Origin of the sequence: Geodermatophilus normandii, assembly GCF_003182485.1 — a bacterium.
Classification (GTDB): Bacteria; Actinomycetota; Actinomycetes; order Mycobacteriales; family Geodermatophilaceae; genus Geodermatophilus; species Geodermatophilus normandii.
Map to the genome: position 1 here is coordinate 1,812,769 of NZ_QGTX01000001.1, position 56,685 is coordinate 1,869,453.

At 76.1% G+C, this 56,685-nt stretch carries 58 protein-coding genes and 1 riboswitch (2 of these 59 cut by a window edge); of the genes, 48 read left to right on the top strand and 10 right to left on the bottom strand.

The annotated features are described in order from the left end of the window. Both JD79_RS08945 and JD79_RS08950 read right to left on the bottom strand, forming a co-directional pair. Window positions 1–1,728 carry the 5' portion of a bifunctional MFS transporter/dTMP kinase gene (locus JD79_RS08945; protein WP_110005240.1) on the bottom strand. The gene continues 456 nt to the left of window position 1, outside the view, so only the first 1,728 of its 2,184 coding nucleotides appear in the window; the start codon lies at window positions 1,726–1,728; its stop codon lies off the left edge, out of view. 95 nt (window positions 1,729–1,823) lie between these two features. After that, window positions 1,824–2,630, bottom strand: a complete 807-nt coding sequence (locus JD79_RS08950) for a DUF3109 family protein (RefSeq protein WP_110005241.1) — start codon at window positions 2,628–2,630, stop codon at window positions 1,824–1,826. Between the two features lie 87 nt (window positions 2,631–2,717). Here JD79_RS08950 and JD79_RS08955 point away from each other — a divergent pair, with 87 nt between their 5' ends. Both JD79_RS08955 and JD79_RS08960 read left to right on the top strand, forming a co-directional pair. Next, window positions 2,718–3,662 (top strand): Ppx/GppA family phosphatase, encoded by a 945-nt coding sequence (locus JD79_RS08955; RefSeq protein ID WP_110005242.1) that lies wholly within the window; start codon window positions 2,718–2,720, stop codon window positions 3,660–3,662. Beyond that, window positions 3,662–4,438, top strand: a complete 777-nt coding sequence (locus JD79_RS08960; RefSeq protein ID WP_110007569.1) for a hypothetical protein — start codon at window positions 3,662–3,664, stop codon at window positions 4,436–4,438. The genes JD79_RS08955 and JD79_RS08960 overlap by 1 nt, the downstream gene beginning before the upstream one ends. A 27-nt stretch (window positions 4,439–4,465) precedes the next feature. Here JD79_RS08960 and JD79_RS08965 read toward each other — a convergent pair whose 3' ends face one another. Beyond that, entirely contained in the window at window positions 4,466–5,035 is a 570-nt protein-coding gene (locus JD79_RS08965) for a type 1 glutamine amidotransferase domain-containing protein (protein ID WP_110005243.1), read from the bottom strand. Window positions 5,036–5,092: 57 nt separating this feature from the next. Between JD79_RS08965 and proC the strand changes: the two genes are divergently transcribed. From proC to JD79_RS08995, 5 genes are all read left to right on the top strand, one after another. Continuing rightward, window positions 5,093–5,947: a pyrroline-5-carboxylate reductase gene (gene proC, locus JD79_RS08970; protein WP_245899962.1), complete on the top strand. Its 855-nt coding sequence runs from the start codon at window positions 5,093–5,095 to the stop codon at window positions 5,945–5,947. Between the two features lie 252 nt (window positions 5,948–6,199). Continuing rightward, the gene (locus JD79_RS23670) at window positions 6,200–6,541 is read left to right on the top strand and encodes a helix-turn-helix domain-containing protein (RefSeq protein WP_245899963.1); all 342 of its coding nucleotides are present in this window, start codon (window positions 6,200–6,202) and stop codon (window positions 6,539–6,541) included. 258 nt (window positions 6,542–6,799) lie between these two features. Beyond that, entirely contained in the window at window positions 6,800–6,898 is a 99-nt protein-coding gene (locus JD79_RS08985) for a 30S ribosomal protein bS22 (protein ID WP_012854759.1), read from the top strand. 10 nt (window positions 6,899–6,908) lie between these two features. Next, window positions 6,909–8,027, top strand: a complete 1,119-nt coding sequence (locus JD79_RS08990) for an NAD-dependent epimerase/dehydratase family protein (RefSeq protein ID WP_110005244.1) — start codon at window positions 6,909–6,911, stop codon at window positions 8,025–8,027. After that, window positions 8,020–8,931 (top strand): lysophospholipid acyltransferase family protein, encoded by a 912-nt coding sequence (locus JD79_RS08995; protein ID WP_110005245.1) that lies wholly within the window; start codon window positions 8,020–8,022, stop codon window positions 8,929–8,931. The genes JD79_RS08990 and JD79_RS08995 overlap by 8 nt, the downstream gene beginning before the upstream one ends. 142 nt (window positions 8,932–9,073) lie before the next feature. On the opposite strand, the gene JD79_RS23675 is transcribed toward JD79_RS08995, so the two are convergent. Continuing rightward, window positions 9,074–11,257, bottom strand: coding sequence for an HAD-IB family hydrolase (locus JD79_RS23675; RefSeq protein ID WP_245899964.1), 2,184 nt, complete (start codon window positions 11,255–11,257; stop codon window positions 9,074–9,076). A gap of 118 nt (window positions 11,258–11,375) precedes the next feature. Continuing rightward, entirely contained in the window at window positions 11,376–12,068 is a 693-nt protein-coding gene (locus tag JD79_RS09005) for a sigma-70 family RNA polymerase sigma factor (RefSeq protein ID WP_245899965.1), read from the bottom strand. Between the two features lie 309 nt (window positions 12,069–12,377). Between JD79_RS09005 and JD79_RS09010 the strand changes: the two genes are divergently transcribed. The 15 genes from JD79_RS09010 to JD79_RS09080 all read left to right on the top strand — a co-directional run bounded on the left by JD79_RS09010 (window position 12,378) and on the right by JD79_RS09080 (window position 27,003). Continuing rightward, window positions 12,378–13,892, top strand: coding sequence for an AMP-binding protein (locus JD79_RS09010; protein WP_245899966.1), 1,515 nt, complete (start codon window positions 12,378–12,380; stop codon window positions 13,890–13,892). Continuing rightward, window positions 13,889–14,140, top strand: coding sequence for a glutaredoxin family protein (locus JD79_RS09015; protein ID WP_110005247.1), 252 nt, complete (start codon window positions 13,889–13,891; stop codon window positions 14,138–14,140). Before JD79_RS09010 ends, JD79_RS09015 begins: the two co-directional genes overlap by 4 nt. Before the next feature lie 229 nt (window positions 14,141–14,369). Beyond that, window positions 14,370–15,053, top strand: coding sequence for a redox-sensing transcriptional repressor Rex (locus JD79_RS09020; protein WP_245900324.1), 684 nt, complete (start codon window positions 14,370–14,372; stop codon window positions 15,051–15,053). Beyond that, window positions 15,050–16,405 carry a glutamyl-tRNA reductase gene (locus tag JD79_RS09025; protein WP_110005249.1) on the top strand — a complete coding sequence of 452 codons (1,356 nt, stop codon included), beginning with the start codon at window positions 15,050–15,052 and terminating at the stop codon, window positions 16,403–16,405. The genes JD79_RS09020 and JD79_RS09025 overlap by 4 nt, the downstream gene beginning before the upstream one ends. Beyond that, window positions 16,402–17,352 (top strand): hydroxymethylbilane synthase, encoded by a 951-nt coding sequence (gene hemC, locus JD79_RS09030; protein WP_110005250.1) that lies wholly within the window; start codon window positions 16,402–16,404, stop codon window positions 17,350–17,352. The genes JD79_RS09025 and hemC overlap by 4 nt, the downstream gene beginning before the upstream one ends. Before the next feature lie 91 nt (window positions 17,353–17,443). Further along, window positions 17,444–18,973, top strand: a complete 1,530-nt coding sequence (locus JD79_RS09035; protein WP_110005251.1) for a bifunctional uroporphyrinogen-III C-methyltransferase/uroporphyrinogen-III synthase — start codon at window positions 17,444–17,446, stop codon at window positions 18,971–18,973. Further along, window positions 18,970–19,971 (top strand): porphobilinogen synthase, encoded by a 1,002-nt coding sequence (hemB, locus tag JD79_RS09040; RefSeq protein ID WP_110005252.1) that lies wholly within the window; start codon window positions 18,970–18,972, stop codon window positions 19,969–19,971. Before JD79_RS09035 ends, hemB begins: the two co-directional genes overlap by 4 nt. Window positions 19,972–19,981: 10 nt before the next feature. Next, window positions 19,982–20,527, top strand: coding sequence for a hypothetical protein (locus JD79_RS09045; protein ID WP_245899967.1), 546 nt, complete (start codon window positions 19,982–19,984; stop codon window positions 20,525–20,527). Then, window positions 20,524–21,906, top strand: coding sequence for a glutamate-1-semialdehyde 2,1-aminomutase (gene hemL, locus JD79_RS09050; protein ID WP_110005253.1), 1,383 nt, complete (start codon window positions 20,524–20,526; stop codon window positions 21,904–21,906). The genes JD79_RS09045 and hemL overlap by 4 nt, the downstream gene beginning before the upstream one ends. Then, entirely contained in the window at window positions 21,906–22,538 is a 633-nt protein-coding gene (locus JD79_RS09055) for a histidine phosphatase family protein (RefSeq protein WP_110005254.1), read from the top strand. The genes hemL and JD79_RS09055 overlap by 1 nt, the downstream gene beginning before the upstream one ends. Next, window positions 22,535–23,110 carry a TlpA family protein disulfide reductase gene (locus tag JD79_RS09060; RefSeq protein WP_110005255.1) on the top strand — a complete coding sequence of 192 codons (576 nt, stop codon included), beginning with the start codon at window positions 22,535–22,537 and terminating at the stop codon, window positions 23,108–23,110. The genes JD79_RS09055 and JD79_RS09060 overlap by 4 nt, the downstream gene beginning before the upstream one ends. Next, complete coding sequence (locus JD79_RS09065; RefSeq protein WP_110005256.1) at window positions 23,111–23,959, top strand: cytochrome c biogenesis CcdA family protein; 849 nt, start codon at window positions 23,111–23,113, stop codon at window positions 23,957–23,959. Between the two features lie 109 nt (window positions 23,960–24,068). Beyond that, the gene (gene resB, locus JD79_RS09070; RefSeq protein WP_245899968.1) at window positions 24,069–25,592 is read left to right on the top strand and encodes a cytochrome c biogenesis protein ResB; all 1,524 of its coding nucleotides are present in this window, start codon (window positions 24,069–24,071) and stop codon (window positions 25,590–25,592) included. Beyond that, window positions 25,589–26,551, top strand: coding sequence for a c-type cytochrome biogenesis protein CcsB (ccsB, locus tag JD79_RS09075; RefSeq protein WP_110005257.1), 963 nt, complete (start codon window positions 25,589–25,591; stop codon window positions 26,549–26,551). The genes resB and ccsB overlap by 4 nt, the downstream gene beginning before the upstream one ends. Window positions 26,552–26,667: 116 nt before the next feature. Beyond that, the gene (locus tag JD79_RS09080; protein WP_146220417.1) at window positions 26,668–27,003 is read left to right on the top strand and encodes a hypothetical protein; all 336 of its coding nucleotides are present in this window, start codon (window positions 26,668–26,670) and stop codon (window positions 27,001–27,003) included. A 268-nt stretch (window positions 27,004–27,271) separates the two neighbouring features. Here the strand turns inward: JD79_RS09080 and JD79_RS09090 are convergent, their stop codons facing one another. Further along, window positions 27,272–27,478, bottom strand: coding sequence for a hypothetical protein (locus tag JD79_RS09090; RefSeq protein ID WP_110005259.1), 207 nt, complete (start codon window positions 27,476–27,478; stop codon window positions 27,272–27,274). Between the two features lie 108 nt (window positions 27,479–27,586). On the opposite strand from JD79_RS09090, the gene JD79_RS09095 reads away from it, so the two are divergent. Both JD79_RS09095 and JD79_RS09100 read left to right on the top strand, forming a co-directional pair. After that, on the top strand, window positions 27,587–28,024 hold the full coding sequence (locus JD79_RS09095) for an Lrp/AsnC family transcriptional regulator (RefSeq protein ID WP_110007572.1): 438 nt from the start codon (window positions 27,587–27,589) through the stop codon (window positions 28,022–28,024). Between the two features lie 29 nt (window positions 28,025–28,053). Continuing rightward, a complete protein-coding gene (locus JD79_RS09100) occupies window positions 28,054–28,377 on the top strand; it encodes a DUF4229 domain-containing protein (RefSeq protein ID WP_110007573.1) in 324 nt (107 codons plus the stop codon). 7 nt (window positions 28,378–28,384) lie between these two features. Here JD79_RS09100 and JD79_RS09105 read toward each other — a convergent pair whose 3' ends face one another. Further along, complete coding sequence (locus JD79_RS09105; protein WP_110005260.1) at window positions 28,385–29,257, bottom strand: 1,4-dihydroxy-2-naphthoate polyprenyltransferase; 873 nt, start codon at window positions 29,255–29,257, stop codon at window positions 28,385–28,387. 76 nt (window positions 29,258–29,333) lie between these two features. Then, on the bottom strand, window positions 29,334–30,392 hold the full coding sequence (locus tag JD79_RS09110) for an AMP-binding protein (protein WP_245899969.1): 1,059 nt from the start codon (window positions 30,390–30,392) through the stop codon (window positions 29,334–29,336). A gap of 88 nt (window positions 30,393–30,480) precedes the next feature. Between JD79_RS09110 and JD79_RS09115 the strand changes: the two genes are divergently transcribed. The 4 genes from JD79_RS09115 (at window position 30,481) to JD79_RS09130 (ending at window position 34,863) form a co-directional block, all read left to right on the top strand. Further along, on the top strand, window positions 30,481–31,440 hold the full coding sequence (locus JD79_RS09115) for an o-succinylbenzoate synthase (protein WP_245899970.1): 960 nt from the start codon (window positions 30,481–30,483) through the stop codon (window positions 31,438–31,440). Beyond that, on the top strand, window positions 31,437–33,113 hold the full coding sequence (gene menD, locus JD79_RS09120) for a 2-succinyl-5-enolpyruvyl-6-hydroxy-3-cyclohexene-1-carboxylic-acid synthase (RefSeq protein WP_110005261.1): 1,677 nt from the start codon (window positions 31,437–31,439) through the stop codon (window positions 33,111–33,113). Before JD79_RS09115 ends, menD begins: the two co-directional genes overlap by 4 nt. Window positions 33,114–33,588: 475 nt before the next feature. Continuing rightward, a riboswitch (cyclic di-AMP (ydaO/yuaA leader) is annotated at window positions 33,589–33,756 on the top strand. 4 nt (window positions 33,757–33,760) lie between these two features. Beyond that, window positions 33,761–34,513 carry a transglycosylase family protein gene (locus tag JD79_RS24230; protein ID WP_211307914.1) on the top strand — a complete coding sequence of 251 codons (753 nt, stop codon included), beginning with the start codon at window positions 33,761–33,763 and terminating at the stop codon, window positions 34,511–34,513. After that, complete coding sequence (locus JD79_RS09130) at window positions 34,510–34,863, top strand: VldE C-terminal domain-containing protein (protein WP_245899971.1); 354 nt, start codon at window positions 34,510–34,512, stop codon at window positions 34,861–34,863. The genes JD79_RS24230 and JD79_RS09130 overlap by 4 nt, the downstream gene beginning before the upstream one ends. Before the next feature lie 63 nt (window positions 34,864–34,926). On the opposite strand, the gene JD79_RS09135 is transcribed toward JD79_RS09130, so the two are convergent. Both JD79_RS09135 and JD79_RS09140 read right to left on the bottom strand, forming a co-directional pair. After that, entirely contained in the window at window positions 34,927–35,547 is a 621-nt protein-coding gene (locus tag JD79_RS09135) for a class I SAM-dependent methyltransferase (RefSeq protein WP_110005262.1), read from the bottom strand. After that, window positions 35,547–36,818 carry an isochorismate synthase gene (locus JD79_RS09140; RefSeq protein WP_110005263.1) on the bottom strand — a complete coding sequence of 424 codons (1,272 nt, stop codon included), beginning with the start codon at window positions 36,816–36,818 and terminating at the stop codon, window positions 35,547–35,549. The genes JD79_RS09135 and JD79_RS09140 overlap by 1 nt, the downstream gene beginning before the upstream one ends. A 36-nt stretch (window positions 36,819–36,854) precedes the next feature. Here JD79_RS09140 and JD79_RS09145 point away from each other — a divergent pair, with 36 nt between their 5' ends. From JD79_RS09145 to JD79_RS09230, 20 genes are all read left to right on the top strand, one after another. After that, entirely contained in the window at window positions 36,855–37,574 is a 720-nt protein-coding gene (locus tag JD79_RS09145) for a demethylmenaquinone methyltransferase (protein WP_110005264.1), read from the top strand. Between the two features lie 77 nt (window positions 37,575–37,651). After that, a complete protein-coding gene (locus JD79_RS22585) occupies window positions 37,652–37,798 on the top strand; it encodes a hypothetical protein (protein WP_170149164.1) in 147 nt (48 codons plus the stop codon). Window positions 37,799–37,809: 11 nt separating this feature from the next. Continuing rightward, window positions 37,810–38,490, top strand: a complete 681-nt coding sequence (locus tag JD79_RS09150) for a phosphoribosyltransferase (protein ID WP_110005265.1) — start codon at window positions 37,810–37,812, stop codon at window positions 38,488–38,490. A 49-nt stretch (window positions 38,491–38,539) separates the two neighbouring features. Beyond that, on the top strand, window positions 38,540–39,814 hold the full coding sequence (locus tag JD79_RS09155; RefSeq protein ID WP_110005266.1) for a geranylgeranyl reductase family protein: 1,275 nt from the start codon (window positions 38,540–38,542) through the stop codon (window positions 39,812–39,814). Window positions 39,815–39,967: 153 nt separating this feature from the next. Continuing rightward, window positions 39,968–40,330 (top strand): NADH-quinone oxidoreductase subunit A, encoded by a 363-nt coding sequence (locus tag JD79_RS09160; protein ID WP_110005267.1) that lies wholly within the window; start codon window positions 39,968–39,970, stop codon window positions 40,328–40,330. A gap of 60 nt (window positions 40,331–40,390) precedes the next feature. After that, entirely contained in the window at window positions 40,391–41,068 is a 678-nt protein-coding gene (locus JD79_RS09165; protein WP_110005268.1) for a NuoB/complex I 20 kDa subunit family protein, read from the top strand. Next, window positions 41,065–41,802 carry an NADH-quinone oxidoreductase subunit C gene (locus JD79_RS09170; protein WP_110005269.1) on the top strand — a complete coding sequence of 246 codons (738 nt, stop codon included), beginning with the start codon at window positions 41,065–41,067 and terminating at the stop codon, window positions 41,800–41,802. The genes JD79_RS09165 and JD79_RS09170 overlap by 4 nt, the downstream gene beginning before the upstream one ends. After that, window positions 41,799–43,124, top strand: coding sequence for an NADH-quinone oxidoreductase subunit D (locus JD79_RS09175; protein WP_110005270.1), 1,326 nt, complete (start codon window positions 41,799–41,801; stop codon window positions 43,122–43,124). Before JD79_RS09170 ends, JD79_RS09175 begins: the two co-directional genes overlap by 4 nt. Continuing rightward, window positions 43,121–44,140 carry an NADH-quinone oxidoreductase subunit NuoE gene (gene nuoE / locus JD79_RS09180; RefSeq protein ID WP_110005271.1) on the top strand — a complete coding sequence of 340 codons (1,020 nt, stop codon included), beginning with the start codon at window positions 43,121–43,123 and terminating at the stop codon, window positions 44,138–44,140. The genes JD79_RS09175 and nuoE overlap by 4 nt, the downstream gene beginning before the upstream one ends. Before the next feature lie 5 nt (window positions 44,141–44,145). Further along, window positions 44,146–45,474 (top strand): NADH-quinone oxidoreductase subunit NuoF, encoded by a 1,329-nt coding sequence (gene nuoF, locus JD79_RS09185; protein ID WP_110005272.1) that lies wholly within the window; start codon window positions 44,146–44,148, stop codon window positions 45,472–45,474. Next, window positions 45,471–47,969 (top strand): NADH-quinone oxidoreductase subunit G, encoded by a 2,499-nt coding sequence (locus JD79_RS09190; RefSeq protein ID WP_110005273.1) that lies wholly within the window; start codon window positions 45,471–45,473, stop codon window positions 47,967–47,969. Before nuoF ends, JD79_RS09190 begins: the two co-directional genes overlap by 4 nt. Then, a complete protein-coding gene (nuoH, locus tag JD79_RS09195; protein WP_211307915.1) occupies window positions 47,966–49,477 on the top strand; it encodes an NADH-quinone oxidoreductase subunit NuoH in 1,512 nt (503 codons plus the stop codon). Before JD79_RS09190 ends, nuoH begins: the two co-directional genes overlap by 4 nt. Window positions 49,478–49,547: 70 nt before the next feature. After that, complete coding sequence (nuoI, locus tag JD79_RS09200; protein WP_281270290.1) at window positions 49,548–50,150, top strand: NADH-quinone oxidoreductase subunit NuoI; 603 nt, start codon at window positions 49,548–49,550, stop codon at window positions 50,148–50,150. Then, window positions 50,147–50,950: an NADH-quinone oxidoreductase subunit J gene (locus tag JD79_RS09205; RefSeq protein WP_110005275.1), complete on the top strand. Its 804-nt coding sequence runs from the start codon at window positions 50,147–50,149 to the stop codon at window positions 50,948–50,950. Before nuoI ends, JD79_RS09205 begins: the two co-directional genes overlap by 4 nt. Beyond that, window positions 50,947–51,246, top strand: a complete 300-nt coding sequence (gene nuoK / locus JD79_RS09210; RefSeq protein ID WP_110005276.1) for an NADH-quinone oxidoreductase subunit NuoK — start codon at window positions 50,947–50,949, stop codon at window positions 51,244–51,246. Before JD79_RS09205 ends, nuoK begins: the two co-directional genes overlap by 4 nt. A 17-nt stretch (window positions 51,247–51,263) precedes the next feature. Continuing rightward, window positions 51,264–53,168: an NADH-quinone oxidoreductase subunit L gene (gene nuoL, locus JD79_RS09215; protein ID WP_110005277.1), complete on the top strand. Its 1,905-nt coding sequence runs from the start codon at window positions 51,264–51,266 to the stop codon at window positions 53,166–53,168. 46 nt (window positions 53,169–53,214) lie between these two features. After that, complete coding sequence (locus JD79_RS09220; RefSeq protein ID WP_245899972.1) at window positions 53,215–54,756, top strand: NADH-quinone oxidoreductase subunit M; 1,542 nt, start codon at window positions 53,215–53,217, stop codon at window positions 54,754–54,756. Next, window positions 54,714–54,848: a hypothetical protein gene (locus tag JD79_RS24235; protein WP_281270291.1), complete on the top strand. Its 135-nt coding sequence runs from the start codon at window positions 54,714–54,716 to the stop codon at window positions 54,846–54,848. Before JD79_RS09220 ends, JD79_RS24235 begins: the two co-directional genes overlap by 43 nt. Beyond that, a complete protein-coding gene (nuoN, locus tag JD79_RS09225) occupies window positions 54,848–56,395 on the top strand; it encodes an NADH-quinone oxidoreductase subunit NuoN (RefSeq protein ID WP_110005278.1) in 1,548 nt (515 codons plus the stop codon). Before JD79_RS24235 ends, nuoN begins: the two co-directional genes overlap by 1 nt. After that, window positions 56,395–56,685, top strand: the beginning of a protein-coding gene (locus JD79_RS09230) for a polyprenyl synthetase family protein (protein WP_110005279.1). The gene runs 768 nt beyond the window's last position; 291 of the gene's 1,059 nt are visible here — the first part of the coding sequence; its start codon is at window positions 56,395–56,397; its stop codon lies off the right edge, out of view. The genes nuoN and JD79_RS09230 overlap by 1 nt, the downstream gene beginning before the upstream one ends.

The window sequence follows — 56,685 nt, forward strand, 5'->3', positions numbered from 1 at the left end:
CAGCGCCGGCCGGATCACCGTGGCCACGTGCTCGGCGCGGTCGGCCGCGGCGAGGAGCGCGGCGGTGTAGGCCGCCACCGGGTGGCCCTCGCCGTCGGTCACGCCGGCCGTCGGGTCCGGTGCCGGCGGGTAGAGCAGCGTGCGGACCTGCCGGCCGAGCGCGGTGTCGCTGGGCTCGTGCGTGGCCACCACCGGGCACCCGCACTCGCGCAGCACCTGGGCGAGGTCGGCGGTGTAGCGGCGCGTGAGGTCGCGGTCGGCGCCCTCGACGACGAGGAACAGCCCGGTGGTGCTGGCCGAGGCCGAGAGGATGTCCGAGCTGCCCCACAGCAGCCGGAACACGTCGCGGGCGCGCGTGCCCGGCCGCCCGCGCGGGACGACCTGGCGGACGGCGTAGGCGCTGACCAGCAGGGCGAGCGCGCCGCCGATCATCAGGGTCAGCCCGGGGCCGGTGAGGGTGAGCATGAGCTCGCCGACGCGCAGGTCGTGGGTGCCGAGCACGCCGGCCAGGCCCGGGCCGACGGCGACCGCCAGCAGCAGCACGATGCGCACCGAGGAGACGACGAAGGCGAACACCCGCCCGCGCAGCCGGTCCTCGACCTCGAAGCCGATGAGCGTGTAGCCGATGATCCAGGAGATCCCGGCGAACAGGCCGACGAGGAACGCCGCACCCGTGGCGAGCACGAAGTCCTGCAGCAGCGACATGGCCAGCAGCGCGATGCCGGCCAGCCCGATCGAGCGGGCGAACAGGGTGCGCCGCGGGATGGTGGGCAGGATCCGCGGCCCGACCAGCATGCCGAGGGCCAGCCCGGTGAACACGATGCCGAACACGACGCCGTAACCGGCCGCACCGGCGTCCAGCGTGGCGATGTAGAGCTGGGCGACGCCGATGATCAGCCCGCCCGCGCCGAACGCCCCGATGACGCCGACGTACAGGGCGCGCATCAGCGGCTGGCCGCGCAGGAACGAGACGCCCTCGGCGATGAGGGAGAACACGTTCGACGACGCCTGGCGGTCGGTCGGCGTCGGCGGGATGAGCCGGCGCGAGAGCAGCACGGTGGTGGCCGAGAGCGCGAAGGTCGCGGCGTTGAACAGCAGGGCGACGACGATCGCCGTCCGCGCGTCCCCGCTCTGGCCGCTGCCGGGGAACACCCGGGCGACGGTGGAGAGCAGCGCGAACAGCAGCGAGGCCACCGGGACCGCGCCGTAGACGCTGAACAGCGAGACCTGGTTGGCCACGGCCAGCCGCTCGCGCGGGACGATCGCCACCCAGATCGCCTGCTTGGCCGGGTTGGTGAACAGGCCCACGGCCTCGACGAGGAACTGGGCGACGTAGAGCCAGGTCAGCTCGTAGCTCAGCCCGATCGACAGGTACAGCCCGCAGGCCAGCAGGTCCCCGACGACGACGGTGGTGCGGCGGTCGAGGCGGTCGGCCAGGGCGCCGGCGACGGGGCCGAGGAGGAGGTCGGGCAGCAGCCTCGTGAGGATGACTCCGGAGATCGCCGCGCCCTGGACCCCGAGCGACTCGTCGCGGGTGAGCTGCTGGGCCAGCGCCGTGGTCGCCAGGAGGCCCAGCCAGTCGCCGAGGCTGGAGACGGCGATCGCCGCCCACATGCGCCGGAACACCGGGATGCGGACCAGGGCGAGCAGGGCGTTGTCCGACGCCCGGCCGCTGGCCGACGACCCGCCCGGGCGCACGCCGGGGGTCGCCGCCTGTCCGTCGCTCACAGTTCCCGCCGTCCGGTCGTCGCGGTCGTCCCGAGAAGGGTAGTGGCGCGCGGGGCCGCTCCGGCCCGTGCCGCACCCGGACGGGGGAGTTCCGGTCAGCCGCCCGGCCGCCGGCGCTGCAGCGTCAGGGACACCGGCGCCGGGCTGGCCGGGTGCGGGGCGACCAGGCCGAGGTCGAGCCGGGCCTCGGTCAGCCGGCGCAGCTCGCCGTAGGCGGCCGGGCCCAGCAGCGCGGTGAGCTCGGCCGCGTAGGTGGTGACCAGCGGCTCCGGGGACACGTGTGCCGCGGGGGAGCCGGTGCACCACCAGTGCAGGTCGGCGCCGCCCGGGCCCCAGCCGCGCCGGTCGAACTCGCCGATCGTGCTGACCAGCACCGTCGTCCCGTCGGGCCGCTCGACGTGCTCCTGCTCGCGCCGCACCGGCAGCTGCCAGCAGACGTCGGGCTTGGTGGTCAGCGGGTGCAGCTCCTCGCGCAGCGCCATTCGGTGCAGCGCGCAGCCGGTGCCGCCGGGGAAGCCGGGCCGGTTGAGGAAGACGCAGGCGCCGTCGACCAGGCGGGTGCGCAGCGAGCGCACACCGCCCTCGTCGTCGGCGGCGTCCTCCTCGGTCCAGGCGCCGCGGCCGACCGGCGCGAGCTGCCAGTCCTCGTCGGCGAGGTCGGCGACCGCGGCGGTGACCCGGGCGAGGTCGTCCTCGTCGGTGAAGAAGGCGCCGTGGCTGCAGCAGCCGTCGTCGGCCCGGCCCTCGACGACGCCGGCGCACCCGCGACCGAACACGCAGGTCCAGGCCGAGGCCAGCCAGGTCAGGTCGGCGCGGACGACGTGCCGCGGGTCGGCCGGGTCCGGGAACTCGATCCACTCGCGGGCGAAGTCGGGGTCGACCTCCGGGGGCACGTCCTGCACCGGCCCAGCCTAGAGAGAGGACCCCGTCCCCTCCGGCGTCGCTCCGCTCGGCGCGAGCCTCGGGAGGGGGCCAGGCAGACTGACCGCATGCGGCTCGGGGTGCTGGACGTCGGCTCGAACACCGTCCACCTGCTGGTGGTCGACGCCCACCGCGGCGGCCACCCGACCCCGACCTACGACGACCGGGCCGTCCTGCGGCTGGCCGAGCACGTCGGCAAGGACGACGTCCTGTCGAAGGCCGGCGAGAAGGCCCTGCTCAACGCCGTGGGCAAGGCGTGCAAGCGGGCCGAGGAGCAGGGCTGCGACGAGGTGCTCGCGCTGGTCACCTCCGCGATCCGCGAGGCGGTCAACGGCCTGGAGGTGCTCGACCGCGTCCGCGCGCAGACCGGCGTCGACCTGCAGGTGACCAGCGGCGAGGAGGAGGCGCGGCTGACCTTCCTCGCCGTGCGCCGGTGGTACGGGTGGAGCGCCGGCCGGCTGCTCGTCCTCGACATCGGCGGCGGCTCGCTGGAGCTGGCCAGCGGCGTGGACGAGGACCCCGAGGTCGCGTTGTCGGTGCCGCTCGGCGCCGGGCGGATGACGCGCCGCTTCCTCTCCGGGGCCGCCGAGGGCGGCAAGCCCGACCTCGCCAAGCTCGAGGCGCTGCAGGAGCACGCCGCCGACGTCCTCCGCCCGGCGGCGAGGAAGCTGCGGGCGGCCGGGACGCCGGACCTGGTCGCGGCGACGAGCAAGACGTTCCGCACCCTCGCCCGGCTGACCGGCGCGGCCCCCTACTCGGCCGGCCTGCGGGTCGACCGCAACCTCACCCTCGACGGACTCGGCCAGCTGATCGGCTTCGTGTCCCGCATCGAGTCCCGCGGCCTGGCGGAGCTGCGCGGCGTGTCGCCCGACCGCGCCCACCAGGTCCCGGCCGGCGCGGTGGTGGCGCAGGCCGCCATGCAGGCGCTGGAACTACCCTCCGTCAAGATCTGTCCGTGGGCGCTGCGCGAGGGCGTCATCCTGCGGCGACTGGACTCCTTGGGAGGCGCGTGATGGCACAGCCCCGCAGGGACCCCGATCCCGGGCCCGGACCGGAGACCGGCGGGCGGCCGCTGGCCGACATCCTGCGCGAGGCCGGCATCGAGGCCCCGCGCAGCGTGCGCCGGCGCCGCGGGGACACCGGCGACCTCCCGATCAAGCAGCGCAAGCGGGAGCCCGACACCGACGTCGAGCAGCCCAACCCCGGGCGCCGGGCCAGCGACACCGGCCGGGTGTCGGAGACCGGCCGGTTCGCCCGCGACACGGGGCGGGTCGCCGACACCGGCCGCCAGGCCCGCGACCGCGGGCTCGAGGAGGCCCGGGACACCGGCCGCGTCGCGGGGGCGCCGGCCGGTGCGACCCGCGGGCCGGACGGGCCGTCGACGGCGGCCATCCCGGGGATCCGGCCCTCCCGCAAGCCCGGCGTCCCGGGCGCCGCGCCCGCCACCGGACCGATCCCGGTGACCCGTCCCGGGGAGACCGAGGTGCTCGACGAGCCGCTCGGCGCCCGGGAGGGGGCGCTGGCCTGGCTGCGCTTCGCCGGCGAGCTCGTCCTGGCGCTGGCCGCCGGGGTGGGCATCTACTTCCTGGCCACCGTCGTCTGGGAGCAGCTGCCGCAGGTCGCGGTGGTCCTCGCCCCGCTGGCGGTCACCGGCCTGGTGGCCGGCGTCGGGGCCTGGCGGCAGCGCACCGGCCGCGAGCCCACGGGCCTGCGGCTGGTCGCCGTCCTCGTGTTCGCCGGGACGCTGCTCACCATCGCCCCGGCCGCCGGGCTGCTCGCCGGCACCTGAGGCGCCGGCGGGCAGCCCGGCCGCGGCTCACTCGTCCTCGTCGTCGTCCTCGGCGCCGGCCTGCGCGAACTGCTCGACGATCGCCGCGCCGAACGCGTCGAGGTCGTCGGGGTTGCGGCTGGTGACGAGGTTGCCGTCGACGACGACCTCCTCGTCCACCCACGTGGCGCCCGCGTTGCGCAGGTCGGTCTGCAGCGAGGGCCACGACGTTATCCGCCGGTCGCGGACGACGTCGGCCTCGGCGAGCACCCAGGGTGCGTGGCAGATCGCCGCCACCGGCTTGTCCGCCTCGAAGAAGGCCTTCACGAAGGCCACCGCGTCGGCGTCGGCCCGCACGAAGTCGCCGTTGATGACGCCGCCGGGCAGGACCAGCGCCGCGTAGTCCTCGGGGTCGGCCAGGGCGACGGTGGTGTCCACCTTCCTCTGGTCGCCCTTGTCGATGTGCTGGTACATGGTGATCGTGCCGCTCCCCAGCGACACCAGCTCGGGCTCCGCGCCGGCCTCCTCCAGCGTCTGCCACGGCCGCTCCAGCTCGACCTGCTCGACGCCGTCGGTCGCGAGCACGGCCACCTTCATCCCGTCCAGTTCTCCTGCCATGCGGGCGCCGCTACCCGTGCCCGGGAGACGGCACACCCGTGCGCACTACGGTCCGGCGTGGGTCCGACGCACACCGAGAGCTGGGAGAACGGCATGGCACAGCGGCAGGGCCTGGCGGTCCTCGGCGGCGGCAAGATGGGCGAGGCGCTGCTCGCGGGACTGGTCAGGCGGTCGGGAGCCGAGGGCGTCGTCGTCTGCGAGCGGCACCCGGAGCGGGGGCGCGAGCTCGCGGCGCGCTACGGCGTCGACGTCGTCGGCATCGAGGAGGCCGCCGCCCGGGCGCGGGTGCTGCTCCTGGCGGTCAAGCCGCAGGACCTGCCCTCGCTGCTGGTGCTGCTCGCACCCGCCGTGGACGAGGGGCACCTGGTCGTCAGCATCGCGGCCGGCATCTCCACGGCCACGATCGAGGCGGCGCTGCCGGCCGGTGTGCCGGTGGTGCGGGTCATGCCCAACACCCCGGCCCTCGTCGACGAGGGGATGAGCGTGCTGTCGGCCGGCGCCTCCGCGGGCGAGGCGGAGCTGGACGAGGCCGAGGCGCTGCTGTCGACCGTCGGCCGGGTGGCGCGGGTGCCGGAGTACCAGCAGGACGCGGTGACGGCCCTGTCGGGCAGCGGACCGGCCTACTTCTTCTACCTGGTCGAGGCGATGGTCGACGCCGGCGTGCTGCTCGGCCTGCCCCGGGCGCTCACCACGGAGCTGGTGGTCCAGACCGCGCTGGGGTCAGCGGTGATGCTGCGCGAGTCGGGGGAGCACCCGGCCCAGCTGCGCGACGCGGTGAGCAGCCCGGGCGGCACGACCATCGCCGGCATCCGGGAGCTCGAGCGGCACTCGGTGCGCTCGGCGCTGATCGCGGCCATCGAGGCGGCCGCGGCGCGATCGGTGGAGCTGGGCCGGGCCGACGGGAGCCGGTGACGATAACCCGCCCGTGGACACCCTGCGGGGACGCAGCGTCACCGTGTCGACACATCGACGGGGAGACGCGCCGATACGGCTGTGAAGCGAGTTGCATAGGTGTAGTTCTGCCAGGGACGGACCGTTCCCCGTGTCCGTTTCTTCCATCGCTTCCGTCACGCGGGTCCCCCTACTCTCTGTATCAGCACGTGCGTGTCCCGTAGCCGGTGGGGAAGCCGGCGCCCGACTCGTGCTAGGTCCGGAGAGCTGATCATGACCATGCCCCAGCGCACCAACGCCGCCTACGTCCGCCCGGCCGTCCCCGGCCCGCGGCCCATGGCCCGCCCGATCCCGGCCGCTGCCATGGCCCGCCCGGTCGGCCCGGCCCACCCCGCCGCGATGCCCGTCGGCCGCCCGGCCGTCCCGCAGCCGCGCGCCGCCGTCACCTTCCTGACCGTCGCCGAGGTCGCCAGCATGATGCGCGTCTCGAAGATGACCGTGTACCGCCTCGTGCACGCCGGCGAGCTGTCCGCCGTCCGCGTCGGCCGCTCGTTCCGCGTCCCGGAGCGCGCCGTCCAGGACTACCTGCGCGACGCCTACACCGACATCGCCTGAGCAGGACCCCCCACCCCGGGCGGAGGCCCGGTCCAGCACGTCAGCAGCGCCCTCACCCGGCCTTTCCGGGTGGGATCCGTCCGGCCCGGTTCCCGCGGCAGCGTCGCCGCGGGGGCGCCGGGTAGGCTCGGACGCCGAGCGACACCCCGGCCCCGGCCGGAGCCGTCGCACACGAGCTGATCCACACTCGCGTGGCGTCCGGTTCCGCCCCCGTGGCCCCCGGCGCGACACGCGGCCACGACGTCGGGAGCAGGACACATGGGTTCGGTCATCAAGAAGCGCCGCAAGCGGATGGCGAAGAAGAAGCACCGCAAGCTGCTCAAGAAGACCCGCGTTCAGCGTCGCAACAAGAAGTGAGCTGACGCTCGTGCCGCCCGCCGTCGTCCTCGTCACCGGTGTCAGCCGGTGGCTGGGAGGTGCGCTGGCGGCCGAGCTCGCTCGCGACCCGGCCATCGACAGGGTCATCGGGGTCGACACCGTCCCCCCGTCGGCGGAGCTGCTCCGCCGTCTCGGTCGCACCGAGTTCGTGCGCGCCGACATCCGCAACCCGATGATCGGCAAGGTCATCAGCACCGCGGCGGTCGACACCGTCGTGCACATGAACATCAGCTCCACGCCCGCCGGGTCCGGCGGCCGGGGGCCGATGAAGGAGCTCAACGTCATCGGCACGATGCAGCTCCTCGCCGCCTGCCAGCGCGCGCCCTCGGTGCGCCGGCTGGTGCTCAAGTCGACCAGCGCCGTCTACGGCGCCTCGCCGCGCGACCCCGCCGTCTTCACCGAGGCGATGCAGGCCCGGCGGGTGCCCTCGGGCGGGTTCGCCAAGGACAGCCTCGACATCGAGGGCTACGTGCGGTCCTTCGCGCGCCGCCGCCCCGACGTCGGGGTCGCCGTCCTGCGGTTCACCAACTTCATCGGCCCGCGCATCGACTCCGTGCTGTCCGGGTTCCTGCGCATGCCGGTCGTCCCGACCGCGCTGGGCTACGACGCCCGCGTCCAGCTGCTGCACGAGGACGACGCGCTGGGCGTGCTCACCCAGGCCACCACCGGGGACTTCGCCGGCACCGTCAACGTCGGGGGAGAGGGCACGTTGCTCCTGTCGCAGGTCATCCGCCGGCTGGGCCGCCTGCAGCTGCCGGTGCCCTCGCCGGCGCTCGGCTCCCTGGGCCGGCTCACCCGGCGCTTCGGCTTCGTGGACTACTCCCCCGAGCAGATGCGCTTCCTCAACTTCGGCCGCGTCGTCGACACCACGGTGCTGCGCACCGAGTTCGGCTACACGCCCCGCTACACCACCGCCGAGGCCCTGGCCGACTACGCGCACACCGCACCGCCCGTGATCCCGCCGGAGCTCGTGGCCGACGTGACCACGCGGGCCCAGCAGCTCGTCGCGCGCGCCGGGTCGGTCGCCTCCTCGGTGGGGACGACGGTGCACGGGCGGCTGCGGCCCGCGCCGGCGCCGCCGGGCCTGCGGGCGGTGCGCGATGCCTGAGGCCCGCGTCATCCGGCTGCGTCCCGACGACGACGGGCAGCCGCACGTCCCGCAGCCGCCGGACCCCGGCTGGGACGAACAGGTGGCCGGCGGGCTGGACTTCCTCCGCAGGCGGCTGACCGGCGAGTACGAGACGGACGAGTTCGGCTTCGACACCGACCTCACCGACCACGTGCTGCTGCCGGCCCTGCGGCCGCTGTTCTCCCGGTGGTTCCGGGTCGAGACCCACGGCGTGGAGAACGTCCCCAGCGACGGCGGGGCGCTGGTGGTGGCCAACCACTCCGGCACGGTCCCGGTCGACGCGCTCATGACCACCGTCGCGCTGCACGACGACCACCCCGCGCAGCGCAGGTTCCGGCTGCTCGGCGCCGACCTGGTGTTCGACCTCCCGGTGGTGGGCTCCCTGGCGCGCAAGTTCGGCGCCACGCTCGCCTGCAGCGAGGACGCCGAGCGACTACTGTGCGCCGACGAACTGGTCGGCGTCTTCCCGGAGGGCTTCAAGGGCATCGGCAAGCCCTTCCGCGAGCGGTACACCCTGCAGCGGTTCGGCCGAGGTGGTTTCGTCACGGCGGCTCTACGCACCGGCAAGCCGATCATCCCGTGCGCCATCGTCGGCGCCGAGGAGATCTACCCGATGATCGGCAACGCGAAGACGCTCGCGCGGCTGCTCGGGCTGCCCTACTTCCCGGTGACGCCGACGTTCCCCGCGCTCGGACCGCTCGGGCTGGTGCCGCTGCCGTCGAAGTGGCTCATCGCCTTCGGGGAGCCGATCGAGACGGCGCACTACGGCCCCGCGGCCGCCGAGGACCCGATGCTGGTGTTCAACCTGACCGACCAGGTCCGCGAGACCATCCAGCAGTCGATCTACCGGCTCCTCCTGCAGCGCAGCTCCGTCTTCAGCTGACCCGTGACGGGTGCGGGCCCGGAGGGTCCGCCGAGGAGCGGGCCGGAGCCGCGCTGGCGAGCCGGGGACGGCAGTCGATCGCGGGCGCCGGCAGCGGTCGCCCCGCGAGGCGCGCCGAGGAGTGAGGGCCGGAGGCCGACGATCAGAGCAGGCGCCTGCGGCGGAAGGCGAGGGCGCCGCCGACGGCGCCGCCGGTGAGGGCCGCCGCGGCGACGGTCGGGACGCCGATCCGGGCGGCCTTGCGGCCGGTGCGGAAGTCGCGGATGGTCCAGTCGCGGGAGCGGGCGACGGCGCGCAGCTCGGTGTCGGGGTTCACCGCGACCGCCGTCCCGGTGAGCGTGAGCATCGGCAGGTCGTTGGCCGAGTCGCTGTAGGCGGTGCAGCGCGCGAGGTCCAGCCCCTCCCGCTCGGCCAGCGCCCGCACCGCCTCGGCCTTGGCCTCCCCGTGCATGAGCTCGCCGACCAGCCGGCCGGTGTAGCAGCCGTCGACGACCTCGGCCACCGTGCCCAGCGCGCCGGTGAGTCCCAGGCGGTGGGCGATGATCCGCGCCAGCTCGACCGGCGTCGCGGTGACCAGCCAGACCCGCTGCCCGGCGTCGAGGTGCTGCTGGGCGAGGTTGCGGGTGCCCGACCAGATCCGGTCGGCCATGAGCTCGTCGTAGATCTCCTCGCCGGCGTCGACGATCTCCGACACCTCGCGGCCGGCGACGAAGGCCAGCGCGGTCTCGCGGATGGTGAGCATGTCGCCGGCGCTCTCGTTGCCGGCGACGCGGAACTTCGCCTGCTGCCACGCGAAGCGCGCGATGTCCCGGGAGGTCAGGTACTTGCGGGAGGCCAGGCCGCGGGCGAACCAGAACAGCGAGGCGCCCATCATCATCGTGTTGTCGACGTCGAAGAACGCGGCGGCGGTGCGGTCGGCCACCACGGTCGGGACCGGCTCGACCTCGGCGGCGGCCGCGGACGCGGCGCCCGCGACGTGCGCGCGGATCTCGTCCTCGGTCGGTGCCCCGGCGTCCTGCTTGCGGCGGCCGCGGAACGGCAGACCCGGCACGGGCTCCCTCCCCTGGGGTGGTCCCGCCGCCTCCCGGGCGGCACCCGGCGACACTACCGAGCGGCCGCCCGGGAGCCGGAGCCGGACCTCAGCACAGGACGGGCACCAGGCGGCACACGCCCAGGGGGTCGGGGAGCGGGCCGGACGGCGCGGTGGGAGTCGCCGGCGCGCTGCCGTCCCCGGGGGAGCGGGAGCGTCGGCGCCGGGATCGGCAGGCCCCCGGTCGGTGCGGACGGGGACGTCGTGGGTGCGCTGCCCCCGCCGGAGGGCGCGCTGCCGCCGCCGGGTGCCGTGCCGCCGGAGCCGGCGGAGCCCCGCCGGAGGAGGGCGGGGCCGCGGGTGCACCCGAGGGGGGGGACGACGGCGCGGGCGACGACGGGGCGGCCGGCCCGTCCGTGACCGGGCCTCGGGCCGGCGGTCGGAGCGGGCGGCGCGGCCGGGGCGGAGGGGTCCGGCGTCGCGGGGCCGCGCAGGGCGCGGGCACGGGCCGAGGTCGTCGGCGCCGGCGACCGCGGGGCCGGTGGGGCAGTCCAGGGCCGCCTCCAGGTCCGCCGCGCGGGTGCCGACCGCACCGAGCAGCCCCAGGGAGCGGGTGGCCGCGTCCCCGGCGTCGGCGGGCAGGGCGGCCTGCAGGCCGGCGAGGCCGTCGCCCTGGTCCTGCGCCCAGCCGCTGAGGACCGACAGCGGGCCGGCGTCGCCGCCGGCCACCGCCTGCGTGAGCACCAGGGCGGCGCCCTCGGAGGTCTGGGCGTCCATGGTGGCGAGGGTGTCGAGCACCAGGTCCGCCGGCGGCGCCGTCGCGGAGCCGTCGACCAGCCGGTCGAGCTCCCGCAGCCTGGTGGTGGCGAACTCCAGCAGGGTCAGCCCCCGCTCGTCGCCGGCCAGCGCGAGCTGGGTCTGCTCGGTGCCCCGCTTGAGGCCGTAGAGCGCGTCCCCCGGCTCGGCGTCGGTGGACAGCGCGACCAGGCTGCCCAGCGCCGTGACCGCCACGGCCGCACCGGCGACGCCGGCGGCGAGCCGGGCCCGCCAGGCCGGACGGCGTCCCGGCCGGGCCGCCCGCAGTCGCGCCAGGCCGCGGCGGGGCTCCGGCTCGGGCTCGGGCGAGCGGACGGCGGCCATCGCCACCAGCCGGGCGCGGGTGGCGGCGCGGAAGTCCGGCGACGGCTCGTCGTCGAGGTCGGTGGCGAGCGCGCGCAGCCGGTCCTCGAGGGCCGCCTCGCGCCCGTGCACGGACGCGCGGCGGGACGCCCCCGCGGCGTCGTGCCGGTCGCTCACCTGGGTCCTCCGGTCGGTCGGTGGGGACGCGGTCGACCGGAGCAACGACGCGCGGACGCCGGCGTTACGGCCGTCCGGGGGCTGACGACGTGGTCTCCCCCGGACGGGGGCACACCCGTCACCGGAGCCCCTCCGGCAGCAGGGCGGCCAGCCGCCGCACCGCGCGGTGCTGCAGCGCCTTGACCGCGCCGTCCTTCTTGCCCATGACCGCCGCGGTCTCCGACACCGACAGGCCCTGCAGGAAGCGCAGCGAGATGCACTCCTGCTGCTCGCTGCCCAGCTGGCGGACGCACGCGAGCAGCTGCTCGTTGGTCAGGCGGGCGACGACGGCGTCCTCGGGCCCGTCGGTGGCCTGGTCGGCGTCGCGCATGTCCGCGGTGGTGACCTCGAGCCGGAACCGGCTGCTCTTCACGTGGTCGCGGATGATGTTGCGCGCGATCGTCACCAGCCAGGCGCCGACGTCGCGGCCCTGGAAGGACAGCGAGTCGATGCGGCGCAGCGCGCGGACGAACGTCTCGCTGGTGAAGTCCTCGGCCTGCGCGCGGTCGCCCACCCGGTGCAGGACGTAGCGGTGGACCAGAGTCACGTAGTGGTCGTAGAGGCGCCCGAACGCCTCGGCGTCGCCGTCCTGCGCCTGCCGGACCAGCCCCCAGACGTCGACCCGGTCGCCGGGCAGGTCCTGCTCGAGCGCCGCCAGCTCCTCGGCGAGGACGGCGTCGTCCTCCTCGGTCCCCGGGACGGCCTCCGGAGCGGGGCCGGCGACGACGTCCGGCTCGAGCCGGTCCCCGGCGGACGCCGGCACCGCGGGCACGGCCTCCACGCTGGTGCGCGGCCAGGGCGTCGGACGGGGACGCGGACCGGGCCGCCGCCCGGCCGGGACGGCGGACGACCGCTCGTCCACGGGGCGCGGTGGCGGCATGCGGGACGTCGACCTCCTCGTCGGCCCGCCGAGCCGCGACGGCTCGCCCGACGGGGGTCCTCCCAGCTCGGCGGTGTCCCGCGGTGCTGCGGGTCCTCTCCCATGGTGACAACATGACTGCGAACCGTCCACGTCGGCCGGCCGAGTGGCACCCCGCGGTACCTCCCCGGGGGGACCGGCCGCCGCCCGCAGGAGGTGTCCGTGACCCCGCCGGGAACCGGGATGTCGACCCCGACGGGGCTGGCCGCCCTCGTGCGCGCCGCGGCCGGGGAGCGACCCGAGGCCCCCGCCGTCGTCGACGGCGGGACGCGGCTGTCCTGGCGCGAGCTCGACGCGCTCGTCGACCGCGCCGCCGCCGGGTACGCCGCCCGCGGGCTGGCGGCGGGGGACCGGGTGGCGGTGCAGCTCCCCAACGGCGTCGACTGGCTGCGGGCGGTGCTCGGCGCCCTGCGCGCCGGGCTCGTCGTCGTCCCGGTGAACACCGGCTACACCGACCCCGAGCTCGCGCACCTGCTCACCGACTCCGGCGCCGCCCTGCTGGTCGCGGCCGCCGACCGCCCCGCGCCGGGCGGCGTCCCCGTGGTGGCCGGACCACCCGACGGCGACGGCCCGCCGCCCGTGGACCCCGACGACCCCGACGCGCTGTCGTTCCTGGCCTACACCAGCGGCACCACCGGCCGGCCCCGCGGCGCGATGCTCACCGCGGGGGCGCTGCGCGCCAACCAGCAGCAGTGCCTGGCGATGCAGCCGCCGCCGGTCCGCCCCGACGACCGCGTGCTCCTGGTCCTGCCGCTCTTCCACGTCTACGGCCTCAACGCCGGCTTCGGCCTGGTGGCGGCGACCGGCGCGTGCGCCGTGCTGCAGCCGGCCTTCGACCCGCGGGCGTCGCTGGAGGTCATGGAGCGCGAGCAGGTCACCGCGGTCCCGGGCGCGCCGCCGATGTACCAGGCCTGGCTGGCCGTCGCCGACGCCGACGGCAGCGACGCCGGGCTGCGGCGGGCGTTCGCCGCGGTCCGCATCGCCTCCTCGGGTGCCGCGCCGCTGCCGCAGGAGACCTGGACGGCGATGCGCGACCGCGCCGCCGTCCGGGTGTGGGAGGGCTACGGCCTCACCGAGGCCTGCCCGGTGGTGGCCAGCACCCTGGCGACCGGCCGCGCCAAGCCCGCCTGCATCGGCGGCCCGGTGCCCGGCGTCGAGGTCGCCCTGCGCGGAGCGGCGGGCGACGTCGAGGAGGAGGGGCCGGGGGAGCTGTTCGTGCGCGGGGCCAACCTGTTCGCCGGGTTCTGGCCCGACGGCGCCGACGGCCCCGACGACGACGGCTGGCTGACCACCGGCGACCTCGCCTACCGCGACCGCGACGGCGACCTGCACCTGGTCGACCGGCGCAGCGACCTCGTGCTGGTCAGCGGCTTCAACGTCTACCCGGCCGAGGTGGAGCGGGTGCTCGACGCCCACCCCGCCGTCACCGAGAGCGCGGTCATCGGGCTCCCCGACGCCCGGACCGGGGCGGCCGTGCGGGCCGTCGTCGTCCTGGCGCCGGGCGCGCAGGCGACCGCCGAGGAGCTGCGGGCCCACGCCGCCTCCGCCCTGGCGCGCTACAAGGTGCCGACGTCGATCACCTTCCGGCCGGAGCTGCCGCACTCGCTGACGGGCAAGGTGAGCCGGGCGCGGCTGCGCGAGCTCGGGCTGCCGGCGGTCGACGAGGACGTCCCGTGACCGGGCCCGCCGAGCGGCTGGAGCTGCTGACCCGCGCCGGCTGCCACCTGTGCGTCACCGCGGCCGAGACGCTGGGGCGGATCGCCGCCGAGGCGGGCGTGGGCACCCGCGAGGTCGACGTCGACGCCGACCCGGAGCTGCAGGCCGAGTACGGCGACCGCGTGCCGGTGGTGCTGCTCGACGGTCGCGAGCACTCCTACTTCACCGTCGACGTCCCCCGCCTGCGCCGCGACCTCGGGATCGGCTAGCGGGCCACCCGGAAGGGGCGGCCGACGCCCGGGTGGGTATGGTCTCGGACACAGCGCCGCGCATCCGCGCAGGCCCGGGGCCTGCGGCTGGGTGCGCGACTTTGTTCCTGCGTTCACAAGCGGTTACCGTGGCTGTCGCCGGGTGGTCCACCGCCCGGATCCCCGATGTCGTCCGCCCCCGCAGGCTCCCGCCGGCGCCCGGGCGCGACCGCTGTGGAGTAGGCCCGTGATGCAGTCGCGGCCCCGGATCCCGGAGGCCACCGTCGCCCGGCTGGCCGTGTACCTGCGGGTGCTCACCGGACTCGCCGACAGCGGCCGCGGCACCGTCTCCTCCGGAGAGCTCGCCTCCGCGGCCGGCGTCAACCCCGCCGGGCTGCGCAAGGACCTCTCCCACCTCGGCCCCTGCGGCACCCGCGGGGTCGGGTACGAGGTGTCCACCCTGCGCGACCGCATCGCGGGCGTGCTGGGCATGGAGACCGCCCACGCCTGCGTCCTCGTCGGGATCGGCAACCTCGGGTCGGCGCTGGCCGGCTACGGCGGGTTCGGCAACCGCGGCTTCGAGTTCGTCGGCCTCTTCGACGCCTCGCCGGCCCGGGTGGGGCAGCGGATCGGCGACCTGCCGATCCGGCCCATGGAGGAGCTCGACGCGGTCCTCACCGCGACGCGGGCGACGATCGGGGTCATCGCGACGCCGGCCGAGGTGGCGCAGCGGGTCTGCGACCGGCTGACCTCGGCCGGGGTGAGGAGCATCTTGAACTTCGCGCCGGTGACGCTGTCCGCGCCCGCCGGGGTCGGCGTCCGCCAGGTCGACCTGTCCGTCGAGCTGCAGGTGCTCGCCTTCCTCGACAAGCAGCGGGGCCCGGCCGCCTCGCCGCTCGGGACGGCGCTCGCCCCCGCCGGGGGGATGGCATGAGCCTGCTCGCCGTCGGCATCAGCCACCGGACCGCGCCGGTCGCGCTGCTCGAGCAGGTCGCGATGAGCGCGGACGACAAGGTCAAGGCCCTGCACGAGCTGGTCCGGAGCGACCACGTCAGCGAGGCGCTGGTCCTCGCCACCTGCAACCGGGTCGAGGTCTTCGCGGAGGTCGACCGCTTCCACGGCGGCGTCGCCGAGGTCAGCCGCGTGCTGGCCCGCCAGGCCGGCGCCAGCGTCGAGGAGCTCTCGCCCTACGTCACCGTCCACTACGAGGACCAGGCCGTCGCCCACCTGTTCACCGTGGCCGCGGGCCTGGACTCGATGGTGGTCGGCGAGACGCAGGTCCTCGGCCAGCTGCGCGCCGCCTACGCCCTCGCGCAGGAGGAGGGCGCGGTCGGCCGCGCGCTGCACCCGGTCGCCCAGCACGCCCTGCGCGTGGGCAAGCGGGTGCACGCCGAGACCGGCATCGACCGCGCCGGCGCCAACCTGGTCACCGTCTCCCTCGACCACGCCGAGCAGCGGGTCGGCCCACTCGCCGGCCGCCCCGCGCTGGTGGTCGGCGCGGGCTCGATGGGCGCGCTGGCCGCCACCACGCTGTCCCGCCGCGGGGCGCTGGTCACCGTCGCCAGCCGCTCGCCGGAGTCGGCCGCCCGGCTCGCCGCCGCCGTCGACGGCGGCACCGCCGAGCTCGCCGACCTGCAGCAGGCCGTCGCCGACGCCGACGTCGTGGTCACCTGCACCGGCGCCACCGGCCTGGTCGTCGGCACCGACGTCGTCGCCGGCGCGATGGCCGCCCGCGCCGGCCGGCCGCTGGCCGTCGTCGACCTGGCGCTGCCCCGCGACGTCGACCCCGGCGTCGCCGCGCTGCCGGGCGTGCACCTGGTGGACCTGGCGCTGCTGCAGGGCGAGCGCTCGGCCGCCGGCGGCACCGGCCCCGTCGCCGCCGACGACGTCTCGGCCGCGCACGCGCTCATCGAGGCCGAGACGGCGCTGCTGCGCGCCGAGCAGCAGGCCGCCGCCGTCGCCCCGACCGTCTCCGCGCTGCGCAGCCAGGCCGCCGAGGTCGTCGACGCCGAGCTGCTGCGGCTGTCCACCCGGCTGCCCGACCTCGACGCCCGCGCGCGCAGCGAGATCGCCCGCACCGTGCGCCGCGTCGTCGACAAGCTGCTGCACGAGCCGACCGTGCGGGTCAAGGAGCTCGCCGGCACCCCTGGCGGTGTGGACTACGCCGACGCGCTGCGGGCGCTGTTCGGCCTCGGCATCGACACCGACGTCCCCGCCGACGGCGGGCGGCTGGCCGAGGCGGTCGCCGTCGACCCCGACGACCTGCGCCCGGGCGGTGCGGCATGACCACGCCGTCGACCGGCACCGCCACCCGCACGCTGCGCCTGGGCACCCGGGCCAGCCAGCTGGCGCACACCCAGTCGCAGACCGTCGCCGACGCGATCACCGCGGCCAGTGGCGTGCCGGTCGAGCTGGTGCACATCAGCACCGAGGGCGACCGGTCGGCCGCGGCCATCGCCCAGCTCGGCGGCACCGGCGTCTTCGTCACCGCGATCCGTCGCGCGCTGCTCGAGGGCACCGTCGACGTGGCCGTGCACAGCTACAAGGACCTGCCCACCGCGCCGGAGCCCGGTCTCGTGCTGGCCGCCGTGCCGCCGCGGGAGGACCCGCGCGACGCGCTCGTCGCCCGCGACCGGCTGACCCTGGGCGAGCTGCCCGCCGGCTCCCGCATCGGCACCGGCGCCCCGCGCCGGGTCGCGCAGCTGCGGGCCCTCGGCCTGGGCCTGGAGGTCGTGCCGATCCGCGGCAACGTGGACACCCGGATGGCCCGCGTCGTCCCCGGCGACCTCGACGCCGTCGTGCTCGCCCGGGCCGGGCTGGCCCGCCTCGGCCGGCTCGACGCCGTCACCGAGACCCTCGACCCGCTGCAGGTGCTGCCCGCCCCCGCGCAGGGCGCCCTGGCCGTCGAGTGCCGCGCCGGCGACGAGCACACGCTCGGCCTGCTCGCCGCCCTCGACGACGCCGGCACCCGCGCCTGCGTCCTGGCCGAGCGGACGACGCTGGCCGCGCTCGAGGCCGGCTGCAGCGCCCCGGTCGCCGCCCACGCCGAGCTGGCCGAGGGCGAGGACGGCGCCGAGCTGTACCTGCGCGCCTCGGTCACCGCGATCGACGGCAGCGACGGCGTCCGCGGCTCGGCCACCGGCCCGGTGGGCGACGCCGAGCGGCTGGGCCGCGAGCTCGCCGCCGACCTGCTCGACCGCGGTGCGGCCGAGCTGATGGCCGCCGCACGGTGACCACCCCCGCCGGGCAGACCGCCCCGGCTCCCCGGACCCCCGCCCACGCCCTCCCCAGGGCCACGACACCAACAAGGACCAGGAGCTCGTGATGACGCGCTTCCGCAAGACCCCCGGCCGCGTCGTCTTCGTCGGCGCCGGCCCCGGCGACCCCGGGATGCTCACCGCCCGGGCCACGGCGGCGATCGCCGAGGCCTCGGCGCTGCTCGTCGACCCCGACGTCCCCGCCGCCCTCCTCGACGCCGTCCGCGAGAGCCGCCCCGGCGTCGAGCCGACGGTCGTCTCCGGCGAGCCGGCCGACGTCGCCAAGGGCGCCGTCACGGCCGCCAAGAACGGCGACGTCGTCGTCCGGCTGGTCGCCGGTGACCCGTTCACCTCCGACGCCGCGGTCAAGGAGGTGTTCGCCGTCGGCCGCACCTCGGTGCCCTTCGACGTCGTCCCCGGCGTCGCCCCGTCGACCGCCGTCCCGGCCTTCGCCGGCGTCGCGCTCGGCGGCACCTCGCTGACCGCGGACCTGCGCGACGGCGGTACCGACCTCCCGGCGCTGGCCGCGGCCGCCAAGGCCCTGGAGGCCCCGGTGGTGCTGCAGGGCGGTGCCGAGCAGCTGCCCGACGCCGCCGCGCGGCTGGTCGAGGGCGGCCTGTCCGGCAGCACGCCGGTCGTCGTCACCACCGGCGGCTCGGGCACCGGGCAGAAGAGCGTCGTCGCGAAGCTCTCGGCCGTGGCGGAGAAGACCGCCGGACTCGACGCCGTCAGCGGCCCGGTCGTGGCCACGGTCGGCTCGGTCGTCGACAAGCGCGGCAAGCTCTCCTGGTGGGAGAGCCGGCCGCTGTTCGGCTGGCGGGTGCTCGTGCCGCGCACCAAGGACCAGGCCGGCGAGATGAGCGACCGGCTGCGGGCCTACGGCGCGGTGCCGGTCGAGGTGCCGACGATCGCCGTCGAGCCGCCGCGCAGCCCCGCGCAGATGGACCGCGCCATCAAGGGCCTGGTCACCGGCCGTTACGGCTGGATCGTGTTCACCTCGGCCAACGCGGTGCGCGCGGTCCGGGAGAAGTTCACCGAGCTGGGCCTCGACGCCCGTGCCTTCGCCGGCGTGAAGGTCGCCTGCGTCGGCGAGCAGACCGCCGAGGCGGTCCGCGCGTTCGGCATCGTGCCGGAGCTGGTGCCCACCGGGCAGCAGTCCAGCGAGGGCCTGCTGGCCGACTTCCCGGAGTACGACGACGTCCTCGACCCGATCGACCGGGTGCTGCTGCCCCGCGCCGACATCGCCACCGAGACCCTCACCGCGGGCCTCAAGGAGCGCGGCTGGGAGGTCGACGACGTGACCGCCTACCGCACGGTGCGCGCCGCCCCGCCGGCCGCCGCCGTCCGCGAGGCGATCAAGGGCGGCGGCTTCGACGCGGTGTGCTTCACCTCGTCGAGCACCGTGCGCAACCTCGTCGGCATCGCCGGCAAGCCGCACGCGAAGACCGTCGTCGCCGTGATCGGCCCCGCCACCGCGGCCACCGCGCAGGAGTTCGGCCTGCGCGTCGACGTGCAGCCCGAGGCCGCCGCGGCCGTGCCGCTGGTCGACGCGCTGGCCGCCTACGCCGAGGCGCAGCGGGAGGGTGAGGGCGAGTGACCGCCCCGCAGGGCGGCGCGAACCCGGGCTTCGCGCGCGGGCGGCGACTGCGGTCGACGCCCGCGCTGCGGCGGCTCACCGCGCAGACCCGGGTGGCCCCGGCCGACCTGGTGCTGCCGGTGTTCGTCAAGGAGGGCATCTCCGAGCCGGTGCCGATCGGGTCCATGCCCGGCGTCGTCCAGCACACGCCGGACTCGCTGCGGAAGGCCGCGCACGAGGCGGCCGAGGCCGGCATCGGCGGGCTCGTCCTGTTCGGCATCCCGTCGGAGAAGGACGCCGTGGGCTCGCAGGCCGACGCCGCCGACGGGATCGTCAACGTGGCGCTGCAGCGGCTGCGGGACGACCTCGGCGACGAGCTGGTGCTCATCGCCGACCTGTGCCTGTGCGAGTACACCGACCACGGGCACTGCGGGGTGGTCACGCCGGCCGGCGTCGTGGACAACGACCCGACGCTGGACCGCTACGCCGCCGTGGCCATCGCCCAGGCGCAGGCCGGCGCCCACGTCATCGCGCCCAGCGGGATGATGGACGGGCAGGTGGCGGCGATCCGCCGGGCGCTGGACTCCCGCGCGTTCAGCGAGACGCCGATCCTCGCCTACGCCGCGAAGTACGCCTCGGGCTTCTACGGGCCCTTCCGCGAGGCGGCCGAGGGCGCGCCGCAGTTCGGCGACCGCTCGACCTACCAGATGGACCCGCCCAACGCCGACGAGGCGCTGCGCGAGGTGCGCCAGGACCTCGCCGAGGGCGCCGACGCCGTCATGGTCAAGCCGGCGCTGCCCTACCTCGACGTCGTCGCCCGGGTCGCCGACGCCGTCGACGTCCCGGTCAGCGCCTACCAGGTCAGCGGCGAGTACGCGATGGTCGAGGCGGCCGCGGCCAACGGCTGGATCGACCGGGAGCGGGCCATCCTCGAGACGCTCACCGCCATCCGCCGCGCGGGGGCCGGCCAGGTCCTCACCTACTGGGCCGTCGAGGCCGCGCGCCTGCTGCGCCGGTGACCGGGCGCCGATGACCTACGTCGAGCCCGGGGGCTCCTGGCGGCCGCTGTGGCTGGTCGCCGGGGTCCTCGGGCTCCTCGTCGCCCTGGACGTCGTCCTGCCCGGGCCCGACGTGCCGCCGCTGGGCTGGGTCCTCGCCGTGGCCGCGGTGCTGGGCACCGTGGGCTCCGTCTGCCTCGCCGGCCGCCGGGTGTGGACGGTGCGGGTCGCCGGCGCCGGTCCCGACGCCGCCCTGTCCGTGGGCCGCGAGCGGGTGCCGCTGGCCGAGGTCGACGCCGCCCACCTGCGGGCGGTCCGCGAGGGGACGGCGGGTGTCGACGCCGGCGCCCCCGTCCTCGGCGGCGGCTGGTCGGTGCCCCGCGGGCGCACCGGGCTGCCGCTGCGGCTCACCGACGGCCGCACCGTGCTCGTGCCCACCCGCGACCCCGCCGCGCTGTCCTCCGCGCTGCTGGCCGCCGTGTCGGCCAGCGCCGTGCCGGAGAGCGGAGCGTCACAGGGCGCGGGACCCGACACCCCCGACGGCCGCCCGGGGAGCAGGGGGACACTGGGGCCGTGACCTCGCTGGACACGACGCGGTACGACTCCGCGGCGCCCGTCTCCGCCGACCTCTTCGCCCGCGCGCAGCGCGTGATCCCCGGCGGGGTGAACTCGCCCGTGCGGGCCTTCCGCGCCGTCGGCGGCACCCCGCGGTTCATGGCGCAGGGGCAGGGCGCCTGGCTCACCGACGCCGACGGCCGCCGCTACGTGGACCTGGTCGCCTCGTGGGGGCCGATGATCCTGGGTCACGCCCACCCGGCCGTCGTCGAGGCGGTCACCGCCGCCGCGCGCCGGGGCTTCTCCTTCGGCGCGCCCACCGAGGGCGAGCTGGACCTCGCGCAGGAGATCGTCGACCGCGTCGCCCCGGTGGAGCGGGTCCGGCTGGTCAACTCCGGCACCGAGGCGGTGCTCTCGGCGGTGCGGCTGGCCCGCGGCGCCACCGGCCGGCCGCTGGTGGTCAAGTTCGCCGGCTGCTACCACGGTCACGTCGACGCGCTGCTGGCCTCGGCCGGCTCCGGCGTCGCCACCCTCGGCCTGCCCGACACCCCCGGCGTCACCACCGGCGCGGCCGCCGACACGATCGTGCTGCCCTACAACGACGTCGCCGCGGTGGAGGCCGTCTTCGCCGAGCGCGGGTCCGACGTCGCCGTCGTCGTCAGCGAGGCCGCGCCCGGCAACATGGGCGTCGTCCCGCCGCGGGACGGCTTCAACGCCGCGCTGCGCCGGATCACCGCCGAGCACGGCGCGCTGCTCCTGCTCGACGAGGTCATGACCGGCTTCCGGGTGTCCCGCTCGGGCTGGTACGGCCTCGACCCCGTCGACGCCGACCTGATGACCTTCGGCAAGGTCATGGGCGGGGGGCTGCCGGCCGCGGCGTTCGGCGGCCGCGCCGACCTCATGGACCAGCTCGCCCCGACCGGCCCGGTGTACCAGGCCGGCACGCTGTCGGGGAACCCGGTCGCGGTCGCCGCGGGCCTGACGACGCTGCGGCTGTGCACCGACGACGTCTACGCGCGCTGCGACCAGGTCGCGGTCACCCTGCGCGGCGCGGCCAGCGCGGCCCTGTTCGCCGCGGGCGTCCCCCACCGGGTGCAGCAGGCCGGCTCGATGTTCTCGGTCTTCTTCGTCCCCGACGAGCGCCAGGTGGTCGACTACGACGGCGCCCGCACCCAGGACACCGCGGCCCACCGCGCCTTCTTCCACGAGATGCTCGCCCGCGGGGTCTACCTCCCGCCGTCGGCGTTCGAGTCCTGGTTCGTCAGCGCCGCGCTCGACGACGAGGCCGTGGAGCGGGTGCTGGACGCGCTGCCGGCCGCCGCCCGCGCCGCCGCGGCCGCCGACCCCGCCGACGCCCCCTCCGACGAGGACGCGAAGGACGCCCAGGAGCTGCAGCCCTGATGGAGACGACCGTCGTCCACCTCCTCCGGCACGGGGAGGTGTTCAACCCCACCGGCGTGCTCTACGGCCGGCTGCCGGGCTTCCGGCTGTCCGAGGCCGGTGAGGGCATGGCCCGCCGCGCCGCGGAGTGGTTCACCGGGCGCGACGTCACGTACCTGGTGTCCAGCCCGCTCGAGCGCGCCCGGCAGACCGCCGCGCCGATCGCCGAGGCGCTGGACCTGCCGGTCGCGGTCGACGAGCGGCTCATCGAGGCCGGCAACGCCTTCGAGGGCACGAGGGTCGGCGGCGGTGCCGGGGTCGCCCGCCGTCCGCGGGACTGGTGGAAGCTGCGCAACCCCGTCCGGCCGTCGTGGGGCGAGCCCTACGTGGAGATCGCCGCGCGGATGCTGATGGCCGTCGAGGCCGCCCGCGACGCCGCCCGCGGCAGCGCGGCGGTCTGCGTGAGCCACCAGCTGCCGATCTGGACCCTGCGGCTGCACCTCGAGGGCAGGCGGTACGCGCACGACCCGCGACGGCGGCAGTGCGGGCTGGCCAGCGTCACCTCGGTGACCTACGAGGGCGACCGCGTCGCGCACATCGGCTACGCCGAGCCCGCCGGTGCCACCGACCCCGACGCGGTGCCCGGCGCATGAGGCGCACCCTCCCCGCCGTCCTCGCGTCGGCCGCCCTGCTCACCGGCTGCAGCACCGGCGCGGACGCCGTCGACGTCAGCAACGGCGGGCAGTTCCGCTTCGTCGCGGCCACCCCCGACGGCGAGGTGATCCCCGAGGCCGACCGCGACTCCGCGCCGGAGTTCGGCGGCACGCTGCTCGGCGGCGGCGACTGGACGTCCGACGAGCTCGCCGGGCAGGTCGCCGTCCTCAACTTCTGGGGCTCCTGGTGCGCGCCCTGCCGGGTGGAGACGCCGCAGTTCCAGGAGGTCTACGCCGAGGTCCGCGACGAGGGCGTGGCGTTCCTGGGGCTGAACGTCAAGGAGCCCGACGAGCAGTTCGGGCAGGCCTTCGTCGACACCCAGGGCATCGAGTTCCCCTCGCTCTACGACCCCGCCGGCGAGGTCGCGCTGGCGTTCCGGGACTACCCGGCCAACGCGATCCCGTCCACCATCGTGCTCGACCGCGAGGGCCGGGTGGCCGCCGTCTACACCGGCGAGGTGACGCAGGACGACCTGCGCGCCGTCCTCGACCTGCTGCTCGGGGAGGGCTGAGTGGACGGCATCGGGGACCTGGTGGCCGACGGCCCGCTGCTGGTGGCCGCCGCGGTCGCCGCGCTGGCCGGGCTGGTCAGCTTCGCCTCGCCCTGCGTGCTGCCGCTCGTGCCCGGCTACCTGTCCTACGTCACCGGGCTGGTGGGCAGCGGCGCCCGCACCGCGGCCGCGCCCGCCCCGGCCGGCGGGGGCGCCGGCACCACCGGCACTGCCACCGGCACCGCCACCGCCACCGCCGTCCGCACCGACGAGCGCACCCCGCGCGGGCGGATGGTGCTCGGCGCGCTGCTGTTCGTCCTCGGCTTCACCGCCGTCTTCGTCGCCGCCGGCGCCGCCTTCGGCGGGCTGGGCCGGCTGCTCGTCCAGTACGACGACGTCATCACCCGGGTCATGGGCGCGGTCGTCATCGTGGTCGGGCTGGGCTTCCTCGGCTGGCTGCCGTTCCTGCAGCGCACCGCGCGGCTGTCGGTGCGGCCCGCGGCCGGGCTGGCCGGCGCCCCGCTGCTCGGCGTCGTCTTCGGCCTCGGCTGGACGCCGTGCCTGGGCCCGACCCTGTCGGCGGTCTACTCCCTCGCCTACACCGAGGCGACCGCCGGCCGCGGCGCGCTGCTGTCGGTCGCCTACTGCCTGGGCCTGGGCGTGCCGTTCGTGCTCGTCGCGCTCGGCGCGCGCTGGGCGGTCGGGGCGACGGCGTTCCTGCGCCGGCACGCCCGGGGCGTCACCCGCTTCGGCGGCGCGGTGCTCGTCGTCGTCGGCCTGCTCCTGGTCACCGGCGCCTGGACCGAGATGATGGCCTGGCTGCGGTCCTGGCTGGCCGTCACCGGCCTGGGGGAGGCGGCCCCGCTGTGACGACCACGGCCCCGCCGCGTCCCCCGCGGCGCCCCCGCCGCCGGCCCGCCCGTCCGGACTGCGCCGCACCGGCGCGTTCCTGCTGCGCCAGTGGCGGCGGCTCACCGCGATGCGGACGGCGATCGTCCTGCTGTTCCTGCTCGCGCTGGCCGCCATCCCCGGGTCGCTGCTGCCGCAGCGCTCGCTGTCGCAGAGCAACGTCGCCCAGTACTTCACCGACCACCCGACGCTCGCGCCGCTGCTCGACCGGCTGTACCTCTTCGACGTCTTCAGCTCGCCGTGGTTCGCCGCGGTCTACCTGCTGCTGTTCGTCTCCCTCATCGGCTGCGTGCTGCCGCGCGCCCTCGAGCACGCCCGCGCGCTGCGCACCGCACCGCCGCCGGCCCCGCGCCGGCTGACCCGGCTGCCCGACTCCGCGGAGCTGGCCACCGCGCTGCCGGCCGCAGCCGCTCTCGACACGGTCGAGGAGGAGCTGCGCGTGCGCCGCTACCGCGTCGTCCGGCGCGAGCGGGCCCTGTCCTCCTCCGCCGGGTCCAGCGGCACGACCGCGGAGCTGTCGGCCGAGAAGGGCGCGCTCAAGGAGACCGGCAACCTGGTCTTCCACCTGGCGCTGGTCGGCCTCCTGCTGGCGCTGGCCGGCGGCAAGCTCTGGGGCTACGAGGGCAGCATCCTGGTCACCGAGGGCCAGCGGTTCTGCAACTCCTTCCAGCAGTACGACACGTACTCCTCCGGCGCGCTCGTCGAGGGCAGCGACCTCACGCCGATCTGCGTCGGCCTCGGCGACTTCCGCGCCGAGTACGAGGAGGACCTCACCGCGTCCTCCTTCACCGCGGACATCACCTACGGCGCCCCCGGCGAGGACGGCCGGCCCACGACGATCGGCGTCAACGACCCGCTGCGCGTCGACGGCGACCGCGTCTACGTCACCGGCCACGGGTTCAGCCCGACGTTCACCGTCACCCGGCCCGACGGCTTCCGCATCGACGACGTCTCGGCGCCCTTCCTGCCCACCGACCAGCGCACCCTCGCCAGCGAGGGCGCGCTCAAGCTCCCCGACCTCGGCGCCGGCACCGACGACCAGTTCGCGCTGCAGGGCTTCTTCGCGCCCACCGGGCTGACGCAGGGCGGCATCCTGACCTCGATCGACCCGCGGCCGCTGGCACCGCAGGTGGCGGTCGTGGCCTACCAGGGCTACCTCGGCCTGGACTCCGGCCTGCCGCAGTCGGTGTACTCGCTCGACGCCTCGCAGATCGAGCGCGGCCGGCTCACCGAGGTGGGCCGGAGCAACCTGTCGGTCGGGGAGTCGCTGACCCTCCCCGACGGGACGACGGTGACCTTCACCGGCTACAAGGAGTTCGCCGCCCTGCAGTTCTCGCACGACCCGGGACAGGTGTGGGTGCTCGCCGCGGCGATCGCCGTGCTCGCCGGCCTGCTCGGCATGCTGCTGCTGCGCCGGGAGCGGGTCTTCGCCCGCGCCGCCGACCGGCCCGGGGACGGCGGTACCGTCCTGGAGGTCGCCGCCCTGACCCGCGGCAGCGGCGACAGCGCACCGCGCTTCACGGCGCTCACCGACGACCTGCGGACGGCCCTGGCCGCCCGTGCCGCACCCCCGACCGGAGGCACACCCGCGTGACCGCCGACCAGCTGTCCGGACTGTCGGACACCCTGTTCTCGACCAGCGTCGGCCTGTACTCCCTGGCCGTCGTCGCGTTCGCCGCCCAGCTGGCCTTCGGCCGCCGTCCGGCGCCCGCCCGCGCGCTGGTCGGCGCCGGTGCCCCGGCCGACGGGCTGCCCCCCGTGACGGCGGACGGCGTCCCCGCCGACCCGCCGGCGGTGCGCCGCTGGGGCCAGGTGGCCATGCTGCTCACCGTCCTCGGCGCGCTCACCCACACCGGGGTCCTCGTCACCCGCGGGCTGGCCCTGGACCGGTTGCCCTGGGGCAACATGTACGAGTTCGCCACCGCGGTCGTGCTGGTCGCCGTCGTGGCCTTCGTCGTGCTCGCCGTCCGCTCGCCGGGCCTGCGGCACCTCGGGCTGTTCGTCCTGGCGCCGGTCGTGGTCAGCCTGGTGGCCATCGGGCTGTTCCTCTACGTCGAGGGCGCCCCGCTGGTGGCGGCGCTGCGCTCGAGCTGGCTGGCCGTGCACGTGACGACGGCGATCCTCGGCTTCGGCGTCTTCTTCGTCAGCGGCATCGCCAGCGTGCTCTACCTGGTCCGCAGCCGGTTCGAGGCCCGTGGCGGCGACGCGTCGTCGTCGCGGCTGGTCGCCCGGATCCCCTCGGCCGCCACGCTGGACCGCGTCGCGCACCGCACCGCCGTCTTCGGCTTCCCGATCTGGACCTTCGCCGTCATCGCCGGCGCCATCTGGGCCGAGAGCGCCTGGGGCCGCTTCTGGGGCTGGGACCCCAAGGAGACCTGGGCCTTCATCGCGTGGGTGGTCTACGCCGCCTACCTGCACGCCCGGACGACGGCGGGCTGGCGCGGGCGCCCCGCGGCGTGGGTCAACGTGGTGGGCCTCGGCGTGATGGTCTTCAACCTGCTCTACGTGAACATGGTGTCCTCGGGGCTGCACAGCTACGGCGGTGTCACCTGACTCCCGACGCGTTCGTCCCACCCGCCTCGCGTGTCACTCGGGTGAGGGTGGACGGGGGCGGGTTCCCGCCGGCCCGTGTTCCGATGTGCGCATGACTGCTCGTGCGGGGGGCCGCCGTGGGTAGGCACACAGCCTCCGACGGAGCCGGGACCGACCCGATCGTGGCCGCCGCGCTGGCGTCCCAGCCCGACGGGACGCCGGCCACCCGGCACGCGCCCGGGACCGCGCAGGGGACCGAGGGTGACCTGGGCTGGCCCGGGGACACCACCACCGGCGGCGGGCTCGGCTGGCCCGGCTCCACCGACCGGGCCCCGGCCGACGAGGAGCCCGGGACCGACGCGACCGCACGCATGGCGGCCGTCCCGGCCGTGCCGGGCACGGGAGCCGGCGGCGAGCCCGAGCCGCCCGGGCCGCGCGGCTGGCGCCGTCTCTTCGGCGGCACCGCCGCCTGAGGAAGGACCCCGCTGCCCCCCACCCCTCGCACGCTCGGGGCGGGACCCTGCAGCGGGGCCGCCCGCCCAGCTCGTCGCAGGCTCGGGCGGGACCCTGCAGCGGGGCCGCCCGCCCAGCTCGTCGCAGGCTCGGGGCGGGACCCTGCAGCGGGGCCGCCCGCCCAGCTCGTCGCAGGCTCGGGGCGGGACCCTGCAGCGGGGCCGCCCGCCCAGCTCGTCGCACGCTGGGGGCGGGACCCTGCAGCGGGGCCGCCCGGCAGGCTGCGCGCTAGGCGGGGGAGTCGTCTCGGCGCACGCGGCGGGCGAGCTCGCGGAGGAACTCGGGATCGTCGTCGGGCGCCACCGGGCGGACCGGATCCGCGGGCCTCGGGCGGCTCGCCGGCCGCGGCGCGCGCAGCCCGCGCCCGGCGACGGCGGTCGCCCGCACGACGAGGACGACCACGACCAACGCCACCACCAGCAGCACGACCGGCACCCGGCTCCCCCTCCTCGACCACGTCCCTCCCGTCCAGGGTACGAGCGCGGGGATACTCGGGGAGCGGGCCGCGACCGGATCCGCCCACGACCAGGACGGAGCGCCCCCATCGACGCCGTCGACCGGCAGCTGATCGACCTGCTGCGCGCCAACGGCCGCGCCAGCTACGCCGAGCTCGCCCGGCAGGTCGGGCTCTCCGCGCCGGCGGTGCACGAGCGCGTCGGCAAGCTGGAGGCCTCCGGGGTCGTCACCGGCTACCGCGCCGTCGTCGACCCGGCCGCCCTCGGGCTGGACGTGACCGCGCTGGTCGGCGTGATCGAGAGCGACGCCGTCGACGACACCGGCGTCGAGGCCGCGCTGCGGCAGATGCCCGAGGTGGAGGACTGCTGGCGGGTCGCCGGCAGCGAGGGCTACGTCCTCAAGGTCCGGGTGACCGACATCCCGGCACTGGAGGCCGCCATCAACGCGTTGAACAGGATCGAGGGCGTCGCCCGCACCCGCACGACCGTCGTGCTCTCCACCAAGTGGGAGGGCCGGACGGGATGACGCCCGACCGCACGCAGGAGGACAGCAGCATGGCCCAGAGCACCACCCCGGGCGCGCCCACCGGCGGCCCCGCGACGCCGCCGCGGATCCTGCCGTGGCTGCTCGCCTACACGCTGGGCCGGCTGGTCATCGCCGTCGCCCTCATCGCGCTCATCTGGCTGGTCGGCCTGCCCGGCTTCCCGGCGCTGCTGTTCGGCCTGCTGCTGTCGATGCCGGTGGCGCTGGTCCTGCTGCGCCCGGTGCGCGACCGGCTGACCGAGGGCCTGGCCGCCCGCAGCCTCGCCCGTCGCACCCGCAAGGAGGAGCTGCGCGCCCGCCTGTCGGGCGACACCACGGGCGACGGGGCCGCCTGAGCTCCGCTCAGCCCGACAGGGCCAGCCCCGCGCCGAGCAGCACGCCGGTGGCGAGGGTGAGCAGCCCGGTGGCCTGCAGCGCGGCGATCAGCGCCGGCCCGCGGCCGCCGGAGAGCACCACCCGCGACGGCGGCACCGCCAGCGGCACGGCGACCAGCGCGAGCAGCGCCTCCGGCCGCCCGATCCCGATCGCCACGACGACGGCGAAGGCGGCGGCGAGCAGCCCGACGTAGCACAGCCGGGTGGCGCGGTCGCCGAGCAGCACCGCGAGCGTGCGCTTGCCCACCCGGGCGTCGCCCTCGACGTCGCGCAGGTTGTTGACCACCAGCAGCGCCGTCGACAGCAGCCCGATCGGCACGGCGGCGGCCAGCGCCAGTCCCTCGACCCGGCCGGTCTGCACGAACGTCGTCCCGGCGACGGCGACCAGGCCGAAGAAGACGAAGACGAACACCTCGCCCAGCGCCCGGTAGCCGTAGGGCAGCGGCCCGCCGGTGTAGGTCCAGGCGGCGGCGATGCACACCGCGCCGACGGCGACCAGCCACCAGCTCGACAGCGCCGCGAGCACGAGCCCCGCGACCGCCGCGACGGCGAAGGCCAGCAGCGCCGCGAGCAGGACCGCCCGGGCCGAGGCCGCGCCCGAGCCGACCAGCCGCATCGGCCCGACCCGGTCGGCGTCGGTGCCGCGCTTGCCGTCGGAGTGGTCGTTGGCGTAGTTGACCGCCACCTGCAGCGCGAGCGCGACCAGCAGCGCCAGCACCGCGGGCCCGGGCCGGAACCCGCCGAGCGCGGCCGCCGCGCCGGTGCCCACGAGCACCGGCGCGAGGGCCGCGGGCAGGGTGCGGGGCCGGGCGCCGGCGACCCACTGCGCGGGGGTGGCCACTAGCGCGTCCCGCCGAGCCGGGCGGCGACGCCGCGGCGGTCGGGCTTGCCGGTGTGCAGCGTGGGCACCGCCTCGATCAGGTGCAGCTCGCGCGGCGCGGACGGGCCGCCCAGCCGGTCGGACACCCACGGCCGCAGCGCCGCGAGGTCGGGCGCGGCGCCGGGTGCCGCGACGACGGCGGCGACCACCCGCTGCCCCACTCGTCGTCGGGCCGGCCGAAGACCACGGCGTCGGCGACGGACGGGTGCTCGCGCAGCGCGCCCTCGACCGCCTGCGGGGCGACGTTCACCCCGCCGGTCACCACGACGTCGTCGAGCCGGCCGAGGACGGTCAGCCGCCCGTCGGGGCCGACGGTGCCGGCGTCGCGGGTGCGGAACTCCCCGCCGGTGAAGGCGGCGGCCGTGCCGTCGGGGTCGCGCCGGTAGCCGAGCGCCAGCACCGGGCCGGCGAGCGCGATGCCCTGCCCGTCCACGCGCACCCGCACGCCCTCGAGGGGGACGCCGTCGTAGACGCAGCCGCCGGCGGTCTCGGTCATGCCGTAGGTGGTCACGACCGCGACACCGGCCTCGCGCGCCCGCGCCAGGAGGGCCGGGTCGGTCGCCGCGCCGCCCACGAGGACGACGTCGAACGCGCGCAGCGCGGCGGTCGCCGAACCGAGGTGGCGGCGCAGCTGCGTGGGGACCAGCGCGGTGTAGCGGCGGCCGGCGGGCATCCGCGCGACCGCGGCGGCCAGGTCCTCGCCGGGTGCGGGCACGGTCGGGACGGTGCCGCCGAGGACGGACCGGACCAGCACCTGCAGCCCGGCGATCGCCGACACCGGGAGGGTCAGCAGCCAGGCGCCCGGCCCGCCGAGCCGGTGGTGCGTGGCCGCGGCCGAGGCGGCCAGTGCCGACGCCGGGAGGAGCACCCCCCGCCCGCCGCCGGTCGACCCGGAGGTGACGACGACGAGGTCGGCGCCCTCCTCGAGCGGCTCGTCCGGCGCGAGGACCCCGCGGGCCGCGGCGGCGGGCGGTCCGGACGGGAGGACGGCCAGCGGCGCGGCGCCGTCGAGGGCGGCGCGGACGGCGGGCAGCACCGTGCCGAGCAGGGTGTCGGGGGTGTCCGGCGCGGGGAGGACGGTCAGCTGCCGGGGCACGTCGGACCAGGCTACCGAAAGGACCTCCTGCCCCCGCCGCTCGCAGGCTCGCGGCGGGCCCCTGCAGGCGGGCCATACGCTGGCGGGCGTGATCACCGTCGCCGGCCTCCCCGCGGGGATCGACCGGGTGGCGGTGTGGTCGGTGCCGATGCGCACGCGCTTCCGCGGCATCGACGTCCGCGACGGCGTGCTGGTGCGCGGCCCGGCCGGCTGGGGCGAGTTCTCCCCGTTCTGGGACTACGGCGTGACCGAGAGCCGGCGCTGGTGGGCGGCCGCGGCGGAGGCGGCCCTCGAGGGCTGGCCCGCGCCGGTGCGCTCGTCCGTGCCGGTCAACGTGACCGTCCCCGCCGTGGACGCCGACCGCGCGCACGCGATCGTGACGGCGTCGGGCTGCCGCACGGCGAAGGTCAAGGTCGCCGAGCCGGGCCAGACCGCCGCCGACGACCGGGCCCGCGTGGAGGCCGTCCGCGACGCCCTCGGCCCCGCCGGAGCGGTCCGGGTGGACGCCAACGCCGCCTGGGACGTCGACACCGCGGTCGCGCGGATCCGGGAGCTGGACCGGGTGGGCCTGGAGTACGTCGAGCAGCCCTGCGCCACCCTGGCCGAGCTCGCCGTGCTGCGCCGCCGCGTCGACGTCCGGATCGCCGTGGACGAGGGCGTGCGCGGCGCCGGCGACCCGCTCGGCGTCGACCTGCGGGAGGCCGGTGACGTCGTCGTCCTCAAGGTGCAGCCGCTGGGCGGGGTGCGCGCGGCGCTGCGGGTGGCCGAGGCGCACGGCCTGCCGTGCGTGGTGTCGTCGGCGCTGGAGTCCTCGGTGGGCATCGCCGCGGGCGTGGCGCTGGCCGCCGCGCTGCCGGAGCTCCCCTTCGCCTGCGGCCTGGCCACGGTCGCGCTGCTCGACGGCGACGTCACCGGCGCCCCGCTGCTGCCCGTCGACGGCGCGCTGCCGGTGGCCCGTCCCGAGCCCGACCGGCTGGCCGGCGTCCCGGCCCCCGACGACGTGGCCGCGCGGTGGGCGCAGCGGCTCGGTGCGGTGCTCGCCGCGTGAACCCCTCCACCGCACTGGCCCGCGTGCTGGTCGACGAGCTCGTGCGCGGCGGGGTCCGCGACGCCGTCGTCGCGCCCGGGTCGCGCTCGGCACCGGTGGCGCTGGCGCTGGCGGCCGCCGAGCGGGACGGGCGGCTGCGGCTGCACGTGCGGATCGACGAGCGGACGGCGTCCTTCCTCGCCGTCGGCCTGGCCCGCGCCTCCGGCCGGCCGGTGCCGGTGCTCACCACCTCCGGGACGGCCACCGCCCACCTGCACGCCGCGGTGCTCGAGGCCGACGTCAGCGGGGTGCCGCTGCTGGCGCTGACCGCCGACCGGCCGCCGGAGCTGCGCGCCACCGGGGCCAACCAGACGATCGAGCAGCCCGGGCTCTACGGCGACGCCGTGCGCTGGGCGGCCGACGTCGGCGTGCCCGAGGCCGGCCGCGAGGCGGTGCAGAACCGGTACTGGCGCTCGGTGGTGTCGCGGGCGCTGCTGGCGGCCACCGGCGCGCTGTCGGGCGACCCGGGGCCGGTGCAGCTGAACCTGCCCCTGCGCGACCCGCTGCTGCCCGACGGCGAGCCCGCGCTGGAGGGCCCGTGGGCCGGCCGGGACGACGGCGCGCCGTGGACCGCGGGCACGCCGGCGTCGCTGCCGGCCGAGCCCCTCGCGCAGGGGCCGCGCACGCTCGTCGTCGCCGGGGACGGGCCGCCCGCCGTCGGGCGCGCCTGGGCCGCCGGCGCCGCCGCGGCCGGCTGGCCGGTGGTCGCCGAGCCGAGCGGCGGGGCCTGGACCGACGGCGCCGTCCGCGGCGGGGCGTTGCTGCTCGGCGTCGCCGACTGGGTCGACGCCCACCGGCCCGAGCGCGTGGTGGTCGTGGGCCGCCCCACGCTGTCCCGGCCGGTGTCGGCGCTGCTGGCCGACCCGCGGGTGCGCGTGGAGACCGTCGTGACCACACCCCGCTGGCCCGACGCCGGCCGCTCGGCGACGCTGGTCACCCGCGCCGCGCCGCCGTCGGGCCCGCCGGCCGACGACGGCTGGGCCGCGGCCTGGCGGGCGGCCGGCGCCCGGGTGGGCGCGACCGTCGACGCCGCCCTCGAGGCCGAGACGGGCCTGACCGCCGCCCGGCTGGCCCGCGACGTCGTCGCCGCGCTGCCGGCGGGCGCGCTGCTGGTGCTCGGCTCCTCGACGCCGGTGCGCGACGTCGACCGGCTCGCCGTGCCGCGCGGGGACCTGACCGTGCTGGCCAACCGCGGCGTCGCCGGCATCGACGGCACGGTGTCCACCGCCGTGGGGGCGGCCCTGGCGCACGGCGGCCCGGCGGTGGCGCTGATGGGCGACCTCACGTTCCTGCACGACCTGCAGGGGCTGCTCACCGGCGACGGCGAGGCGCGTCCGGACCTCACCGTGGTGGTCCCCGACAACGACGGCGGCGGGATCTTCGCCCAGCTCGAGCCGGGCCGGCCGGCGTACGCCCGCGACTACCGGCGGGTGTTCGGCACCCCGCACGGCCGCGACCTGGTCGGCGTCGCACGGGCCATGGGCTGGGAGGCGGCGGCGATCGGCTCGGCGGACGAGCTGCCGGCCGCCCTGGCGTCCGGCGGCCCTCGGGTGGTCGTCGTCCGCACCGACCAGCGCGCCGAGGCCGACCTGGCCGGATCCCTCCGCGAGGCCGCGGGCCGCGCGCTGGCCTGAGCGGGGTCAGGAGCGCCGCATCTGCTGCAGCGACCAGGCGTTCCCGTCGGGGTCGGCGGAGAACGCGGAGCGAGCCCGGGGCTCCCTCGGGGCCGAGCCGCTGGACCTCGGTGGTCTCCACGCCGCGCCCGACGAGCTCGACGCGCACCGCGTCCGGGCGGCCGGTCGCTGCCGGGGCGCATGGGGTGCGTCACACGACGGCGTCGCGCGGAGGGGCGCGGCCCGTCCCGACGCGGCCGACCCACGGCGGACGGAACGGTCCGTCGACGCGGGGCGAACAGCGCGTTCCGGAATCCCACGGGCGGCTGCGCCGGCCGCCTCCTCCGGTCACGGCGACGTCACGTGGTTCCCCAGGGGCCCCGTGGCGACACCGGATGTGAGCGCCGTCACGACGACAGTTCACATGACCATATGTAACGTTTTGGCTGCGCTCAGCAAATGAGAGCGCGGCGCCGGTCCGCCAAACCCTGCCCACCGGTCGCCCACGTCAACTCCCAGGGCAGGGGTGGGGGACCCACTTCCGGCGCGCGACGGCTCACGGGGGCCTGTCCTTGCGCGCCTCGGGGTGAAGCCGCGGACCGCGGCCGGGCACCGATCGCCCGAACCCGACAGCTCACCTCGCCGGCGGCGATCGGGAGATCATCCTCATGCCCAAGCACCGCGCACCCCGCTATGTCCGCACCAAGTCCGTCATCGCCAAGGCCCCCGTCGCGGCCGGCGCCGCGGCCGTCGGGCTCGGCGTCCTGAGCACGCCCGCCGCCTCGGCCTCCGCCGGCCACGACTGGTCCGGCGTCGCCCAGTGCGAGTCCAGTGGCAACTGGGCCATCAACACCGGCAACGGCTACTACGGCGGCCTGCAGTTCAGCCAGTCGACCTGGGCCGCGTTCGGCGGCACCGACCTCGCCGCGCGCGCCGACCTCGCCACCCCCGCCCAGCAGGTGCAGATCGCCGAGGCGGTCCTCGCCGGGCAGGGCATCGGCGCGTGGCCGTCCTGCGGGAAGTACCTGGCCGGCGGCACGACCGCGGCCGCCGCCGAGGCGCCCGCGGCCGCTCCCGTGGCCGAGGCCCCGCGGCCGCCCCGCCGCCGAGCAGCCGACGCCCGAGGCCGTCACCGAGGACTACACCGTCCGCTGGGGCGACACGGTCGCCAAGATCGCCGCCGCGCACGACCAGAGCTGGCGCGAGCTGTACCAGCGCAACGTCGACGTCATCGGCTCGAACCCGAACCGGATCTACCCGGGCCAGGTCCTCGCCGTCAGCGGCCCGGCCGCCGAGGCCCCGCGGCGGCCGAGGCGCCCGCCGCGCCCGCCGCCGCCGCCGGCAACGCGGCCCGGCCGCCACCCCGCCGATCGCGCAGGCGGCCCCGGAGGTCGCGCCGACGTCGGCGACCGCGCACGTGACCAACACCGCCGGCGCGCTCAAGCCGGCGGCGCAGGCCGCGGCGGACGCCGTCGTCAGCAACGTGCCGGGCGCCGCCGACATCACCCTCGGCGGCACCCGCGCCAGCGCGGTCGACCCGGCCGGGCACCCGTCCGGCCTGGCCGTGGACTACATGGTCATGTCCGACGCCGCCCTCGGTGACGCGATCGCCCAGTACCACATCGACCACTGGGCCGAGCTCGGCGTCGAGTACGTCATCTGGCAGCAGCGGATCCTGACCTCGCCGGACGCCGCCTGGCGGGCGATGGAGGACCGCGGCGGCGTGACCGCGAACCACTTCGACCACGTGCACGTGAACTACGCGGGCTGATCCCCGCCCCGACGAGGGCCCCGACCGCACTCCGCGGCCGGGGCCCTCGTCGTCCCCGGCGACTCAGCCGGGCCGGCGCCAGACCAGCGAGTACCGCCAGAACACCCGCCGCCGCACCCGCACGCCGGGGAGCACCGTGCGCGCCCGCGCCCGCACCTCCCGGGTGGTGAGCACCGGGTCGCGCACCGGCATCCCGGGCGTCCCCCCGCCGCCCCGCCGGCCGCGGACGAGGTCCCCGATCCCCAGGACCCGGTCCAGGACCGCGGCCAGCGCCTCGACCGGCAGGTCACGGGGGAGGTCGGTGCGGGGCAGCGCCACCATCGCCAGCACGCCCCCGGGCCGCACCGCGGCGGCGAGCGTCCGCAGCGCCTCCTCCAGCGGCAGGTGGTGCAGCACGCTCATCCCGACGACGGCGTCGTAGCCGCCGTCGGGGAGCGGCACCGTCAGCACGTCGGCCCCCACGACGCGGACGTTGCCCGGCACCCGCCCCCGGGCCAGCGCGACCATCTCCGGGGACCGCTCGACGGCGTCCACCGCGGCGGCCCGCCGGGCGAGGACGGCGGCGAGGTCGCCGGCGCCGCAGCCGACCTCGAGGACCCGCTCGCAGCGGTCCGGCAGGGCCCGCAGCAGCAGCGGCCAGTAGATCGCGTTGTGGTCCCGGCGCAGGTCCGGGACCAGCCGCATCAGCCCTCCAGCGCGGCCTGGAACGCGGCGAACTTCGACTGGGTCTCGGCCAGCTCGGCAGCGGGGTCGGACCCGGCGACGATGCCGCAGCCGGCGAACAGCCGCGCCGAGCACGGGTCGGAGTCGCCCAGCTGCGCGCAGCGCAGGGCCAGGCCGAACTCGCCGTCGCCCCGCCCGTCGAGCCAGCCCACCGGCCCGGCGTAGCGGTCGCGGCCCATGCCCTCGAGCTCGGCGATGACCGCCGCGGCGCGGTCGGGCGGGGTGCCGCAGACGGCGGCGGTCGGGTGGACGGCGTCGACGAGCTCGAGCAGTCCGGCCCGCCCGCGCGCGCCCGAGCGTCGCTGGGTCCCGACGACGTCGGTGGCCAGGTGGCGCACGTTGGCCAGCGTGAGCAGCGAGGGGCCGTCCGGCACCGACAGGGCGGTGCAGTACGGGTCCAGCGCCCGCACCAGCGAGTCGACGGCGAGGGCGTGCTCGGCGCGGTCCTTGGCGCTGGACAGCAGGCCCGCGGCCAGGCGCTCGTCCTCGGCGCCCGCGCCCCGCGGGGCGGTGCCGGCCAGTACCCGCGCCGACAGCTGCCGGCCGGTGCGGCGCAGCAGCAGCTCCGGCGTGGCGCCGAGCAGGCCGTCGACGGCGAAGGTCCAGCAGTCGGGGAACCGCTCGGCGAGCCGGCCGAGCAGCCGGCGCGGGTCGAGGGGCACGTCGGCGGTGACCAGCAGGTCGCGGGCCAGCACCACCTTGGCGAGGTCGCCGTCGCCGATGCGGTCCACGGCGGCCGACACCGCGCCGCACCAGGTGGCCGGGTCGAGGGCGCCGTCGGCGTAGCGGAGCCGGGACGGCGGTGGGAGCAGCGGCTCGCGGGAGGCGGGCAGGACGTCGCGCGGGTCCGCGTCGCCGGTGGTGGTCACCCAGGCCACGCCGCCGCGGCGGCCGACCACGACCTCCGGGACGACGAACACCGACGTCCCCGCGGCCGGGTCGAAGGCGATGCTGGCGAACACGACCGGGCCGGAGCCGGGCACGCCCACCCCGTCGTCGGTCGATCCGGCGGTCCGCTCTGCCCACCAGGCAGCGGCCTCGGCCAGCGCGCCCGGGCCGGAGACCTCCAGGCGGTCGGCCTCGCCCCAGCCGACCAGTCCCTCGCCGCGGCGCACCCAGGACACCGCGCCCTCGCGGGGCAGCAGGTGCAGCAGGTCGGGGGAGTCGGGCAGCGCGACCGTGGTGGACGCGGGCGCGGCGGCGTCCCGCGAGGTCACCGCCGCTGCCGTCACGCTCCCCAGCGTAGGCAGCCGGTAGCGTCGACCGCCGTGGCAGACCGGCGAGACAGCGCACACACCGCCGGGCGGCGGGCCGGTCTGGACAAGCAGCCGCACGAGGTGGCGGCCATGTTCGACGGCGTCGCGCGCCGCTACGACCTCACCAACACCGTGCTCTCCGGCGGCCGCGACGTGTCCTGGCGGCGGGCCACGCGGGAGGCGCTGGGCGCCCGGCCGGGGGACGTCGTCCTGGACGTGGCCGCCGGCACCGCCGTCTCCACCGTCGAGCTGGCCGCCGGGGGAGTGCACGCGATCGCCTGCGACTTCTCGCAGGGGATGCTGCGGGCCGGCGCCGCCCGGCCGGTGCCCAAGGTGGCCGGTGACGCCATGGCGCTGCCCCTGGCCGACGCCAGCGTCGACGGGCTGGTCATCTCCTTCGGCCTGCGCAACGTGGCCGACGCCGACGCCGCGCTGCGCGAGTTCGCCCGCGTGGTGCGCCCCGGCGGCACGCTCGTCGTCTGCGAGTTCTCCAGCCCCACGTGGGCGCCGTTCCGCACCGTCTACACCGAGTACCTCATGCGGGCGCTGCCGGTGATCGCCCGCGCGGTGAGCAGCAACCCCGACGCCTACGTCTACCTGGCCGAGTCCATCCGGGCGTGGCCGGACCAGGCCGCCCTGGCCACGCGCATCCGGGCCGCGGGCTGGGCCGACGTCGAGTGGCGCGACCTCACCGGCGGGATCGTCGCCCTGCACCGCGCCCGCCGCCCCTGACGAAGGACCCCGTCCTCCCCGCCCCTCGCACGCCCGGGGCGGGACCCGGGACGGGCCCGAGGGCATAGCGTCGGCACATGACGACACCGACCCCGATGCCCGAGCCGCCCGGGCCGTCGCCGTCCCCGGTGGACCCGATCTCGCCGCCGTCGCCGGCCCCGCTGCCGCAGCCGAGCCCCACCGACCCGACCGCCCCTCCGCCGACGGGGCCGCAGCCGGTCTGACCGGTTCCGCGGTGCACGGCCGTCCCTACCGCGACCGGCGCGACGCCGGCCGGCGGCTCGCCGCGTGCCTGACCGACCCCGCCCGCGCGACCGCCGTCCCGCTCGGCCCCGGCGCCCTCGTCCTCGGCCTGCCCCGCGGCGGCGTCCTGGTCGCCGCGGAGGTCGCCGCCGCGCTGGGTGCCGAGCTCGACGTCGTCGCCGTCCGCAAGCTGGGCCTGCCCGGCCGGCCCGAGCTGGCCATGGGCGCGCTGGCGGCCGTGGGGGAGGCGGTGGAGAGCGTCCGCAGCGAGGTCGTGCTCGCCCGCGTCGCGGTCGATCCCGACGCCGCCGAGGAGGTCCGCCGGGCCGAGCTCGCCGAGCTGCGGCGCCGCCAGCACGCCTACCGCGGCGACCGCCCGCCGCCCGCCCTCGCCGGCCGCACCGTCGTCCTCGTCGACGACGGCCTGGCCACCGGCTCCACCATGCGCGCCGCGCTCGCCGCCGTCCGGGCGGCCGGCGCCGCCGCGGTCGTCGTCGCCGTCCCGGTGGGCACCCCCGACGTCTGCGCCGCGCTCGACGCCGACGAGGTGGTCTGCCCGCTCACCCCCGAGCCGTTCGGCGCGGTGGGCCGCCACTACGACGACTTCGGCGAGACCTCCGACGACGAGGTCCGCTCCGCGCTCGCCGGCGCCCCCGGTCCGGGGCCCGCCTAGGCTCGGACGCCGGTCCACCCGGGGCCGGCGACGACGAGGGAGCCAGCGCGTGACGAGTCCGGCCGGCGGGGACAGCGCCGACGTCGTGGTGGTCGGCGCGGGGCCCGCGGGATCGGCCGCCGCCTGGGCGCTGGCCGGCGCCGGACGCGACGTCGTCGTCCTGGAGAAGGCCCGGTTCCCGCGCGAGAAGGTCTGCGGCGACGGCCTCACGCCCCGCGCGGTCAAGGCGCTCGACGAGATGGGCGTCGACGTCTCGCCGGCCGCCGGCTGGGTGCGGCACCGGGGGCTGCGGGTCTTCGGCGGCGGCCAGGTGGTCGAGGTCGACTGGCCACGGCTGTCCTCGTGGCCCGACCACGGCCTCATCCGGGCGCGGAAGGACCTCGACCCGATGCTCGCCGAGCACGCCGTGGCCGCCGGTGCCCGGCTCGAGCAGGAGGTCACCGTCACCGACCCGCTGCTCGACGACGCCGGCCGCGTGGTGGGCGTGCGCGCGCAGGCCGGCCCGGACCGGGAGCCGGTCACCTGGCGCGCGCCGCTCGTCGTCTCGGCGGAGGGCCTCTCGGGCCGGCTGGCCAAGGCGATCGGGCTCACCCGCCGCGAGGACCGCCCGCTCGGCGTCGCCGTCCGCCGCTACGTCGAGACGCCGCGCGGCGAGGACCCCTACCTCGACATCTCCTTCGACCTCTCCGCCGAGGGCCCCACCGCCGACTCGATGCCCGGCTACGGCTGGTCCTTCGGCATGGGCGACGGCACCGCCAACGTCGGCTTCGGCCTGCTCGACACCCGCCGCGGCGGCGACACCGACCCCCGCACCGTGCTGCGGCGCTGGCTGGCCACCCTGCCGCCGGAGTGGGAGCTCGGCGAGGAGCACGCGGTCACCCCGCTGCGCGGCGCCGGCCTGCCCATGGCGCTCAACCGCGGCCCGGCCTACACGCGCGGGCTGCTGCTGGCCGGCGACACGGCGGGCGTCGTCAACCCGTTCAACGGGGAGGGCATCAGCTACGCCCTGGAGACGGGGCGCATGGCCGGCGAGACGGCGGCCGCGGCCCTGGCGGCACCCGAGGGACCGGCGCGGGAGGCCGTGCTGCGCGGCTACCCCGCGCGGCTGCAGGAGGCCTACGGCCGCCACCACCGGCTCGGCATCGCCTTCCTGGCGCTGCTCGACCGCCCCGGCCTGGTCCGCTTCGCCACGGCGCACGGGCTCAAGCGCCCGGCGATGGTGAGCGCCGCGCTGCGGCTGATGGGCAACCTCTCCGACGGGCGCGACGGCGACCGCTTCGACCGCACGATCGCGCTGCTCACCCGGCTGACGCCCTCGGTCTGACCGCGCGGCGGTCCGCGTCCGTGACCAGACCGTGACGCGCCGATGTGAACTCACTCACCCCCCGCGCTTCCGATCCGCGGAACCGCGGCATAGGCTTTCCAGAGCCAGTTTGTGAAATTCTTCACAAGCGCCGGAGACCCGAGGGGAGGCCCTGTGCTGTCGACCTACGTGCCCATCGTGGGGCTGTTCGCGCTCGCCGCGGCCTTCGCCCTGTTCTCGGTGACGGTGGCGCCGTTCGTGGGCCCCCGCCGCTACAACCGGGCCAAGCTCGAGGCCTACGAGTGCGGCATCGAGCCGGTCGACCAGCCGCTGCAGGGCGGCCGCTTCCCGGTCAAGTACTACCTCACGGCGATGCTCTTCATCGTCTTCGACATCGAGATCGTCTTCCTCTACCCGTGGGCCGTCGCCAACGACGCGCTGGGACTGTTCGGCCTGGTCGAGATGGTCGTGTTCATCGCCACCGTCTTCATCGCCTACGCCTACGTCTGGCGCCGCGGCGGCCTCGAGTGGGACTGACGGCCGTGCACGCCGACGTCGTGCGGGTGGACGTCACGGCACCGAACGCAGGGAGTTGAGATGGGTCTCGAGGAGAAGCTGCCGAGCGGCTTCCTGCTGACCACGGTCGAGAAGCTGGTCAACTGGACGCGCAAGTCCTCGCTGTGGCCGGCCACCTTCGGCCTGGCCTGCTGCGCGATCGAGATGATGGCCACCGGCGCGGGCCGCTACGACCTCGCCCGGTTCGGCATGGAGGTCTTCCGCGCCTCCCCGCGCCAGGCCGACCTGATGATCGTCGCCGGGCGGGTGAGCCAGAAGATGGCCCCGGTCCTGCGGCAGATCTACGACCAGATGCCCGAGCCGCGCTGGGTGCTCGCCATGGGCGTCTGCGCCAGCTCCGGCGGGATGTTCAACAACTACGCGGTGGTGCAGGGCGTCGACCACGTCGTCCCGGTGGACATGTACCTGCCCGGCTGCCCGCCGCGTCCGGAGATGCTGATGGACGCCATCCTCAAGCTGCACCACAAGATCCAGAACGAGCCGCTCGGCGCCAAGCGGGCCCGCCAGCTCGAGGAGGCCCGCGCCGAGGGCCGCGCTCCCGACCTGCTGGTCGAGATGCCCTCCAGCGTCCGCGTGGACAAGACCAAGCGGGCCGCCTACGAGCAGGCGGCGGCGCTCGGCCGCACCGGCCAGTTCGGCATCGAGCAGCGCGGCGGCGACGCCGTCCTGCTCCCCGGTCCCCGCGGCGGGTCCCGGTGACCGGCCCGGGCGACCGCAGCGGCGCCGACCCCTCGCGCGGCGCGACCTCGGGCAGCGGCGGCTTCCGCAAGGGCGCCTTCGGCGTCAGCGGCAGCGGCGACACCTCCGGCTTCGGCGGCCTGGTCCGCGTCGAGCCCGGCGGCGCGGTGGCGCTGCACTCCACCGACCGCCCCTACGGCGGCTGGTTCGACGAGGTCACCGACGCGCTCGTCGACGCCGTCGGCGCGGCCACCTACGCCGCCGCCGTGCGGCGCGTCCTGGTCGACCGCGGCGAGATCACCTACTTCGTCGCCCGCGAGCACCTGCTGACCCTGGTCCAGGCGCTGCGCGACGACGACGCGCTGCGCTTCGAGCTGTGCAGCAGCGTCTCCGGCGTCGACTACCTCGACAGCGGCGGCCCCGCGGTGAGCGACGGCCGGCCGCGCCTGCACGTCGTCTACCACCTGACCTCGATGACCTACCGGCGGCGGATCCGCCTCGAGGTCGCCGTCACGGTCGAGGACCCGCACGTGCCGTCGGTGTCCTCGGTCTACCCGACGGCGGACTGGCACGAGCGGGAGACGCACGACATGTTCGGCGTCGTCTTCGACGGCCACCCGGCGCTGACCCGGATCCTGATGCCCGACGACTGGGACGGGTTCCCGCAGCGCAAGGACTACCCCCTCGGCGGCGTGCCGGTGGAGTACCACGACGCGACGATCCCGCCGCCCGACACCCGCCGGAGCTACCGGTGACCACGACCGGCTACGACCCCTACGCGGGCTCCCGCCAGACCACCGAGGGCCGCGTCTACACCGTCACCGGCGGCGACTGGGACCAGACCCTCGGGGTGGACCACAGCGGCGAGGAGCGCCTCGTCGTCAACATGGGGCCCCAGCACCCCTCGACGCACGGCGTCCTGCGGCTGGTCCTCGACCTCGAGGGCGAGACGGTGACCAAGGCGCGGGTGGTCATCGGCTACCTGCACACCGGCATCGAGAAGAACGTCGAGTACCGCAACTGGACGCAGGGCACGACGTTCGTCACGCGGATGGACTACCTGGCCCCGCTGTACAACGAGGCCGCCTACTGCATGGCCGTCGAGAAGCTGCTCGGCATCGAGGTGCCCCAGCGCGCGCAGACCATCCGCGTGCTGGTCATGGAGATCAACCGGATCGCCTCGCACCTGGTCGGCCTGGCCACCGGCGGCATGGAGCTCGGCGCGCTCACCGGCATGACGAACGGCTTCCGCGAGCGGGAGCTGTGCCTCGACCTGCTCGAGGAGATCACCGGCCTGCGGATGAACCACGCCTACATCCGGCCCGGCGGCGTCGCCCAGGACCTCCCGCCCGGCGTGGAGGACTCGATCCGCGAGTGGCTCGCCGTCATGCCCGAGCGGCTGGCCGGCTACCACAAGCTGCTCACCGGACAGCCGATCTGGCAGCGCCGGCTCAAGGACGTCGGCTACCTCGACGTCACCGGCTGCCTGGCGCTGGGCGTCACCGGGCCGGTGCTGCGCGCCGCCGGCCTGCCGTGGGACCTGCGCAAGGTCGACCCCTACCTCGGCTACGAGACCTACGACTTCGAGGTGCCGACCGCCGACACCAGCGACGCCTGGGGCCGGTTCCTGGTGCGCATGGCCGAGATGAGCGAGTCGCTGAAGATCGTCGAGCAGGCGCTCGCGCGGCTCGAGCCCGGCCCGGTCATGGTCGAGGACCGCAAGATCGCCTGGCCGGCCCAGCTCTCGCTCGGCGCCGACGGCATGGGCCAGTCCCTCGACCACGTCCGCCACATCATGGGCACCTCGATGGAGGCCCTGATCCACCACTTCAAGCTGGTCACCGAGGGCTTCCGGGTCCCGGCCGGGCAGGTGTACGTGCCGGTCGAGTCCCCGCGCGGGGAGCTCGGCTACCACGTGGTCAGCGACGGCGGCACGCGGCCGTTCCGCGTGCACGTGCGCGACCCCAGCTTCGTCAACCTGCAGGCGACCGCGGCGATGAGCGAGGGCGGCATGATCGCCGACGTCATCGCCGCGATCGCCTCCATCGACCCGGTCATGGGGGGTGTCGACCGATGAGTGCGCTGCCCGGATCGGCGGAGGGCGCGGCGACGACGGGGCTGGTCGACAGCCCGGTGCAGCCGGCCCCCGCCGACCTGCCGCCGCTGACCGAGCAGACCCGGCTCGAGGCGCGGGAGATCATGGCCCGCTACCCGCAGCCGCGCTCGGCGCTGCTGCCGATGCTGCACCTGGTGCAGAGCTACCAGGGCTACGTCTCGCCCGAGGGCGTCGCGCTGTGCGCCGAGGAGCTGGGGCTGACGAAGGCCGAGGTCGGCGCGGTCGCGACGTTCTACACGATGTACAAGCGCCGCCCCACCGGCCGGCACATCGTCAGCGTCTGCACCAACACCCTGTGCGCCGTCCTCGGCGGGCAGCGGATCATGGACGCGCTGGCCGCCGACCTCGGCGTCCACCACGACGAGACGGCCGCCGACGGCTCGGTCACCCTCGAGCACGCCGAGTGCCTGGCCGCCTGCGACTACGCGCCGGTCGTCACCGTCGACTACGAGTTCTACGACCAGCAGGACGTCGAGAGCGCCCGCGCGCTCGTCGCCGCACTCCGCCGGGGCGAGAAGCCGCTGCCCACCCGCGGCGCGCCGCTCACCGACTTCCGCGGCGTCTCCCGGCAGCTGGCCGGCTTCTCCCAGCACGCCGACGCCGGTGCCGCGCGCGCCGCCGTCGACGCGCCGGGGGAGTGGGGTCCGACGCTGGCCGGCGTCCGGCTGGCCGCCGAGCGCGGCGAGGCCGCGCCGCCGATGGACGGCCCCGAGCCGCAGCCCGCCGACGCCGGGGAGCCGGCCGACACGGTGGCCCCCTCCGGGGACGCCGGGCAGACGCCGGAGAAGGAGGCCGCCGACGCCCGTGTCGCGGCCGCCGACAACCCCGCCGAGCGGGCCGGCGCCGCGCAGACCCACCCCGACCGCGGGACCGAGTACGGCCGGCGCACGCCCGGCGGCTCCCGTCCCACCCCCGACACCCCCGCGGGCACCGAGCCGGGCACCTCCGGCCAGGGGCCGGCGACCCGGGAGGCCTGAACACCGTGCCCCTCACCCCCGTCCTCACCTCGCGGTGGGGCGCCGACCAGCCCTGGCGGCTGTCCACCTACGAGTCCCTCGACGGCTACGCCGCGCTGCGCACCGCGCTGTCGATGCAGCCCGACGAGCTGGTCTCGCTGGTCAAGGACTCCGGCCTGCGCGGCCGCGGCGGCGCCGGGTTCCCCACCGGCATGAAGTGGAGCTTCATCCCGCAGCCCAAGCCGGGGGAGACGCCCACCGGGCCGGCCGCGATGCCCAAGTACCTCGTGGTCAACGCCGACGAGGGCGAGCCGGGCACCTGCAAGGACCTGCCGCTGATGATGACCGACCCGCACTCCCTGGTGGAGGGCGTGATCATCTCGGCGTACGCGATCCGCTGCCGGTTCGCCGTCATCTACGTGCGCGGCGAGGCGGTGCACGCCCACCGCCGGCTGGTGTCCGCCGTCGAGGAGGCCTACGCGGCCGGCTACCTCGGCACCGACGTCCTGGGCTCGGGCTACGACCTGGACCTGGTCGTGCACGCCGGCGCCGGCGCCTACATCTGCGGCGAGGAGACGGCGCTGCTCGACTCGCTCGAGGGCTACCGCGGCCAGCCGCGCCTCAAGCCGCCGTTCCCCGCCGTCGCCGGGCTCTACGGCGCCCCCACGGTGATCAACAACGTGGAGACGCTGGCCACCGTGCCGTTCGTCGTCCGCGGCGGGGCGGAGTGGTTCAAGCGGTTCGGGCCGGAGAAGTCACCCGGCCCGAAGATCTACTCGCTGTCGGGCCGGGTGGTCCGCCCCGGCCAGTACGAGGCCCCGATGGGCACCACGATGCGCGAGCTGCTCGCCATGGCCGGCGGGGTGCGCCCCGGGCACGAGCTGAAGTTCTGGACGCCGGGCGGCTCGTCGACGCCGTACTTCACCGCCGAGCACCTCGACGTCCCGCTCGACTTCGACTCCGTCGCCGCCGCGGGCTCGATGCTCGGCACGACGGCGCTGATGGTGTTCGACGAGACCGACTCGATCGTCGAGGCCACCCTGCGCTTCACCGAGTTCTACGCCCACGAGTCCTGCGGCAAGTGCACCCCGTGCCGCGAGGGGACCTACTGGCTGGTGCAGGTGCTGCAGCGGCTGGTCGACGGCCGCGGGACGGCGGCCGACCTGGACCTGCTCACCGACACCTGCGACAACATCCTCGGCCGCTCGTTCTGCGCCCTCGGTGACGGCGCGACGAGCTGCATCACCTCCTCCCTCAAGTACTTCCGGGACGACTACGTCGCCCTGCTGCCCGCCGCCGAGCAGGCCCGCCTCGGGCGCTCGCTGCGGCTCGAGCCCGTGGGAGCTGCCTCGTGACCCTCACCCCGACCGCCCCCGAGCCCGCGCCGGCGCTGCCGCCGGGCGTCCCGGGGCCGCACACCCCGCCGGATGCCGTCCACTGCACCATCGACGGGTTCGACGTCGCGGTGCCGAAGGGGACGCTGATCATCCGGGCCGCCGAGATGGTCGGCATCCAGATCCCGCGGTTCTGCGACCACCCGCTGCTCGACCCGGTCGGCGCCTGCCGGCAGTGCCTGGTCGAGGTGGAGGGCCAGCGCAAGCCGGTGGCCTCCTGCACGATGCCGGTGACCGACGGCATGGCCGTCAAGACGCAGCTGACCAGCGCGGTCGCCGACAAGGCGCAGCAGGGCACGATGGAGCTGCTGCTGATCAACCACCCGCTGGACTGCCCGGTCTGCGACAAGGGCGGCGAGTGCCCGCTGCAGAACCAGGCGCTGAGCAACGGCCGGTCGGAGACCCGCTTCGTCGACGTCAAGCGGACCTATCCCAAGCCGCTGCCGATCAGCACCCAGGTCCTGCTCGACCGCGAGCGCTGCGTGCTGTGCGCGCGCTGCACCCGCTTCTCCCAGCAGGTCGCCGGCGACCCGTTCATCGAGCTGTTCGAGCGGGGCGCGCTGGAGCAGGTCGCCGTCTACGAGGACGAGCCCTTCTCCTCCTACTTCTCCGGCAACACCACGCAGATCTGCCCGGTGGGGGCGCTGACCAGCGCGCAGTACCGGTTCCGGTCGCGGCCCTTCGACCTGCGCAGCGAGCCCTCGGTCTGCGAGCACTGCTCCTCGGGCTGCTCCATGCGCACCGACTACCGGCGCGGCAAGGTCATGCGCCGGCTGGCGGGGGAGGACCCGGCGGTCAACGAGGAGTGGACCTGCGACAAGGGCCGCTACGCGTTCCGCTACGCCGCCACCAACGACCGGCTCGACACCCCGCTCGTGCGGCGCGACGGCGTGCTCGAGCCCGCCTCGTGGCCGGAGGCCTGGGCCGCGGCCGCCGAGGGCCTGCGCGCCGCCCGGGCCGCCGGCGGGGTCGGCGTGCTGCCCGGCGGGCGGCTGACCGTCGAGGACGCCTACGCCTACGCCAAGTTCGCCCGCGTCGCGCTCGGCACCCACGACGTCGACGCCCGCGCCCGCGCGCACTCGGCCGAGGAGCAGGCGTTCCTCGCCGCGCACGTGGCCGGCACCGGCCCGGGGCGCGGCGCGGTCACCTACGACGAGCTCACCGCCGCCCCGGTCGTGCTGCTGGCCGGCTTCGAGCCGGAGGAGGAGTCGCCGATCGTCTTCCTCCGCCTGCGCCGCGCGGTGCGGAAGGGCTCGCTGGCCGTCTACGACCTCGCGCCGTTCGCCACCCGCGCCGCGCAGAAGCTGCAGGCGACCGTGCTGGTCACCCGTCCCGGCGAGGAGGCCCGCGCCCTGACCGCGCTGGCCGAGGGCAGCTGGGGCGGTCCCGCCGTCGAGGCGCTGCGTCAGCCGGGTGCGGTCGTCGTCGCCGGGGAGCGCCTGGCCGAGGTGCCCGGCGCCTTCACCGCGCTGGCCGCCCTCGCCCAGGCCACCGGCGCCCGGCTCGCCTGGGTGCCGCGGCGGGCCGGTGAGCGCGGCGCCGTCGAGGCCGGGGCGCTGCCCGCACTGCTGCCCGGCGGACGGCCGGTCGAGGACCCCGTCGCCCGCGCGGAGGTGGCCGCGGTGTGGGGCGTCGACCCCGTCGACCTGCCCTCGACGCCCGGCCGCGACACCACCGGCATCCTCACCGCGGTCCGCGACGGGCGCCTGGCCGGCCTCGTCGTCGGCGGGGTCGACCCCGCGGACCTGCCCGACCCGGCGCTCGCCGAGGAGGCGCTGGCCGCCGCGTCGTTCGTGGTGAGCCTGGAGCAGCGGCCCACCGCCGTCACCGAGCGCGCCGACGTCGTCCTGCCGGTGGCCGCGGCCCCGGAGAAGGCCGGCAGCTACCTCGACTGGGAGGGCCGCGTGCGCTCCTTCGACGCCACGCTGCACGGCACCGGCCGGCTGACCGACGGCCGGGTGCTGCACGGCCTGGCCGACTTCCTCGACGCCGACCTGCGGCTGCCCACGCCCGAGTCGGCCCGCGCCGAGCTCGCGGCACTGGGCGACACCGGCACCCGCGCCGACGGCACCGGCCTCGACGTGCCGCCGGCCGTGGCGCCCGAGCCCGGCGAGGGCGAGGCGCTGCTGGCCTCCTGGCGGCAGCTGCTCGACGTCGGGACGCTGCAGCGCGACGAGCCCGAGCTCGCCGGCACGGCCCGCCCGCCGGTGGCCCGGCTGGGTGCCGACGCCGCCGCCCGGCTGGGCGTGGCCGACGGCGAGCTCCTCACCGTCACCGGCGCCGCCGGGTCGGTGACCCTTCCGGTGGCCCTCACCGAGATGCCCGACGGCGTGGTGTGGCTGCCGATGCGCTCACCCGGCAGCGAGGTGCGCACCGGCCTCGGGACGGCGCCGGGCGGGCTCGTCCGGCTCAGCGCCGTCCGCACCGGTGCCACCGCCTCCGGAGCCCGGTCGTGATCCTCGCCGCGCCCGACCAGCCGACGCTCGAGGACTTCGGGTCCGACGTCTGGTGGATCGTGCTCATCAAGATCGTCGGCGTCTTCGTGGTCCTGGTCCTGATGACGCTGTTCGCGATCGTCTTCGAGCGCAAGGTCGTCGCCCGCATGCAGCAGCGCTCCGGCCCCAACCGGGTCGGCCCGCGCGGGTCGCTGCAGAGCCTCGCGGACGGGCTGAAGCTGGCGTTCAAGGAAGACATCATGCCGGCGCTCGCGGACAAGCCGGTCTACTTCCTCGCGCCGGTCATCGCCGCCGTCCCGGCGTTCCTGGCCTTCTCGGTCATCCCGCTGGGCCCGACCGTCAGCATCTTCGGGGAGCGCACCCCGCTGCAGCTCACCGACGCCCCCATCGGGGTGCTGATCGTCCTGGCCTGCTCGGCGATGGGCGTCTACGGCATCGTGCTGGCCGGCTGGGCCTCGGGCTCGACCTACCCGCTGCTCGGCGGCCTGCGCAGCGCCGCGCAGATGGTCAGCTACGAGATCGCGATGGGCCTGTCGATCGTCGCGGTGTTCCTCTACGCCGGGACGATGTCGACCTCGGAGATCGTCGCCGCGCAGGCCGACGGGAACCGGCTGTCGTTCTTCGGCCTGGAGTTCACCGGGCCCAGCTGGTTCGCGGTCCTGCTGCCGGTCAGCTTCGTCATCTACGCGATCGCCGTCGTCGGCGAGACCAACCGCGCGCCCTTCGACCTCCCCGAGGCCGAGAGCGAGCTGGTGGGCGGCTTCCACACCGAGTACTCGTCGCTGAAGTTCGCGCTGTTCTTCCTGGCCGAGTACATCAACATGGTCACCGTCTCCGCGCTGGCCGCGACGCTGTTCCTCGGCGGCTGGCGGGCACCGTGGCCGATCTCCATCTGGGACGGCGCCAACACCGGCTGGCTGCCGCTGCTGTGGTTCTTCCTCAAGGTCTGCGTCGCGCTGTTCGTCTTCATCTGGCTGCGCGGCACGCTGCCCCGGCTGCGCTACGACCAGTTCATGCGCTTCGGCTGGAAGGTCCTGGTCCCGACGGCGCTGGTCTGGATCCTCGCCGTCGCCACGATGCGCACCGTCTCCCGCGAGGCCGAGCTGTCCACCGGCGAGGTGGCGGTGTTCGTGGGCGTCCCGATCGCGCTGCTCGTGCTGCTCGGGCTCTCGCTCGCCAGCCGGGCCGCCAACCGCGACACGCGGCTGATGGCGGAGGAGGCGGCCGCCGGCGGGGTGCACGCGACCGACCCCGAGCCCGAGGCCGAGGTCCTGCCGCCGGCCGGGCCGCGGCGCCGACCGGCGCAGCGCACCGGCCCGGCCCGCGCCGAGGGCGGCTTCCCGGTGCCGCCGATGGACCTCACCGTGCCCCCGTCGCCGCGGCTGCGCCGCGCCGAGCCCGTGGGCGCGGGCCGCCCCGAGGGCGGCGTCGTGAGCAGCGGCCGCCGTGCCGCCGGCAGCACCACCGGCAGCACCGCGACCACCGTCGAGGAGGACCCCGATGCCTGACCAGGACCCCACAACCGGAGGCGAGTCGAAGGGCCTGGCCCAGGCGTCGAGAGGCGTGGCGTCCAGGGGTGTGGCGTCGGGTGGCGAGGTCGAGCGGGCCGGCCGCGACGGCGGCGCACCCGCGCCCCGGCGCAGCCTGCTGCCGGCGCCCGGTCAGGGCTTCGGCGTCACCTTCGCGCAGATGTTCAAGAAGGTGACCACCGAGCAGTACCCCGAGACGCCCAAGGTCACCAAGCCGCGCTACCACGGCCGGCACGTGCTCAACCGGCACCCCGACGGGCTGGAGAAGTGCATCGGCTGCGAGCTGTGCGCCTGGGCCTGCCCCGCGGACGCCATCTACGTCGAGGGCGGCGACAACACCGAGGACGCCCGCTACAGCCCCGGCGAGCGGTACGGGCGCGTCTACCAGATCAACTACCTGCGCTGCATCTTCTGCGGGCTGTGCATCGAGGCCTGCCCGACCCGCTCGCTGACGATGAGCAACGACTTCGAGCTGGCCGACGACAACCGGCAGGACCTGATCTACACCAAGGAACAGCTCATGGCCCCGCTGCTGCCCGGCATGGAGGCGCCGCCGCACGCCATGCGGCTCGGCGACGACGACAAGGCGTACTACGTGCGCGACCCGCAGCAGGGGTCGGCGGCCGAGCCGGTCACGGTGGAGCAGGCATGACCGAGGTCGTCATCGGCACCGGCGAGGCCGTCGCCTTCTGGATCCTCGGGCCGGTCGCGCTGGCCGGGGCGCTGGGGATGGTGTTCAGCCGCAACGCCGTCCACTCGGCGCTGTGGCTGGTCACCACGATGCTCGCGCTGGGCGTCTTCTACGTCGTCCAGTCCGCGCCCTTCCTCGGCGCGGTGCAGATCATCGTGTACACCGGCGCGATCATGATCCTGTTCCTCTTCGTGCTCATGCTGGTCGGGCGCGACTCCTCCGACTCGGTGGTCGAGACGCTGCGCGGCCAGCGGGTGGCGGCCACGGTCCTCGGCGTCGGGTTCGCCGGGCTCGTCGGCGCCGGGATCGCCCGCGCGACGGAGGGCACCGCGGTCGCGGGCCTGTCCGACGAGCAGGGCGGCACCGGCAACATCGACACGATCGCCGAGCTGCTGTTCACCCGCTACCTGCTCGCCTTCGAGGTCACCAGCGCGCTGCTGATCACCGCCGCGGTGGGCGCGATGGTGCTCGCCCACATCGAGCGCGAGCCCGGCAGCCGGCAGACGCAGAAGGAGCTCTCGCGGGCCCGCTTCCTCACCGACCGGCCGCAGACGCTGCCCGGCCCCGGTGTGTTCGCGCGCGCCAACTCCGTGGCCACCGGCGCGCTGCTCCCCGACGGGCGCACCGCCGAGGACAGCCTGGCCACCGGCATCGAGCCCCGGGAGCCCGACCAGATGCCCCGCCCCACCGGCCGCGGGCAGCTCGGCAGCCCCGACGCCGCCCTGGGCACCCCCGACGGCGTCGTGGACGGTGACCGGTGAGCCTGACCCACTACCTGGTCCTGGCCGCGATCCTGTTCACCATCGGTGCCGTCGGCGTGCTGGTGCGGCGCAACGCGATCGTCGTCTTCATGTGCGTCGAGCTGATGCTCAACTCGGTCAACCTGACGCTGGTCACCTTCGCCCGGGCCACCGGCACCGTCGACGGCCAGATCATGGCGTTCTTCGTCATGGTCGTCGCCGCCGCGGAGGTCGTCGTCGGCCTCGCGATCATCATGTCGATCTACCGGACCCGCCGGTCGGCGTCGGTCGACGACGCCAACCTGCTCAAGTACTGACGGGAGCCGGGGCACACATGGACACCGTCGCCGCCGAGGGCCTGCTGTCGGCCTCGTGGCTGGTCATCGCACTACCGCTGGCCGGTGCCGCGGTCCTCCTGCTGGGCGGACGGCGCACCGACCGCTGGGGGCACCTGCTGGGGACGGCGACCGTCGTCGTCGCGTTCGCCGTCGCGCTGCTGTGCACCGTGCAGCTCGCCGGGGTCGACGGGCGCGCGGTCGACGTCGACCTGTTCACCTTCCTCTCGGCCGGGCAGCTCGACGTGCAGGCCGGCCTGCTGGTCGACCCGCTGTCGGCCACCTTCATGCTGCTGATCACCGGTGTGGGCGCGCTCATCCACGTCTACTCGATCGGCTACATGGCGCACGACCCGCGGCGCCGCCGGTTCTTCGCCTACCTGAACCTCTTCGTCGCGGCGATGCTGCTGCTCGTCCTCGGCGACAACTACGTGGCCCTCTACGTCGGCTGGGAGGGCGTGGGCCTCGCGTCCTACCTGCTCATCGCGTTCTGGCACGACCGCCCGGCCGCGGCCACCGCGGCCAAGAAGGCATTCGTCATGAACCGCGTCGGCGACGTCGGCCTGGCGCTGGCGATCTTCGTGATGTTCGCCCAGCTGGGGACGGTGTCCTACGAGGGCGTCTTCGGCGGGGTCGGCGCCCTGGCCGGCGGCACGCTGACGGCGCTCGGCCTGCTGCTCCTGCTCGGCGCGTGCGGCAAGTCCGGCCAGTTCCCGCTGCAGGCGTGGCTGCCCGACGCGATGGAGGGCCCGACGCCGGTCTCGGCGCTCATCCACGCCGCCACGATGGTCACCGCCGGCGTCTACCTCATCGCCCGCTCGGCGCCCATCTACGACCTCACGCCCACGGCGCGCACCGTCGTCCTCGCCGTCGGCGCGGTCACGCTCCTCTACGGGGCGGTCGTGGGCTGCGCGTACGACGACATCAAGAAGGTGCTGGCCTACTCCACCGTCAGCCAGATCGGCTACATGTTCCTGGCCGTGGGTCTCGGCCCGGTCGGCTACGCCGCCGCGATCGCGCACCTGCTCACCCACGGCTTCTTCAAGGCCGGGCTGTTCCTCGGCGCCGGGTCGGTCATGCACGCCATGGACGACCAGGTGGACATGCGGCGCTTCGGCGGGCTGGCCCGGAAGCTGCCGGTCACCTTCGTCACCTTCGGCCTGGGCTACCTCGCACTGATCGGCTTCCCGTTCCTGTCCGGCTACTGGACCAAGGACGCGATCATCGAGGCGGCGCTGGACCGCGGCGGCTGGTCCGGCTGGCTGCTGGGCGCGGTCGCCGTCGTCGGTGCCGGGCTCACCGCCTTCTACATGACCCGGCTCATGATCATGACCTTCCTCGGCCGGCCGCGGTGGACGCCCGGCGTGCACCCGCACGAGTCGCCGTCGGTGATGACCGCGCCGATGGTCGTGCTCTCGATCGGATCGGTCGCCGCCGGGTTCCTGCTCGTCGTCCTGTTCCCGCTCGACGAGTGGCTGGCCCCGGTGTTCGGCGCCCCCGAGGAGGCCGAGCACGTGGTGGCACCGGCCGTCGTCGGGGTCGTCGTCACCGCGGTGATGGCCGTGGGCGTGCTCGCCGCGTGGCTGTTCGTCGGCCGCCGCGAGGTCCCCGAGGTCGCCCCGGCCCGCGTCTCGCCGGTGGTCCGGGCGGCCCGCCGGTCGCTGTACGCCGACGCGGTCAACGAGTCGCTGTTCATGCGGCCCGGCCAGTGGCTCACCCGGGCGCTGGTCTGGGTCGACAACCGCGGCGTCGACGGCGCGGTCAACGGCCTGGCCGCCACCCTCGGCGGCTCGTCGTCACGGCTGGGCCGGGCGCAGACCGGCTTCGTCCGGTCCTACGCGCTCGGGATGCTCGGCGGCGCGGTCGTGGTGGCCGGGGCGCTGCTGGCGGTGACGGCCGGGTGAGCGCGGCCCTGCACACGACCACCCGCAACCAGGAGAGGACGACGGCGTGAGCGACTCCCTGCTCCTGGTCGCGATGCTGGCGGTGCCCGCGGTGGGCGCCGCCGTCGTCGCCGCCCTGCCCCGCGAGCGCACCGCGCTGGCCCGGCAGCTCGCCCTCGGGGTCAGCCTCGTGGTGCTGCTGCTGGCGGTGCTGGCCACGGTCGCCTTCGACCCCGACGGCGACCGGTTCCAGCTGACGTCGTCGGTGCCGTGGATCGAGGGCTTCGGCGTCGACTTCGCGCTCGGCGTCGACGGCATCGCCCTGGTCATGCTGTTGCTGGTCGGCGTGCTGGTGCCGGTGGTCGTGCTCGCCTCGTGGGAGGACGAGGCCCCCGCCCGCCGGTCGATGCGCACCTTCTTCGCCTGGCTGCTGCTGCTCGAGGCCTGCATGGTCGGCGTCTTCGCCGCCACCGACGTCTTCCTCTTCTACGTCTTCTTCGAGGCGATGCTCGTCCCGATGTACTTCATCGTGGGCAGCTTCGGCGGCCCGCGCCGGCAGTACGCGGCGGTGAAGTTCTTCCTCTACAGCCTGCTCGGCGGGCTGGTCATGCTCGCCGCCGTCATCGGCCTCTACGTGGTCAGCGAGGCCGCCGGCGACGGGACGTTCGCCTTCGAGTCGCTGCGCCAGCTCGACATCGACCCTGCCGCCCAGCGGCTGCTGTTCCTCGGCTTCTTCGTCGCCTTCGCGATCAAGGCGCCGCTGGTGCCGCTGCACACCTGGCTGCCCGACGCCGGTGCCGAGGCCCCCATCGGCGGGGCGGTGCTGCTCGTCGGCGTCCTCGACAAGGTCGGCACCTTCGGCTTCCTGCGCTACTGCCTGCCGCTGTTCCCCGACGCGTCGCGGGAGTTCGCCCCGCTGGTCCTCGTGCTCGCCGTCGCCGGGATCCTCTACGCCGCCCTCCTGGCGATGGGGCAGACCGACATGAAGCGGCTGGTGTCCTACACCTCGATCGCGCACTTCGGCTTCATCGCCCTCGGCGTCTTCGCGTTCACCACCGAGGCCGGCACCGGCGCGGTGCTGTACATGGTCAACCACGGCATCGCCACCGGCCTGCTGTTCCTCGTGGTCGGGATGCTCATCGCCCGCGGCGGCTCGCGGCTGGTCGGCGACTACGGCGGCGTCGCGTCCGCCGCGCCCAAGCTGGCCGGCGTCTTCCTGGTGGCGGGGCTCGCCTCGCTCGCGCTGCCGGGCACCAACAGCTTCGTCAGCGAGTTCCTGGTGCTCGTCGGCTCGTTCCCGACCCGGCCGGTGTTCACGGTCCTGGCCACCGTCGGGATCATCCTGGCCGCGCTCTACGTCCTGCTGCTCTACCAACGCACGATGCACGGCCCGCGGCGCGGCGTGCTGTTCCCGGCCGCCGACGAGCCGGCCGCCGACGCCGTCCCGACGCCCGGGGCGCGCACGGCGCCACCGCCACGCTCACCGCGGCGGCCCCGGCCCCGGCCCGGACGACGTCGCGGCTGCGCGACCTGTCCCGCCGCGAGCTGGCCGTCGTCGCCCCGCTGGTGGCGCTGGTCATCGCGCTGGGCGTCTACCCGCAGCCGCTGATCCGGCTGATCGAGCCGGCGGTCGCCGCCACCATGAGCGACGTCGGCGCCGACCCGGCCGGGACCACCGCGACCCCCGAGGGGACCGACTGATGACGATCGAGGCCCCCGACCTGTCGCTGGCCGCGCTCGCCCCGCTGCTGTTCGTCTTCGGCGCCGCGTGCGCCGGCGTGCTCGTCGAGGCCTTCGGTCCGCGCGAGAGCCGGCACCCCGTGCAGGTCGCCGTCGCGCTCGTCGGCACCGTGGGCGGGCTGGTCGCCACGCTGCTGCTGTCGGGCACCCGCGAGGTGACGGCCGGCGGCGCGCTCGCCGTCGACGGCGCCGGGCTGTTCCTGCAGGCCACGATCGCCGCCCTCGGGGCGCTGTCGATCCTGTTGTTCGCCGAGCGCAACCTCGACCCCGCCCGCTCGGCGTTCGTCGTCTCCGCCGCCGTGCCGGCCGGCAGCGTCCGCGACCGCGAGCTGCTCACCGTGCAGCGGGTGCAGACCGAGGTCTACCCGCTGGCCACGTTCGCCATCGGCGGCATGATGCTGTTCGTCACGGCCAACGACCTGCTGGTCATGTTCGTCGCGCTCGAGGTGCTCAGCCTGCCGCTGTACCTGATCAGCGGCCTGGCGCGGCGGCGCCGCCTGCTGTCGCAGGAGGCGGCGGTCAAGTACTTCCTGCTGGGCGCCTTCGCCTCGGCGTTCTTCCTCTACGGCCTGGCGCTGGTCTACGGCGCCACCGGCAGCGTCCGGCTCTCCGACGTCCGCGAGTCGGTGTCCGGCGACGGCAGCGGCACCCTGGCCGTCCTCGGCCTGGCGCTGCTGGTCGTGGGCCTGCTGTTCAAGGCCAGCGTCGCGCCGTTCCACACCTGGACGCCCGACGTCTACCAGGGCGCGCCCACCCCCGTGACGGCGTTCATGGCCGCCTGCACGAAGGTCGCCGCGTTCGGGGCGATCCTGCGGCTCCTCTACGTCGCCTTCGGCACCGAGGAGTGGACCTGGCGGCCGCTGGTCTACGGCGTGGCGATCGTCTCGATGGTCGTCGGCGCCGTCCTCGGGCTCACCCAGACCGACCTCAAGCGGATGCTCGCCTACTCGTCGGTGGCGCACGCCGGTTTCCTGCTCACCGGCGTCCTCGGGTACCCGGGCGGTGGCGACGCGGCCGGGTCGGGCCTGCCGGCCGTCCTCTTCTACCTGCTGGTGTACGGGCTGACCACGCTCGGCGCCTTCGCCGTCCTCACCCTCGTGCGCAGCGGCGACGGCGAGGCCACGCACCTGTCGCAGTGGGCCGGCCTGGCGCAGCGCTCGCCGATCACCGCGGCGGTCATGAGCCTGTTCCTGCTCGCGCTCGCCGGGATCCCGCTCACCAGCGGCTTCACCGGCAAGTTCGCCGTCTTCCGGGCCGCGATCGAGGACGGCGCCTGGCCCCTGGCGCTGGTCGCCCTGCTGGCCAGCGCGGTGGCGGCGTTCTTCTACCTGCGGGTCATCGTGCTCATGTACTTCTCCGAGCCGGCCGCCGACGGGCCCACCGTCGGCGTGCCCGGTCTGCCCACGACGGTCGTCCTGGCGGTGACCGCGGCGGCCACGCTCGTGCTCGGGATCGTGCCCGGGGCGGTGCTCGGTCTGGCCGATCAGGCGGCTATCTTCGTCGGTTGATGACCGGACCCCGTGCCGCCGTCGACGGGATCGCCCCGGTCGAGGTCTGGCACCGCATCTCGACCCCCGCCTCCACCATGGGCCCCTGGCTCCCGGGCGGGGGCCTCGGCGACTCCCTCGCCCGGGGCCTGGCCGACGTCGAGGCCGCGCTGGCCACCGCGGTGGCCAGCGAGCACCCGTTCGTCTCCGAGGCCGCCGGCCACCTCATGGCCGCCGGCGGCAAGCGCTTCCGGCCGATGCTCGCCCTGCTGGCCGCCCACCTCGGCGACGCCCGCGCGCCGGAGGTCGTG

Coding starts and splice junctions, on each gene's coding strand:
- JD79_RS08955 (WP_110005242.1), top strand. CDS start 2,718: ATGCGGCTCGGGGTGCTGGACGTCGGCTCGAACACCGTCCACCTGCTG.
- JD79_RS08960 (WP_110007569.1), top strand. CDS start 3,662: ATGGCACAGCCCCGCAGGGACCCCGATCCCGGGCCCGGACCGGAGACC.
- JD79_RS08965 (WP_110005243.1), bottom strand. CDS start 5,035: ATGGCAGGAGAACTGGACGGGATGAAGGTGGCCGTGCTCGCGACCGAC.
- JD79_RS23670 (WP_245899963.1), top strand. CDS start 6,200: ATGACCATGCCCCAGCGCACCAACGCCGCCTACGTCCGCCCGGCCGTC.
- JD79_RS08985 (WP_012854759.1), top strand. CDS start 6,800: ATGGGTTCGGTCATCAAGAAGCGCCGCAAGCGGATGGCGAAGAAGAAG.
- JD79_RS08995 (WP_110005245.1), top strand. CDS start 8,020: ATGCCTGAGGCCCGCGTCATCCGGCTGCGTCCCGACGACGACGGGCAG.
- JD79_RS09020 (WP_245900324.1), top strand. CDS start 14,370: ATGCAGTCGCGGCCCCGGATCCCGGAGGCCACCGTCGCCCGGCTGGCC.
- JD79_RS09025 (WP_110005249.1), top strand. CDS start 15,050: ATGAGCCTGCTCGCCGTCGGCATCAGCCACCGGACCGCGCCGGTCGCG.
- hemC (WP_110005250.1), top strand. CDS start 16,402: ATGACCACGCCGTCGACCGGCACCGCCACCCGCACGCTGCGCCTGGGC.
- JD79_RS09035 (WP_110005251.1), top strand. CDS start 17,444: ATGACGCGCTTCCGCAAGACCCCCGGCCGCGTCGTCTTCGTCGGCGCC.
- JD79_RS09045 (WP_245899967.1), top strand. CDS start 19,982: ATGACCTACGTCGAGCCCGGGGGCTCCTGGCGGCCGCTGTGGCTGGTC.
- JD79_RS09055 (WP_110005254.1), top strand. CDS start 21,906: ATGGAGACGACCGTCGTCCACCTCCTCCGGCACGGGGAGGTGTTCAAC.
- JD79_RS09060 (WP_110005255.1), top strand. CDS start 22,535: ATGAGGCGCACCCTCCCCGCCGTCCTCGCGTCGGCCGCCCTGCTCACC.
- resB (WP_245899968.1), top strand. CDS start 24,069: ATGCGGACGGCGATCGTCCTGCTGTTCCTGCTCGCGCTGGCCGCCATC.
- JD79_RS09100 (WP_110007573.1), top strand. CDS start 28,054: ATGGCCCAGAGCACCACCCCGGGCGCGCCCACCGGCGGCCCCGCGACG.
- JD79_RS24230 (WP_211307914.1), top strand. CDS start 33,761: ATGCCCAAGCACCGCGCACCCCGCTATGTCCGCACCAAGTCCGTCATC.
- JD79_RS09135 (WP_110005262.1), bottom strand. CDS start 35,547: ATGCGGCTGGTCCCGGACCTGCGCCGGGACCACAACGCGATCTACTGG.
- JD79_RS22585 (WP_170149164.1), top strand. CDS start 37,652: ATGACGACACCGACCCCGATGCCCGAGCCGCCCGGGCCGTCGCCGTCC.
- JD79_RS09165 (WP_110005268.1), top strand. CDS start 40,391: ATGGGTCTCGAGGAGAAGCTGCCGAGCGGCTTCCTGCTGACCACGGTC.
- nuoE (WP_110005271.1), top strand. CDS start 43,121: ATGAGTGCGCTGCCCGGATCGGCGGAGGGCGCGGCGACGACGGGGCTG.
- JD79_RS09205 (WP_110005275.1), top strand. CDS start 50,147: ATGACCGAGGTCGTCATCGGCACCGGCGAGGCCGTCGCCTTCTGGATC.
- nuoL (WP_110005277.1), top strand. CDS start 51,264: ATGGACACCGTCGCCGCCGAGGGCCTGCTGTCGGCCTCGTGGCTGGTC.
- nuoN (WP_110005278.1), top strand. CDS start 54,848: ATGACGATCGAGGCCCCCGACCTGTCGCTGGCCGCGCTCGCCCCGCTG.